This is a genomic window from Petrotoga sp. 9T1HF07.CasAA.8.2, from assembly GCF_002895585.1.
Classification (GTDB): Bacteria; Thermotogota; Thermotogae; order Petrotogales; family Petrotogaceae; genus Petrotoga; species Petrotoga mobilis.
This window is the reverse complement of record NZ_AZRI01000027.1, coordinates 1-57671: the sequence shown is the minus strand read 5'-3', so window position 1 is coordinate 57671 and position 57671 is coordinate 1. Positions and strand designations below refer to the sequence as shown.

Genomic DNA, 57671 nt, shown 5'->3' with positions numbered 1-57671 from the left:
GGTGATTTGGTTTCGACTTCTAAACCTTTGGAAGGTAAAAACTTACTGTACTTGATATCTTCAACTTGCACCTCTTGTCTATTTAGAAAGTATTTTTTGGTGAATAGTATCTTATCAATAATGTATTCTAAAAACTTATCATTTGGTGATGAAAGAGTAAACCAAATCTTATCCATGAAGGTGATCATTTTAGTATCTTGATTGTAGTTATAATTACCAAAAAACTTTGAGAAAGTAAACATCTTAAAAGTTGATTTATCAGCCTTAAAACCTACATCGTGCAAAAAACTTTGATAATATTCATCATTGATCCAATTGTAAATCAACGCCTGTTGATAATGATTATAATGAACTGGCAGAGAAAGATTATCGACACTTAGTTTTATAAAAAGCCTCATCTTATCACCTCGTGTATATTATAACACTTAGGAAAAAAATCTAAAATAAGATAAGAGAAAAGGTTATTGGAAGCTTACGGTTTTTCTCTATAATCCTGATGTTCGATCTGATTTTCACAACAATTTTCTTTTAAAATTGTTGATAGTGAGTATGACAAAAATACCAATTCACTAAGAAAGATGGCATTTTGTTGCCCATACAACCCCAAGTTAAACAAAAAAGCCGCCTAGATTAACTTCCAATAAACTAATATTTATCTATTTAACCTAAAACAGAAAATGAAAAAAAAAAACGTCTGTCGACCTCCAATAGGGTAAAAAACTCAGGGGATCGACAGACAAGTGTTAAAAGTCACAAGGCTTATTCCATAAGCCTTTGAATTGATTTTTAACATTTTCTCAAAGTTTTGCTTGACAAATGTAATTTTTTATGATACACTTTTTATCGTGAACCTATGGGTGTCTATCCTACCTCTAAGGAATAAAAACGAAAAAATTTATTTTTTGGTATATATATTATAGTTCAAGTGTCTATCCTACCTCTAAGGAATAAAAACTAGGATTAAAAAACGCTTTAAGCCTAATAGACTCTTGGTGTCTATCCTACCTCTAAGGAATAAAAACATGAATATATTGAGATGGTAAAGTCAGAGTTGCAATTGGTGTCTATCCTACCTCTAAGGAATAAAAACCTTGTCTTTGTAAATTATCTGGCAGATTTAACAAATGTGTCTATCCTACCTCTAAGGAATAAAAACTAGGCTTCTTTTAATATTTCTTCTATTATTCTTTGTGGGTGTCTATCCTACCTCTAAGGAATAAAAACATGAACTTAGTCAGTAGTTGAACGAAACCGAAACAAAGGGTGTCTATCCTACCTTTAAGGAATAAAAACACTAATGGGCTAAGAGTGTTGGTCTTTACAATTTTAAACCCGTGTATATCCTACCTTTAAGGAATACTTTTGCTGATCTGTGCAAAAATGCTTCTTTCATAATGTTTTAGAAATTTTTTCCTAACCTCGTTTGCCCCGCAAACGACGCGTGTGTATTATCCTACCTTTAAGGAATAAATTTTGCTGATCTCTGCAAAACGCCTTTTCAAAATGCTTTAGAATTTTTTCCTAACCTCGTTTGCCCCGCAAACGACGCTTATGTCTTAGCCTACCTTTAAGGAATAAAAAAGTATCTTCGTGTCCTACTACGGACATCGCTTCTTCTGGTATCTATCCTACCTATGAGGAACGAAATAAATTTTGCTACTTACTGGCGAAAACTTTTTTCATAATTCCTTAGAAACCCTTTCCAAACCCTCATTTACTTAGCAAACTACGCCTAAGTTTTTACCTGCTTATAAGAAAAAATAATAATAAACTATAAAGCTTTATATGAGAATGCGTTATGAAAAGGATGGTTTGTCATCTGGTTTTTGTGTATGAAAAAGTCCGGAATTTCTAAAAAATTGGAGTGATTCCTTTGCTTAAACCAACTTTAGAGCAGAAGGCTATTGTAGATGCAAATTTTAAAGACATTCTTCTTGTTAATGCTTATGCAGGAACTGGCAAAACTTCAACTCTTGTTCAATTTGCCCAAGCAAGGCCAAAAGAAAAGATACTTGTTTTGGCTTACAACCGATCCATGAAGGAAGAAGGAGAAAGAAAATTTGCTCACTTGCCCAACGTCACTGTCAAGACGATGCATTCTCTCGCCTATGGTGCCATTGGAAAGAACTATAAGGAAAGATTTGGTAAACTTCGGGCTTACGATTTAATGGACTTTTTAGATGACGTAACTAAACGTATCAGATACAAGTCAGCCTCACTACTACTTTCATATATTAGAGAGTTTGCAAATTCAGCCTACGATATGGAAGCTTATAAAGAAATAAAATATAATAAGGTCGAAAGATTTGGGAAACTAAATATAAAAACAGAGCGCTATATATTGAGTAAGCTTCCTGAAATTTGGGAAAGAATTGTAAACGATTCATCGCTTCCTTTTGAGCATGACTTCTACCTCAAACTCTATCAGCTTTCAAATCCTACTTTACCTTATTCTATTATTATGGTGGATGAGGCACAAGATATTTCAGGTGTAATGATAGATATTGTTCTTTCTCAAAAAAATGCAAAGAAAGTATTTATAGGGGACAAGTATCAACAAATTTATAGCTGGCGTGGAGCAATTAATAGTCTAGAGATGCTTTCAACAATAGATGGTGTAAAAACACTCTATCTTTCACAGTCTTTTCGTTGTAGACACGACATAGTACAAAAGGCAAATCCATATTTACAACTGCTTAATGCTTCTGTTCCCTTCAAAGGATTGTTCAAAGCTGATCAATCAGATATACAAGATCCTTTGGCTGTGATTGCTAGGACAAACGCCGGGCTTTTTGACTATGCTGTTGACGAAATAGAAAAAAACCCAAGTGTAAAATTCCACTTTGTCGGAGGCATCAACAGCTATAATTTCCAAGATTTAATTGATATTCAAAATTTAATTTTTCAAAGAAGGGAGGCCATTTACGACAAGTTTTTGAAAAATTTTGAATCTTTTGATAAACTTAGAGAATATGCACATGAAGCGAATGAAATCGATCTTGAAACCAAGATTGATATTGTTCTAAAACATAAAAACGAAAATATCAGCAAACTTGTCACAGAACTTGAAAGTAGAAGTACGTCTCAAAAAGATGCAGAAGTCATTCTCACTACCGGGCATAAATCCAAAGGCCTTGAGTGGAATAGAGTAAAAATTCTTGATGATTTTGCAAATCTTACAAGAATGCTAGAAGAAAATAGAATCATACTCAAAAAGGAAGAGATTAATTTAATTTACGTTGCTATTACAAGAGCAAAAGAAAAACTTGAGATTGATAAAGATTACATTATTAATGACTTCACGGTCGAAAAGGTAAAAAGGAACATTTTTATCGTAAAAGAATAGATTTCGAAGAACAGAGTTCATCCTTACAAAAGACAACTCAAACAAAAGATCGAATTGTTGAAGAAAACATAATAAAACCCAATCAGACATCTAATCAAAAAGATCCAACACCAAGCAAAATAAAAGATATATTAGGAAATAATAGAATTCCTTGCCCCAAGATCTGCATCATATCCAATTTCTAACAAATATGGAACCTAAATATCCATCAATTTTGCTTATATAACTTTAAGTTAAGCGAAAACACTGTTTAACTTAACTTCTAATAAACAAATATTTATCTATTTAACCTAAAAAAGAAAATGATATAAAAAAATGTCTGTCGACCTCCAATAGGATAAAAAACCCAGGGGATCGACAGACAAGTGTTAAAAGTCACAAGGCTTATTCCATAAGCCTTTGAATTGATTTTTAACATTTTCTCAAAGTTTTGCTTGACAATTGTAATTTTTTATGATACACTTTTTATCGTGAACCTATGGGTGTCTATCCTACCTTTAAGGAATAAAAACCAAAATAAAAAAAGAGAGCTGTGTTTCTAGCTCTCTGTGTCTATCCTACCTTTAAGGAATAAAGACTTCTTACTTCTTCGTTGGGCTGGATCGTTTCTAGGAAGTGTCTATCCTACCTTTAAGGAATAAAAACTAATCCTTTCTCTATCACCCCATTGGATATACTCCGTGTCTATCCTACCTTTAAGGAATAAAAACTCATCACGGATGGATACAGAGAATTAAAATCATGATAGTGTCTATCCTACCTTTAAGGAATAAAAACACATATAGTTGCCAAATTGTTCAAACGTCGCAAAATTTGTGTCTATCCTACCTTTAAGGAATAAAAACGTTCTATATTTAATTTTTCTAACAAACCTGAACTTTCTCCAGTGTCTATCCTACCTTTAAGGAATAAAAACATCGTCCTACCTCTTAATGCTTCCTGCTCTGTTTCAGTGTCTACTCTACCTTTAAGGAATAAAAACGAGAACGACTGCCAGTTCCCATAGAGTGTATAACCTAAGTGTCTACTCTACCTTCAAGGAATAAATTTTGCCGACTTGTGCAAAAAGATTTTTCAAAACGCCTTTATTAGGCGTTTTTTTATTTTAGGCATTAGCAAATTGATAAGCATATATAACATTGATTTAATAGTGAAAAGACTAAAGCATGGCATAACTGCCTCCTAATAACATGAAGGTATTTGAGATATCAACATCTATTTGAAAAGGTGGTGGTTAACAGGTTTATGGTCATAGTTAGCAAAAAATCTGAATCAGGCAAAAGGAGGTTGAAGTTTGGTGGCTAATTTTTTCCCTTCGTTTGAGGGAATAAGAGAGATGAAAGTCCCTCCCACTAAAGGTGAATGGGAGTTTCTAAATTTTTTGAAAGCATATCCAGACAAGGAATTAGAAGTCTTTTTTCAACCAAATATAAACGGAGATAATCCAGACATTGTATTAATGAAAAAATCGCATGGAGTATTAATTATAGAAGTGAAAGACTGGAATTTAGATAATTACTACATTACTCCCCCTAACAATACCAACGACAACAAAAATAGCAAAAATTTAAGAAACACTCATTGGAATTTAAACAGTGATCTGACCCCAATTTCCTCCCCTTTCCGACAAGTAGAGAATTATAAAGATACAATTTTCAACATGCACATTGAAGGGTTGGCAGAAGAGGCAATTAAAAATCCCAAAATTTATGGGGTTATAAAAACAGCTGTATTTTTTAGCAATGAAAACACCAGAAGAATAAAGGAGAAATTTAACAAATATATCACAGAGCAAAATGGGCTAATAAAAAGTGGATATAGTTATATAATCACTCAAGATCTGTTAAATAGAGATTACTTTTCAAAGGTAATGAAAGATTCTCATCTGGATTCAAACTCTAAGAGCAATTATTTTAATGACGTTCTATATGGTAAGTTTAAAAGTATTTTATACCCTTTCTTTCATTATATGGAAAATAGTAAAGATGAAATTACCTTTTCAGACGAACAATTACCAATTACCGCAAGCAGACCTGGGTCTCAAAAAATACAAGGGGTTGCTGGTTCAGGGAAAACATTAATCATGGCACAAAGAGCTATAAATGCTTATAAAAGAACTAAAAGTCCAGTTTTAATACTTACTTTCAATATAACGTTAGTCAATTATATAAAGGAAATGTTGAGTAATATACCAGAAAAATTTAAATGGAACGATTTTATAATAACTAACTACCACGAATTCTTAACCTCCCAACTGAACAATGAGTGTTTTCCAATAATTAATAAAAAAATATATAAAGATGTAAAGTTTTTTGAAAAGAATAAGAATAAATTTGAAAAGTTTCAAGCCATATTCATTGACGAAGCTCAAGATTTTGAATACGAGTGGTTTAAGATAATTAAAAATTGTTTTTTAGCAGAAAATGGTGAGTATGTAGTCTTTGCAGATGAAAAACAAAATATTTATAAAAGAAAGATGGGCCAGGATAAAAAGCCAGAAACTAACATTCCGGGGTCATGGAAGAAACTAAAGAATACGCATAGAATTAATAATGGATTCATTCAAATAATAAATAGTTTTCAGAAAGAGTTCTTAAGTAAAAAGTACATATACGAACAAATCGGAGGATATGTAGATCAACAAATACTTTTTGGCTCTTATTATTATAATTATTATTACTTAGGTGGAGAAAAGCCAAATGTAGAATATACAATTCTGAACATATTACTCAATGAATTAAAGCTGTTAAACGTGAAGTCAAAAAATGTTGGGATTCTTAGTTCCAAGGTTTGGATTCTTAGAAGGTTGGAAAAAATTCACATTGAAAATGAGAAATCACGCACACATACAACCTTTGAAGATCAAGAAACATTCGAGAAAATAGTAAAAAATCTAAAAGAACAATTCGAAGATTACAGGGATCCATACTTTAAAAAAAGATTAAAAATTGAACTTGATAAAGTTAGAAAAAGTAAGAAATACAATTTTAATTTTAAAAACAATTCAATTAAGTTAAGCACAACTCACAGTTTTAAAGGGTTAGAGCTAGATACTATATTTTTAATAATAGATTCCAAAGACAGCGAAGAAGTGATATACACAGGCATGACAAGGGCTTTAAATAACCTAGTAATCATTGATTTAGATAGAGAAAACAAGCAAATCTATAAACATTTTTTTGAATCTTACAAACCCGAACTCAAGGGCGTTTCTAAAACAATAAATTAAAAATTCAAAGCACTATAAATATGGTAACATACATGTATAATCTTAACAAATAGTCATATTGCAATATTTTATACCGAGGTATAGGTTATATAGATGACATTATAGCAGGGCTTTGGGGGGATTAATTCGTTTAGAAACATACAAAAGTCTAAAGTATGATTAATATTTTTTAATAACTGCCTGCTAATATAATGAATACAAATAAAGGAGTGATTATATGAATTTCTTCTTGTATGGATTTATTTTTGCAGGTTCGTTTATTGTTAATATGTTTGTTCAAGAAGTTATGGAAAATAATTACAAAGCTGTTTTTGAAAATGAGTATCAAAAAATTCAACAAGCAAAAATTGAATTAGAAAAATATAAGAGATATAGAGATAACCAACTTAATTACAAAATATTAATAGATAAACATTATCAATCATTAAGAAGAGCAGATAGTTTATATCAAATAAAGAATCTAATAAATAATAAAATAAGTAATCTAAAAAGTTTAGCTGATCAAATTTCAAATGAAATAAAAGTGCTAAACAAAAGAATTAACAATCTTGATTATCTTGACAAAAATCTAGAAGATGAAAAAAATAGCTTAATCCAAATGCATAGAAAGACAGTAGAAGAAATAAGAAATTTAAATTCAGAAAAAATCAAATACTGTGAAAAAGTAAAAGAAAATAATAGAATTACTCACGAATATAAAATTCTTATAAAAGAAACATGTGGACAAAGAGGAAGAGAATGGTATTACAGAAATTACACAGCAAAAGGAAGAAGATAGAAAATAGAAGATAAATAAAAAATGAAAGGAGAGTTTATATGGAAGAATCTAAAAAAATTGGTGAATTAACTAGAATAGAACCAAAAAATCAGAACTTTTTAAGAAGTATAAATGTTATTCAAAATACGTTGGATACAATAGAATCTGGTATGAGATACAATTATGAAAAGAAAAGGATAAAAGAAGAAAGCAGAGTTTTGAGAGAAAAAATAAGAAGTGATAGAATTAATTATGGTCAAGAAACAAAAAGATTGATAAATGAATCAAATAATGAAACAAAAAAGATAATAAAAAATTTAACCTATCAAGAAACAAAAGAAAAAGAAAAAACAAAAAGATATACTGCAAAATTGGATTTGGCAAAAGCATTAATACAAGAAAAGAGTCTCCCAAATACTGAAAAAATAAGAATATTTAACAGAATATTAGATGATTTAGAATAATAATTGCCTTAGGCAGCAAAAAAATTAACATAAAAGGAGGGTTTAAAGATGGTTGATACTTTGATAGCGACGGTTGGAGCTAGTTTGTATGTAAACATAAGTAAAGACGATGAGCTAAAAAAGTTGTATGAATCAGAAAGACTAGAAGAACTTGCAGATAAACTTTTAGATAACAAGATAAAGCAAGAAAATGAAAGGATGTTAGGGGCTGAGATTAACTCTGTAGAAAGCATTATAAAAGAAGGATACATTGAAGAAAGAAAAAACTTGTACTTTTTGGTATCTGATACAAAAACTGGGGAAAAAGTTGGTAAGCTTTTAGAAGCATACTTTAAATATTCAAAAGACTCTTCGTTTGAAAAAGTAGAAGTTAAGAAGATAGAAAGACTGGATGATGAAAATAGAGAAGATTTTAAAAGATATGGCTTAAAGAATCTAGTTAAAAGTATGTCTGCAATACTTAAAGAACATGGACCTTCTACGATTATAAATGCAACAGGGGGATACAAGGCTCAAATAGCATTTGCCTTGGCTCTCGGTCAAGGAATGAATATACCAGTTTATTATCAATTTGAAAGATTCCCTACTGTAATAAAACTACCACCATTACCATTAAGTCTTGATTACAAACTGTATCTTGACTACTTGTATTTTATCGATCAATTTGACGATGAGGGTTTTATTGAATACACTCCTGAGATAGCTAATCAGTACAAAGTTTTGGACGAGCGGTTAACGCCTTTGTTTAACTTCGGAGATGTCGATAACGTTAAATACATAGAATTAAGCCCTATGGGACAAGTTTTTATTGAATCTGCTAAACAATTTTTCAACCTGACAAAAAAAAATCAATTAAGCCTAAAACATAGAAAAAATGATCTTATAATGCAATATTCCAACTCCGAAGAGCATTCGAAAAAAATAATTTTAGAATTCAATTTAGAGGACAAATTTAAAAAGCTGGATTTCATAGAGAAAGTTTACGTAAAGGGCGGTAACGAAAAAGAAGTATCAGGAAAGCGTAATCAAGTAAAAATCTTTGGTGATGAAATCAAAATTATCTTAAATACAAAAAAAGGTACACTTTATCTTGGAGTCCAAACAACGGCGGAAAATGCTGAAGAAATGCTTTTGGCTAAAGAAAAGATAGAAGAGTTTATAAACAACAATTTTTGACCATTGTGTATAAATTGTGGTATAATTTTCTCAATTACGTAAAAATCATGTCAAAATCCAGGAGGTGAATCATGCCTGATATTTTCAGTAGGGAAAAGATTTATGGTATTCTAAAAAATCGTTATTCAGATCTACCAAATGATTGGATCGAGAACAACGATTTTTTCAAGCAAAAGCCTCTGACCGTTTTATCTTACGATGTGGACAGCATCAAGAATTATATCTTCAGTTCCTCTGAGTTTAAAGCTATTATAGGCGCAAGCAAGATGGTCTCAGATTACGACAAAAAAGTAACCGAGTTCTTAAGCAAAGAAAATTCTTACGTAGTTCATGCGGTTGGCGGAACAGGCTTAGCGGTAATATTAAAAGACGATTCTAAACGAATTGAGGAAGAATTAAGACAAAGCTTTAAAGAGATTGTACCAGGTGGCTTTTTAACAATTTCAAAGGTTGATTTTTATCCTTCAGAATTGATACACGGTTTAAAAAAAGTAGATTTAAACACCTCGCAATTAGAAAAAGAGTTTAATCTTAAGTTCAACAACCTCACGGAACAGACAGATTTTTATAAATTATTTTCTTTATTAGCCTCAAATATGAGGGAAGAGAAAAACTCAAAAAGTACGGAGATGAAAAGAATCACCCCTGAATTTGACCTCTGTGAAGCTTGCAACACTTATCCCGCCTCAGAAATTATCCATAGAGCAGCTGATCCTAACGAATCCAATACAATGAAAGTATGTGAAATATGCAAAAAGAAGATAGACTCAGGAGAAGAAAAAATAAAAAAAGAAAAGTTCGCAGACTCACTTTTGGACATTGACACAGAGCATGATAAAGATAAACAGACGGATTGGCTTGGGGTCATCTACATCGATGGTAACAACTTAGGAAAAGTCTATTCCCGAATAAAAACTGACAAAGAATACATAACATTATCTCAAAACATCGAAAACGCATCTGAAAGCGCTGTCAAACAAGTAATAAAAGAAAAGAATTTGGAAAACAAGTACGCCGCTCCGATCCTCGGAGGAGACGACATAATGCTTTTTGTTCCAGCAAAGCAAGCTTTTAAAATATTTTTAAGGTTAGATGAAATTCTATCTGAAAAATTCGGGAATATCGATGGCAAAGGAAACGGCATAAGTTACTGTGGGTCTATACTTTTTTGTAAAAAGAGTATGCCCTTAAAAATGATTTTTGAGGCTTCGAGCAATCTTTTGAAGCAAGCTAAGTCTAAGTTTTACAATGATTATAAAAACGGTCAAACAGAGAAAAATTACATCGCTACAAGGGTGTTATGGAACAATAGTACAGAAGTTAAAAGTGAGGAGTTTTTCAGCCCTAACAACGATATTAAAGAAATTATGGCAGAAGGAATGGAGATTAGTTATTTCAAAAGTTATCTAAAGTTGTTGGAAAGCTTAAATAGTGACGAGAAGAAGTTCTTAATAAAGGTTGTGAAGTTGATGAATGAAATCTCTCCTGTAATTAAGTTGAACATTAATTATTTCTTCGTAAAAAATATTAAAAACGTCCAACACGAACAAAGATTAAAGGAATTGTACACATATATATTTTTTCCAGAAGAAAATAGAACAAGAGTCTTAAGCTCTATAGATCTTTTAAATTTTATTGAAGAGGGGGAGAAAAATGAAAATAAAAGTGGCCATTGAAACAAAGTCCCCTTTGTTAGTTTCTGAAGAGGTTTCTAGTATCTGGAACAAATCACAAAAAAGAGACATAAACTCAGCTTACATACCAGGCTCTGCATTAAAAGGTGCTTTAAGAGAAACCGCCGATACATTGACCCCATACAAACAAGAAGTATTTAGCCTCTTTGGAATGGAAGGTTCAAAGCAAGGGAAATTACAGTTCTCTAAGATAATTTGTAAGGATCCCTCATACATTGAAAAAACACACGTAGTACTCAATAGAAAAACCAAAACCCATGCTCACAACAAGCTTTTTAGTACAAACGCATTGGCTAACGGTAATATTTTGGAAGGTTATATTTATGTCGATGGTGAATTAACCGCTAAAGAAAAAGAGTTATTGGATGGATTGACAAAAATGGTTAAGAAAATCGGTGGGATGAAATCAGCAGGTTATGGATTGGTTGATATTTCCTTTGAATATCAAGATAGTAACTCAAAAGTCGAAGTAAGTACAGATTTTGAAAATTACGCACTTCTTGTTTTAGAACCATTAGAACCTTTTTTAGCTATAAAAGAGAGATCAAAAAACTATATGTACAAATCATCAAAAATTATCTACGGTGAAACAATTAGAGGGGCTTACGCTCAAATAATTTCCAACGATCCTTTATTTGAAAAAATAGTTTTAAATGAAGAAGTAAAATTCCCAACAGTAGTTCCTTCCAAAGGAGATAAGGTAATGGCTCCATCTCCATCCACCACTATGAAAAGAAAGTACAAGAGTACTGATACAGGCATCTTCGATTTGGCTTTGGCAAAAATGGTCGAAAACAATATAAACATAGGTAGAAATTTACTGTCTTTAGAAGATATGTCGACTGATGGGGAAAGACTTGAAAATGTTGGGGGTTACCTCGATTATTTCAACAATTCAATAATTAATGTTGAATCAGATACCAAACAGTATACTCAAACTGCAGTTTCCAGGCAAACAAGAGCCACTAAAGCAGGACAGTTACGAAGTTACATCACTGAACACTTCGAAAAAATGGTTGGGATAATAAGATCCTCAAATAAAGAATATATAGAAATGCTTGCCAGGATCGATAGCATCTCCGTTGGAAATTCAAAAACTAGGGGTTTTGGAAAAATGAAGGCAAAGATAATCCCCTTACATAATCTAAAAGAGCAATTCGAAAAAAATATAAAAAGTTTCACAGAAAGTGTAAAAAGACATATAAATTCTGAGAGCACATATATTCCACTATTACTCACATCTGATCTAATAGTTCCTGTTGGTAAAGAGTTAAAAGGTCTATTTAGCGGTTTTGAGGTAAAGCAAACTATTTATCGAAAAGACACTTTTTCCTCATGGAATACTGGAACAAACAACACTAAAACTTTCTATGAAACATTAAAAGCAGGATCGGTAATCATTTTGGAATCTGAGAATGAAAATTGTATAGAAGAAATTTGGCAAATGTTTTTAGATGGTTTGGGGCACAGAACAGGAAGCGGGTTTGGAAGTTTTTTGGTAGTAGATTATTCAAAATTGAATACCGTTGGAGGTGTTAAATAATGTTGTCAGGAGAAGAAAAAACGTATCTCATAAATGAGATGAAGAAACTGATGGATGAGCATGGCAAAAAAGCTCCAAAAAATACGCAGATTAGAAAATACGCAGCTACCGCAATTAAATCAGATTGTAAAGAGGAATTTTTAAATTATCTACACTACCAAATTGGAAGAGCTTCAAATAATGATGAAAAAACTTATTTAATGATTGTTTTAGATAAACTAAATGAAATAGAAAAGAGATTTAAATCAGATGAAATGTACCTCAAAGCCTTGGGGTTATTCTTTGGTTACATGGCGAGGTATAAAAAATATCTCGATGAGATAAATCATAATCGAAATAATCAGAAATCCCCCGCAAACAACAATTATCCTAATAAAAAGAATTTTCCCCCCAACAAGACTAATGAATACGGGAAAAGGAGATGATTTTAAATGTTAGCTTTTGATAAATTTGTGAATAAGTACTATGTCAATGTAGAAATCATCGCCCAAACACCAATACATGTGGGATCAGGTGAGGAAGGTTTATCCCCATTAGAAGTCGATAACAGCGTACTAAAAGATTCACAAGGGAACGCTGTGATACCAGGTTCAACTTTGAAAGGTGTTTTTAGATCAACCTTAGAGCAAATACTAAAATCCAAAAATATCAACGTTTGTGAAGAAGAAAATGGTAAACCATGCATCGATCAAAAGGAAAGGAAGAAATATAAAACTGAAAATGAATGGTTTGCCCACATAGAAAAAAACATTTGCGAAGTTTGCAATCTTTTTGGTTCTAACTCTTTTTCTTCTAGGGTTTTTTTCAGTGATGCGATAGCAGATCAAAATCGGCAAAACATAGAAAATAGAGATGGTATAAAGATCAGAAGAGACACCGAAATAACTGCAGACAAGGCCAAATATGATTACGAGATCGTATCTGTCGGAACAACTTTTAAAACTGACATTTTGATGGAAAACGTAGAAGATTATCAAGTTGGATACATTCTATTTCTCATTGATATGGTGAACAACGGACTTGTAAGATTTGGAGGTAAAAAATCAGTAGGCTTAGGTAAGCTAAAATTTAATTATAAAATTAGCTCCATAGATTTAGAAGATATCACTCAGGGTAGATTCGAGCCCCAACCGTTAGATCCCACTAGAATAGAAGAAATAAAAAAGGCAACTTTAGATTATTTATCAAAAGCTGGTGAAAAAAATGTTTAAAACGATAAGAAATTTTCATATATTCCATCTCAAGATAACCCCCAAAAGTGGTTTTCACATAGGTTCTGGTGACATAGATATAAGTCCAGTAGCTACCGATGCACAATTTGTAAGGCTAAACACACCTTGGGGAAAAACTGTACATATACCAGGAAGTTCTTTAAAAGGTGTTTTTAGAGCAGACGCAGAAGCTTTACTTAAATCTATGGGTAAAGAAGTTTGTGAACTTTCTATAAACCGTAATAAAGATTGTGGTGACAAATTTGAGCTAAAAAAGGTTGAAAAAGCTGAAGAAATATATCCACAAGTATGTTATGCATGTAAAATGTTTGGAAACATGAAAATGGCTTCTGTTGTGAGATTTGAAGACTTCTTCCCTTTTGAAAGTGATGACGGAGATGATGAAAAAGCCAAAAAAATAAAAGAAATAGAAGAATACACTTTTGTAAGAAACGGAATTAAGATTGACAGGTTTACAGGGAGCACTGTAGGAGGTGCATTATACGACTTTGAAGTATTAAACGGTGGAAATTTTTATGGTAATGTACTTCTAAAAAATCCTGAAATTTGGCAAGTTTTGATGTTCTACAAAACGATAAACAATATAAATGATGGGTTTGTTAAAGTTGGCGGTAAAAAATCTAGAGGATTAGGAAAGTTAGATGTTGAAATCAAATCGTTGGAGATATATTCTACAAATAAAAATGCCATAACTTTCACTACATTTGAAAATGGTCGCTTTATGAACAAAAACGTTGAATTCAACTTCCAAAATGCAGAAAAGGAAGAAGATTTAATAGGTTTAAAAATCAAGATTACCAACAAAGATGAAATTAAAAGTTATTTTGATCAAATGTTGACAAAACTACCCGAAAGTTGGTGATAAGATGAATATAATATTTGATAAATTTGATAAAAAGTTAAAATGCGAAGTGATCTACAATGATTACAAAGAATTCGTTTATTTAAAGTTGACAGTGGAGGAAGCGAAAGAAATCTTTGATAAATTAAAATCCACAAACTACAAAGATTTCTACTTTAGAGCATTTGCAAAAGAATTTGACTACATGTATAATTACGGTGAAGAAATTTATGATCTGGAAAGTATAGAACCAAATGAGAAACTATGCTTAAACCCCAAGATTAAAAACTTACCCAAAACAAATGTCAATGGCGTTAAAAAGGATAATTTTCATGTTTATTTTAGGATGGGTTATATACAAGGAGATGATGATTAATGCAAGAATACGAATCTCCAAAAGGGTACTACTATGTACAGCGAAAAGAACCGTCAGCCCCTGTAGCAACGACGGTAAAACATTCCGATATATACAAAGATCCCAAATTATTCTATGGAACCTTAATTGGATACATAAAGACACTCAAGCCTCTGTGTTTCACCCAAAACTTGTTTAAATTTCAAAATGAGAAACCTACTTACTTATTGCAAAGAGAGGGTGGAAAAATTGTTCTGCCTGGTTCCCAACTAAAAGGGGCTATAAAAACATACATGCAGGCTTTAAGCGAGTCATACGATGAAGAAAACAAAAACAACTCTAACAAGGTGGATTTAGTTAATTCAATTACAGGAAGTATGGATTATTCTTCAAGGCTTCTCTTCAACGATATAATAATTGATGAAAAAAAAGCAAAAACAAAAATTATTGATGGAAAGCAACAATGGAATCAAAAACTTGAAAATCGCTACCCATCGATCCGTTTGTACAGCCACAATGATCACGAAGATTTGGATCACAAAGTTCTATTTGAGGTTTTGCCCACTAAAACGTACTTGGATTTTGAAATACTCATCAAAGGGCTGACAAAGGTTGAAATGGGATTGTTGTTTTTGGCGACGGGAATTGTTCCTAAATATCAATTTGACCTCAAAATTGGAAGGGGTAAAAACTTAGATATGGGATCAGTACGTTTTACTCCTTTAAAGTTAATTCAACCGAATAAATCATTCAAAAACACAAGAAAAGTTTACGCAGAAAAAGAGTTAGCCCAATTCATATATTCATGCGGTAATGCATATCTTAAAAATATGAGTGAAGCGAACAAAGAAAATCTTAATCAAATAATAGAAGACTCAAAAAGAAGTGATGGCAAATGACAAACAAAAAAGCGATAATAAAGGATGCCCAGAGAATCGCCGATAATTTCGCAGTAAAAATAGATGATCTTAACGGATTTATCAACACTATAAAAGGCAACATAAATTTTATTAAAAATTATGACGTTGATGAATTTTTAGCTATCAATGAAAATAAAGTAGATAAACATATCATTAGAGACCGATCAGCCTTCAAAATGCTTAAAGATGTTGTTAAAGAAAGAAAAGCCAAGTACACTAAAGAAGAACTCTTAAGTTTTTTAGGATATCTTGCTCGAGAATTAACATATTTCAAATCTAAAAGTTAATCTTAAATAAAGTCTGTTGGAACCCCGTTGGGGCCTCAACAGACTATTTTTCTTTGACTATTTTTTATGTATTAGGTTCAGCTTTTGTATTTATCAACTCAACGTATTCAGCAAAATATGAAAATTCCTGATTTTTCTTTGGATCAAAATTAAGCTTTACCTCCGGTAAAAAACTAACTTTTTTATGGGCTATGATCTCTGAAGTATCTTTCAAATTTATGAAATTATTAGATTTAAAATAAAATTCAATGTTGTTTTTTGATGTAATGAAGCCAAAGCCTCTATCTTTAAAGTATATCTTAATTGTTCCTTCTTCTTTAGGCATAAGTTCATAAAAGTATTTGTCGATCTTTTTCTTTGCCTCTTTATCTGAAACATTGAGAACTTCCTTTTCAAACTCTTGAATTACAAAATTGTCCGTAAATTTGTAACCGTATTTGTCCATTACTTTTTTAAAATAAAAGTAAAATAATTTCGAATCTTCTACCTCACCCAGCTCTCTCAAAAGATTTGAAATATACCAGAAAGATCTGTACAAAATATTAAGATTTCCATCCGTTTTAACAGATTTTATATAATACCACAGAGCTTTTTTCTTGTCTTTCTTTTTCAATGCTTCAGCAATGTATTGATCTATAATTCCATTTTTTAACTCGTTTCTGAGAATTTTAAGCCAAGTTATAGCTTCTTCTAGATCCCCACGAAGAGCCTTTGCGTGGTAATATTTACTCATATGCCAATATTTATTTTGACTATTTGCAAAGTTTGGTTTTTTTGATTCGGTTTTTTCATAAAAGCTAAGAAACCTATTGAGATCTTTTACATGTAAAAGTTTTGCAGTATAACTAACATAACTAGCTAAAATAGAATCCAAAGGCTTTTTCTCAGGATTCTTTTCGTTCGGCCTAATTTCGTTGTCTAGGTTGTCAGGATTAACCAAGGATAAATAGTAAATTTTTTGATCCGAGGAGATTTGGCTATTTTTAACGTTTTTTACGAGTAAATCTACCGTTCTTGAATACGAAGAATATTTATCAGCACCGTCTTTGTACATTTCTAAAAGTTCTTTTAATTGTTTGTAGTATTTTACATGAAAATTAGGATTATTTTTAAAATATTTGTAATATAGTACCCAAGAATATTGATTTTTTACTAAATTAATGCTTTTATCATTATTTTTTGATTCATGTGTATATTGCTCTAGGCGTCTTTTCCCTATTTTCTCAGCTTCATCAAGTTGGTTCTCCGTCCTCAACCTTTTTATTACTTGAGACAATTCATAGTTATTTAATTTATCATATTCTGACATATCCATGAAAGACCCTTCCTTTCGTTTTTTTATACTGTAATTATATTATATTTATTCACATTAATGCAAACAATTGAAGAGAGAAAGTACTACCATAATTAGTTGAAACTCAATAAAAGGAGGAATTTAAAATGGATGAAAAGTGGAAAAGTTTGATAGAAGAATATAAAGATGATTTAAGGATTCAAGTAGAATGGGCTATTGATGAAGCGTTCAATACCAACGAAGGAATTGTTGATGTTATCCTTGATGAAAACGGTAAAGCGTATATAGTCAATTCACCTTCTACTGAAACAATAGCCAGTGAAGTATCATCTGGAAAAGCTATTTATATAGGTCGTTTTGACGCCAAAGATTATGACTTTAAAAATATTATTCACAATTTAAAAGAAGAAGAGTTAAAAGACCTATTTAAAGAGTATGAGAATCAAGAGTATTTAAAAGAGTATGTTAAGTCTTACAAAGAGTTTGAAGACCCAAATTTTTTTGATACTCTACCTAAAGAAATTAAAAGCTACGCATATTGGAATATTTTCAATCGTTTAACTTATGAGTTTTACAAAGAAAATAATTTAGAATATAATTGGGACCTTGAGGCAGAACTTGAGGATGGAGGTTATATTTCTGATACACCAGTTGTATATGATATCAATGAAGATTATCAAGATCTTGAAGACTCAAATTTTGATGGTCTAATCAACGATGAGGAAGATTTTTAAGGGGTTTATTTAACCTAAAACAGAAAGTGATATAAAAAAAACGTCTGTCGACCTCCAATAGGGTAAAAAACCCAGGGGATCGACAGACATGTGTTAAAAGTCACAAGCATTATTCCATGAGCTTTTGAATTGATTTTTAACATTTCCTCAAAGTTTTGCTTGACAATTGTAATTTTTTATGATACACTTTTTATCGTGAACCTATGGGGTGTCTATCCTACCTTTAAGGAATAAAAACTCGTTGAAAAGAGTTAAAAAGTGATTTCTTCAATACCGTGTCTATCCTACCTTTAAGGAATAAAAACTCTTTCAGGCATGTTCATTTCGTTTATTTTTAATTCCAGTGTCTATCCTACCTTTAAGGAATAAAAACAATTTTCTTATAAAACTTTTCAATAGTCTTAGATTCGTGTCTATCCTACCTTTAAGGAATAAAAACAATTTACTTTCAGTACATATTTCGTAGCTTCAATATCGTGTCTATCCTACCTTTAAGGAATAAAAACCTGTGTTTTGAAGGTCAAGAAGAAAACTCCCGATAAGTGTCTATCCTACCTTTAAGGAATAAAAACCCAAATTTCCCCATCATCGACACATGTATAGTTGCATCGGTGTCTATCCTACCTTTAAGGAATAAAAACCATGCTGGAGCCACCAATCCTAATGGGTTGTTCTTTGTGTCTATCCTACCTTTAAGGAATAGATTTTGTTAGTTTGTGCAAAGAGCGTTTTCGTAATGCTTTTTAATAAATTTCCTAATTCTCATTTGCGAAGCAAATGACGTCTGTGTTTTAGCCTACCTTTAAGGAATAAAAACAACCTGAAACCTTCAGGTAATGTTACACAACCTTCGTGTCTTAGCCTACCTTTAAGGAATAAAAACTTTCCATGGGTTAATGAAAAAAGTTCGAATAAGCAAAAACTTTCGAAAATTTACAGTTTTTTTGGAAATGGTGTTTTTGATATATAATATTTTGTTGTTAATTCAAAAATCCTTTATTTTTAAAGATTTTCTTTGTTTTTTGAATTATGTAAATAAAAAAATTTGGAATATTTTATTTTAAAATAACTAATTTTAATGTATATTTTAACCTTCAAAACGAGTTTAATTTAAGGGTTTCAGGTGATCGCTGAAGCCTTTTTTTCTACATTTAACAATATTGTGAAGAATTGAATTAAACTTGTTTACAAGCACAAATATTTCAGGTTATAAAATGTATAAATAGTTTTTTTGGGCAAAAGTAGCGCAAAATTAATTATTTATCTAAAAAAGGAGATGAAATTATGGCAAATAAGAAACACCCATTCAAAACTTTTGGTTCAACTATTGTAACAATATTAGAATTTATAGGAATAATGTTTGTTTTTCAATTAATAAGAGTTGCTTTATATTATTTTACCTGGTCAATGCTATTATCTTGGTTTGTAGCATTAAGTTTTATTATTCTTGTAGCATATTATAAATATAAAAAAAATAATAAAACAAAAAAGAGGGCTTCATCTGAACGCAAAAAGGTCGATTCACCGCCTTTAGATCCTACGAATATAATCGCACTATTTGCAAAGCTTGTGAGTGTAGATAATGAAGTCAAAGCCGAAGAGGTTGAACTTGTTAATAGGATTTTTGAGGAAGAAATGGGGTTTCATGATGACCAACTCGAGTTTGCCATGAATATATTTAATGAGTCACTTGAAAGCAATGCTTCTCTTGAATATATCTGTTCTTACTTAAAAGAACATTTAGATTATGAAACAAGACTCTGGCTCCTATATACTATGTATAAGATAGCATATTCAGACAATCAGCTAGCCCCAGAAGAGGACGAGATTATAAGGAGAGCTGGATTACTTATTGGTATATCAGAATATGAGATTTCATCTGCACGTCAATCCTTTGAACCTCCCAGCTATAAATCTGATGAATTACTTCAATATTATGAACTATTAGGGATTACCCCATCTGCCTCTGAGAGTGAGATAAAATCAGCTTATAGGCAGCTCATACATAAATATCATCCAGACAATTTTGGGCATTTAGATCCAGTTGCAAAAGAGCTTGCGGAAGAGAAAGTAAAGAAACTAAATGAAGCATACGAAAAGTTAATGGCACAGAAATGAGCACTATTCTCTAGAAACCGTAAAAATGCTAACTTTATTAAAATAAGAATGAGTAAACTTCTTCTTAAAAGTTCAGAAGAATTTAAGCGTTCTCCTACCCACTCATTTTTTAAAGAAAATAGTTGTTTGTGCTTATATTGTATCATCAAATATCATAGAAGATAAAAAAACGGAGAAGGATTGAAAGGCCAGAAAAATCTGCAGAGTATAACAGGGATAAGTAAACTAAGTTCAACAATAATTCTGAGCAATATTGATGACATTAATGTTTTGATAATTCTAAGAAATTGTGCGCTTATGCTGGACAGGTACCCTGTGTATATGATCCAAATGAAAGTATAAGATATGGACTAATAACCGAAAGAGGCGATAAGGTATTACGGTACTTCCCTAGTACAAGAGGCGCTGATAGCGATAAGATGTAGTCTATATATAAGAGGTTTTTACGAGCGGTTGAAACATAAGAAAGGTAGTGTTAAAGCAATAATTGCTACCGCACGTAAAATGTTAAGCATAATTTATGAGACCTTAAAAAACGATTGGGTGTTAGAGGATTTCAACAATTTCATATTAGCATAAAAAATTAGGATAGATTCTTTACTAAAATCTTGATTTTCGTCATAGGAGGATGAGAGAAATGAAAGAAATAGTTAAGTTGTTGGATGAGAACTTAGAATACGTTAAACATGAGGTATCGGGAGACAGAATAACGATTTGAGTGAAATCAGCTAAAAAAGAAGTAATCTGTCCATATTGTGGGAAACCATCCAAAAAAGTACATTCAAGGTATCAAAGAAGCTTTTAAGATTTACCCATACAAGGTAAAAAACAACGATAATTGTAATAAGAAAAAAGATGTTCTGTGAAAACAAAGAATGTAAGAAAAAGACGTTTGCTGAACCTTTTACTGTACAAATCCTTTGAAGAAGTAGAAGCTCTTTCAAAAGAGTTGCACGAAAAGATCATTCAAAAATAGCCCGTTATTGAAAGTATAATAAACCTCGTAAATGAATTCAAACATTTGTTAGAAACAAAGAACATAGAAAGACTTTAAAAATGGATAGAAAAAGTTAATAATCTAAAAATCAGAAAGATAGATAAATTTGTGAAAGGGTTAAAAAGAGATATGCAAGCGGTTAGAAATGCCATCATATATGAGAATACAACAATGGGCTAGCAGAAGGCTGTGCGAATAAACTAAAAGTTATTAAAAGGATAATGTATGGAAGAAACAAATTTAAGATGTTGAGAAGGAAAGTTCTTTTTCTTGAAAATAATGGATAATTCAACAATCAGTGGAAAGAACCACTTTTTGTTTAGTAAGTGCATGTGTATATCCTACCTTTAAGGAATAAGTTTTGCTGATTTGTGCAAAAAGCGTTCTCGCAATGCTTTTCAAAAAATTTCCTAATTCTCTTTTGCTAAGCATCAGAATCTTCATATCAGCAATTATCAAGTCTTTTTTATTCAGACAATAGTTGTGTAAAATTTTGATATCACTCTTTTCTTAGTTTTATTTTTAGAAAGAGTGATATTTTTTGTTTTTTTATAATTTAGTAAAAAATCAATGACATATGTAATATAATTAAGTTGAATTCAAAAATAAGAGGTGGTGTTCTATGGGGATATCTTTAGTTAGCGATAAATTCAAGAAAGAAGAATCTAAGTTAAAAGCCTTGTTGAACGATTATTTAGACCTTATCAATGGGAATTCTTTTTTGATTAAAGATAAAATTGAGGAAGTGAAAAGCGAATTCGAAACACTTTTCAATTTTGTGGTTGTAGGCAAAGTTAAAGCTGGTAAAAGTAGCTTTTTAAACGCTTTACTTGGAATTAAAGAAGGAGAAGAGAGTATCTTCGAGGTCGGACCAGGACCTCAGACTTCCAAAATAACAATCGTTCGAAAGGGTCAAGGGAACGTTGAAACAAGAGGTGATATGGTTACAATCTACAAAGATTTGGATTCTTTGGAAGGAATAGAGATAATAGACACCCCAGGAACGGACACAATAATGGAGAAACATGAAAAGATTACCAGAGATTTTTTAGAAAATAGCAATCTGATAATGTTTGTTTTCGACTCGAAAAATATATATACAAAAAGCGATTGGGAGTTGATCGAAAAGATCATCAAGGATTTGAAAAAAGATGTCATCTTTATTCTCTCCCAGAAGGATAGAGCTTCACAAGAAGAGATAGAAATGGCTAAAAAAGAGCTTATAAATAGATGCAACAAAATAGATTTGAAAGATCCCAAAATCTTTTTAACTTCAGCTAAGCTAGAAATTGAGTCTAAACCTGATAGTGGGTTCCAACAGGTTAGAGATTATATTTTTAACGAAATAGGTAGTCATGACAAGAAAAGAATGAAGTTGAAAACAATTATAGGTAAGATTAGATTTTCCGTTGACCAAAATAGCAACATTTTGAACGAAAAAATCGATGAATTGGAAGTTCTTGAGAGATATTATGAAACCCTTAATGCGTTTTTGGGAGAGAATCATTCTTTTTTTAATATTAGGTTTGATTCAATTAATGATGCTATAAAAAATTATTACTTGAATAAGTTAACTGATTTGAAAGATTCAATCTTAAACTTTTATAAGACACAGAAAAAAGTGAAAGAAAATATCGAGTATGAGATTTCTCAATTCAAAAAAGAAGTATCAAAAACCCTGAACGATAGAATAACCAGAGAGATTTTAAACATTACGGATGAAGAAAAGAGCAGAATAAATAGATTTTTTGATAAGAAGGAAGTTGTAGATAGATTAGGAATCGATCCTTTCTTAAGGGAAAAGTTAAAGTTGGATGTTGATAAAGAGTTTATTATTTTTTCCAATGATTTAGAAAAAGAAATCAACAAAATTTTAGATAGAACCTTTAAAACAGTGACGTTTAAAAACAAAAATCTGTTGAACAGGTTATACATCTCAAGAAGTGTTCAAAAAAGATTGGATAATGAAATTTCTAATCAAATGAAGGCTTTAGAAAATACACTTAAATCTAATGTTGAATCTTTTTTAAATAGCTTAAAGGTAAAAATGCAAACAAGTATGTTTGAAAACTACGAGGCATTTAAAAAGGAGATAAATAACCTAGAACATTTCAAAGATCTAAAAGAAAGAATTGATGGATACTCAAGGCAATTGGAAGATATAGAGTCGTCTATCAGCAGTAAGTCTTTTTAGTTTCTCTTATTTATGATATAATATTTCTATATTTTTAGGTTTGTGGAGGTGCTTTCTTTTTTGTTTGATCCCAATTTTATTAGAAATATAGCAATAATTGCACATATTGATCATGGAAAAACAACCTTGATGGATAGAATACTGGAATTGACACATTCGATAGACGAAAGAAATATGAGAGAACAGTATTTAGATTCAATGGACTTAGAAAGAGAGAAAGGAATTACTATAAAATCACATCCGGTCAAGGTTTTTTATACTGGAAAGGATGGAAATGAATATGAGCTGAATATTTTGGACACTCCTGGGCATATTGATTTTACCTATGAAGTTTCGAGAAGTTTGGCAGCATGTGAAGGTGCTATTTTACTGGTCGATGCCACACAAGGTGTTCAGGCTCAAACCGTTACTAACACGTATTTAGCCATGGAAAACAATTTGGAGATCATAGGTGCAATAAACAAAATAGATCTTCCCACTGCAAATATCGATGAAACGATGTTGGAGATAAATGATTTGGTTGGTATTGAAGCTGACTCAATAATCCCTATTAGTGCAAAAACTGGAGAGGGTGTTACAGATTTACTGGAATTGATTATTCAAAAGGTCCCTTCTCCTCTTAGCAAAGGCAATACTTCAGACAAGTTGAAAGGTCTAGTATTCGATGCTAAGTATGATAAGTACAAAGGTATCATCGTTTATTGTAGGATATTTGGTGGTAAGGTAAAAAAAGGCGATAAGATTAAATTAATGGCTTCTAATGCGACCTATGAAGTTATCGAGGTTGGTATCTTTCACCCTGAGATGATAGAAACAGAGGATCTGTCCGCTGGAGAAATAGGTTATATTGTGGCTGGAATAAAAGATATAGAGCAGGCAAGAGTAGGAGATACGATTACTGATGCACTGAATCCCATAGAAAAACCTCTTCCAGGGTACAAAGAAGTAAAACCGATGGTTTATGCGGGACTTTATCCAGGTTTGCCAGAGTATTATGAGGAGTTAAGAAAGGCTCTTGAAAAGTTGAAATTGAACGATGCTTCTCTTGTATTCACACCCGAAAGTTCTCCCGCTATGGGATATGGTTTTAGAGTAGGTTTTTTAGGCTTACTTCACATGGAAGTGGTTAAAGAACGTTTACAAAGGGAGTTTGAACTCGCCGTTATACTCACTGTTCCTAGTGTAATTTACAAAGCCAAGCTAAGAAATGGGGAAGAAATAGAAATTACAAATCCTTCAGAGTTTCCAGATGAAGATTTGATAGAAAAAGTTTACGAACCTTTTTGCAAGTTGGATATTATCACGCCACCTGATTATATGGGAGATTTGATAAATCTTGCTCAAGTCGAAAAAAGAGGAAATTTTTCTCATGTATCAAATGCAGGTAAAAATAGGGTGGTTTTACATTTTGAAATTCCTTTGGCTGATTTGATCTTCGATTTCTTCGATAAGATGAAGGCTATCAGTAAAGGTTACGCCTCAATGGATTACGAGATAACAGGGTACAAAGAGTCTAATTTAGTGAAGTTAGAAATTTTAATAAATAGAGAGAAAGTTGACGCCTTATCTTACGTTGTTCATGAGAGCCAGAGTTATACACTTGCAAGAAAATTAGTGGATAAATTAAGAGATTTAATTCCTAGACATCAATTCGAGATACCTATCCAAGCATATTGCAAGGGTAAGATAATCGCAAGATCCACTATTAAAGCCTTAAGAAAAGATGTCCTTCAGAAGTGTTATGGTGGAGATGTGACCAGAAAGATGAAATTGCTAGAAAAGCAAAAAGAAGGTAAAAAAAGGATGAGGGAGATTGGTAAAGTCAATATTCCTCAAGAGGCCTTCCTGGCTTTGTTGAAGGTTAACGAAGATGAAGAATAAATTTGGAGGTGTCAGAGTTGGCAGGAGATTTAAAAGAGAGTAAAAGTAAAGGTCGAAATATCTACAGAATAATCCTATGGATTGCCGGTTTGGCTTCTTTGTTTGTGTTTTCTTTGGTTATTAACCAGCCGTGGATTCTTTTTGCTATAACCATTGTAGCTCTTTTGAGTAAAGAGTGGCTTTTGGCATTTATCATTACTGGCATAAGAGGGACAGGCATTTTTGGGGTGATGGGAGAAGTTGAAATGTTGTGGGTTACATTATGTATATTTTTTATATTCATTTGGGGTCTTTTCAGATTCTTTTTTGACACGGATAGATTTTTGAGAAAGAAGGTGAGAAGCATTCACCCAAATCAAAAAAAAGAAAAGGTGTAGAAATTCTACACCTTTTTAAATTGTTTTTTAGAGTTAATTTTGCTTGATGTTGTATTTTCTTTTTATCCTTTTGATCTCGTCCCGGTACCTCGCTGCTTCTTCGTATTTTAATTCGGAGGCTGCTTCGTACATTTTTTCTTCAAGCATAGCCAAGTAATCATCCGGAGAGAGGTTCTCCTCTACAGCGAATATATAATCTTCTTCTTTTACCTCGTTATCTTTGAATGGTGCAAACATGTCTTCGGGTAATTTTTTAATGATACTTTTTGGAGTGATGTTGTTATCTATATTGTATTGAATCTGTATTTCTCTTCTTCTGTTTGTTTCATCGATGGCAGTTTTCATCGCCTCCGTTATTCTGTCTGCGTATAGTAATACCTTTCCTTGAACGTTTCTTGCAGCCCTACCAATCGTTTGAATCAATGTTGTTTCAGATCTTAAAAATCCCTCTCTATCTGCATCCATAATGGCAACGAGAGAAACTTCCGGTAAATCTAACCCTTCTCTAAGTAAGTTTACACCAACAACTACTTCAATTTCGCCGTTTCTTATTTTTTTTATTACCTCTGACCTTTCAATTGTATCGAGTTCAGAGTGTAGATATAGTGATTTAATGCCCATTAGGTTCAAATGGTCTGAGAGGATTTCTGCATCTTTCTTCGTTAAAACTACCGCCAGTGCCCTTTCTCCTCTTTCTACAACCTCTTTTACTTCGGAAATGAAGTCGTCAACTTGCCCTTCTGTCGATTTTACTTCAACCTTTGGATCCACAAGTCCCGTAGGCCTGATTATTTGTTCAACTATTTGGTCTGATACTTCCATTTCGAATGGCCCCGGGGTAGCTGATACAAAGATAATTTGATTGGTTCTTTCCAAAAACTCTTCGAATCTTAAAGGTCTGTTATCTAAAGCTGACGGCAATCTAAATCCGTAGTCAACTAAGTTTTTCTTCCTCGCGTAGTCCCCTCTGAACATTGCCCTTAACTGTGGTACCGCTATGTGAGATTCGTCAATAAAGGTAACGAAATCTTCGTCGAAGTAATCCAAAAGTGTCCATGGAGAGTCTCCAGGATTCCTACCATCGAAATACCTTGAATAATTTTCTATCCCTTTGCAATATCCTAATGTTTGAAGGAATTCTAAATCTTGTTTTACCCTTTGCTCTATTCGTTGAGCTTCTAAAAGTTTGCCTTCCCTTTTGAAATATTCTATTTGGGATTGCAGATCGGCATTTATTCTTTCAATAGCTGAAAAAATCTTTTCCTGACTGGTTACAAATTCTTTCGCTGGATAAATAGTAATTTTATCAAATTCTTCTATTATGGTTCTGTTGAATACGTCAAGTGCTTCGATCTTTTCGACTTCGTTATCGAAAAAAGTTACCCTTATTCCAAAATCTTCGTAAGGAGGGAATATCTCTAAAACATCACCCTTCCATCTGAACGTTCCACCGAGATAATCTTTTTCTTGCCTTGTGTATTGCATTTTACCAAGTTTAATTAAGATTTCTCTTCTAGAATACTCTTCATTCACTCTCAGATAAAGGTTTATGTTTGAAAAATCATCAGGGTTTCCTGATGCATAGATAGCTGAGACGCTTGAAACTACAATTACGTCTCTCCTTGTTAAAACTGATTTTAACGTTGAGAGCCTCATTTTAACTAAAATATCGTTTATGTCCGCATTTTTTTCTATGTATATGTCTCGAGAAGGGATGTACGCTTCCGGTTGATAGTAATCGTAATAACTTATAAAAAATTCGACTCTATTTTCCGGGAAGAACTCTTTGAATTCGTTGTATAGTTGAACGGCTAAGATTTTATTCGGGGAGAGGACTAAAGTTGGTCGATTCACGTTTGCAATAATATTAGCCATTGTATATGTTTTACCAGATCCAGTAACACCCAGTAAAGTTTGGAACCTATAATTTTTATTGATCCCAGAAGAGAGTTCTTCTATTGCTTTTGGTTGATCGCCTTGAGGTTCGTATTCGGAACGAAGCTTAAACATGATAAACACACCTCCATCAAACCTCTGCTTTAAATTCTAATATATTAGAATCTAAAAGTGAATCCTGCACTGATTTTAAAATCATTTGTCGTTTCGATATTTCCTACTTCTTCTATGGGGAATAGGAAATTATATCCCGCTTCTATGTATAGTCCAGAGGTTTCGTTTATATAATAACTATAATCTATAACTGGTGATAGTTTAAAGTAAACAGCGGATGCGTCATCCGAAGCTGTAACACTTTTCACCCCAACTAAGATCCCCAATAAAAGGGTTGCGTCCGTTTCTGATAGATAGTTAAGATAACCTAATTTGAAATCAAAATCTCCATCAAATGTGCTTTCATCGAACAAAAATACAAAAGAGAATCCAGTATATAAGTGTTCATAGTTATCGAATCCAGCTTCGAACCCGACACCGTTTTTTTCAAATCCTTCGTTCACGTAATATATTCCTGTGATGGTTCTTATTGGAGAGAGAGTTGGATTTTCTAATACGTAAACATTTTCATCTCGGTAGTTGAAATTTTTTGGGGCTTCGAGTATCTTTAACAAACTGTTGTTATCCCAGACTTCTTCGGCTATCAATTTCCCACCGTGAAGGTCATAGAACTCTCCATTCAATTCTTTAGTGATTACAAATTCAAACATCATACCTTCTCTTATTCCAACGTTTCTGCCAGCATCTATATGAACATATTTATTTTCTATAGATATAATATTGGCTTTTATTTTAAAAAGTTTGTTCAACTCCGTAGAGATAGAAGAGGCAAGATTATTGGCGGCGGATCTTCTTGAATAGTATATCGCTTCAAAATCACTTGTACTAGCATTTATATATGAGGTGCCACTTGAAGTAAGAAGTTTGGAATAGATGTTTTCTCCTGTGGAAATTTTGACGACGTTGACCTTCGCTAGTATACGGTACTCCCACCATATTAATTCTTCGGTTTTCTCTAAGTTAGGAAAGCTTTCAAGTATTTGAATATGGACTAAAAAATCCGCATCTAGATTTTTCTTCATGTAATCTTCATTTTCGAGCATTTCTCTAAGATTTTCTAATAACAGATCATCTTTTGATAATACCTTATATTTGCCTTGTTCTTCGAGATCATTTTTTAAATATTGTTCTAACAAAGAACCAATACTGGAATCACCTTCTGTGTAAATCAAAAAACTTCTTCTTAGATCGATAACTTCACTAGACTGAGAAAATAACTGCAATAAAAAGATTGAAACAAAAATAGATAACATCAGAATCCTTTTCAATTTTCATCATCCCCTCAATTTTATTTAAATAGATGAAATCTTTTCAGCCAATTCCTTTTTCCCGGTTTTTATAGCACATTTATACAATTGCATCTTTTCATTGAATATTATACCAGCTTCCAAGAGAGTTTTTTCATCCAGTAAAACAAATTCGTCAAAATTGCCTTTAAAAGCTTCTTCTCCATTTTTTAACAGCAGTACGTTAGGTTTCAAACTGGCGAATTCGTCTATCCAATGGGTTGATATTATTATTGTCTTTCCCAAGTTGTGAAGTTCTTTTATAAGGTTGAATATAGAAGTTTTTGTTACGTAATCTAATCCAACAGTGGGTTCGTCAAAGATTATATAATCAGGGTTATATGAGAGAACAGAGATAATAGCTACCTTCCTCATTTCTCCACCTGAGAGTTCGAATGGATTTTTTTCGAGGTATGATTCCGGTAACTTTACCAACTCTAAATAATACTTTAGTAAATCATCACTTAGTTGAACCCCAAAATTTTTTGGTGCAAACATTATTTCTTCCTTTACAGTGGGAAGAAAAAATTGGGATTCAGGGTATTGAAAAACTATGCCTATCTTCTTTCTGATATCTTTTATGTTGACCTTTTTGTCTTTTGTGGATAATCCCTCAACTAAGACTCTTCCTTGTTGGGGTAGAAGCAATCCATTCATTAAACTTATCAATGTAGTTTTCCCAGATCCTGTATGTCCAACGAATAACCACAAATCCCCTTTTTTTATTTCCAGATTTATATTTGCTAGGGCTGTCTTTTGAAAAGGTGTATTCAATGCGTAAGTAAAACTTACATCTTCAAACATTATCGACATATTTCATCAACCAACTCTTTTAAATCAGCATTAAATTGTCTTTTTATTTTTTCGTTGAAAGGTAGTTCAGATTGAATAACGTTACTTTTGTAAAATTGATCTTTCTCCCCTTCATAAACAATCTCTCCATCGTTGAGAGCGATTATTTTGTCTACATGCTCCAGGTCAGAATAATGATGAGAGGCAATTATGATCGTTTCTCCTATTTCTCTGAGATTGCGTATAACTTTATAGATTTCATTTCGACCTTTTGGATCTAACATGGAAGTAGGTTCATCCATGAGTATAATCTCAGGTTCCATTGCCAGAATGGAGGCTATTGCAAGTCTTTGTTTTTGCCCTCCAGATAATGCATTTGGGTCTGCGTGGTTCAACCCTTCCAACCCTACCGTTGAAAGTGCCCATTCGATTCTTTCTAGCATTTTTTCTCTTGGGACCCCTATGTTTTCTAACCCAAAAGCCACATCCTCTTCAACCGTGACCCCTATAATTTGATTTTCAGGGTTTTGAAAAATATAACCGACCTTTATTTTATTATGTTCATCTAATTTTTGGTCTTTGATAATTACTTCTCCCTCTTGAGGGAATAAAATACCACATAGAAGCTTTAGAAGCGTAGATTTCCCACTTCCATTACTCCCAACTAAACCGATAAACTCGCCTTTTTTGACGTCTAAATTGATATTCGTTAGTACTTTTTTTTCATAATAACTGAAAGAAAGATTTTTGCATCCAAAAAACATCTTAGCCCCTCTTTATCGAAAGATAAACTCTAAAACCTCCGGATTTTTCCAACTCTTTTACGTTGCCAAAAATTTGTTCCATGTAACTTTCTAATGCTTTCCCACCCTTATTGTGGTAAGCAACTAAATATATCTTGCCATTTTCATTCAAATGGTGATAAGATTCTTCGATTAGTTCATGTAATACTTCTTTACCTGCAACTATTGGAGGGTTGCTAACAATAACATCGAAGTAGTCATCTTCCCATGGTTTGAATAGATTTCCTTGTTTGATCACAGCGTTCACGTTGTTATTTTTGGCATTTATCTTAGAAAAATCAACTGCTCTGTTGTTTACGTCACTCATATACAGATCTATGTCCGGAAACTCTCTTTTTAAGGATATACCTATTACACCATATCCGCATCCCATGTCCAAAACTTTTTCATTTGTTAATTCTACTTTTTCGATTAATAAAATGCTTGCCCTGTCTATCCTTTTCTTTCCATACACTCCAGAAGGGGCTTTAAAAAGATACTTATGCCCATTTCTTAATATTAAAACTAATTCTTTTACCGTTAGTTCTGAAGTTGGGTTTTCGGTGTAGTAATGCTCAAAAGAGGGTGTTCTTTTGATTTCTTTTTCTTTTACAGGGTTCAGATCGTTATTAACTTTTTTTATTACTTCGTCAACTTTCATGAAAGCAATATCTTCAGGACCGTATATTTGAACATCTTCATATTCGTTATTATTTTTCTTTTTTTGAGTCAATTTATTCGTACCTCCAAAATTATTAAAGATGGCTGGGTAACCCTGCTGCACATAGAAATCTCCGCTTATGGCTGCTCCCTTCCAGGCCTGACCAGTTTCGCGGGTTCCTATTGCGCAGGACCCAGCCTCCTGTAATGACGCTTTCATATTATATCATTTCATTGTTGAAAAATCAATTAATCTTGTTAAAAGCTATGTTAACCTTAAAAATCATCGGGATTTGCCCCAAATCTTTTACTTTGATCTAAATTGTCTATTATCTTCATTTCTTCCTCTGTTAGTTCAAAGTCGAAAATATCAGCATTTTCTTTTATCCTTTCCTTGTGCACAGATTTTGGAATGGTTACCACCCCATGTTGCAAGTCCCATCTCAATACTATTTGTGCGGGAGTTTTTTTATACTTATTTGCTATATCAACTATCTGAAGTATATTTTGAACTCTTCCTCTCATTAATGGACTCCAAGCCTCTAGCTGTATCTTATTTCTTTGACAGAAATCCAAAAGATCTCTTTGCAGTAAGTATGGATGAAATTCTACTTGATTCACCATAGGGGTAATTTCACAGTTGTTTATTATATCTTGGAGATGATGAATTAAAAAGTTACTCACACCAATAGCCCTTACTCTACCTTCCTTATACAGCTTTTCAAGAGCTTTCCAGGTTTCTATATATCTTCCACTTACAGGCCAATGAATTAAGTATAAGTCTAAATAATCTGTTCCCAATCTTTTTAATGAATTTTCAAAAGAGTTTAAAGTACTTTCAAAACCTTGGTTCGTATTCCATACTTTGGAGGTTATAAAAATTTCATCTCTCGGTATTTTACTTTGCCTGATTGCTTTACCTATCTCTTCTTCGTTTTCGTACATTTCTGCAGTATCTATCAATCTGTATCCTATACTTAAAGAGTACTTTACACCCTCTATCAACTCATCTCCATGGGCTTTGTACGTCCCATAGCCCAACCAAGGGATTTTCACTTTATTGGCTAATTCTGTGTTATCATAGATGCTTGTAATTCTCATAGATCAACCCCCTTGTTTCAGTTTTTTATCTTGATTTTGTTTTTTTTCATTCAACTTCAAGTAGCAATCTCTACAGACGGCGATATATTTTTCAAATCCCCCAACATCTATTTCTCCACCATTTTCAACGATCTTGTAAGATATTGTACCTCTATACTCCCCACATTCATGGCAAACGGCTTTCTTTTTAATTACCGTGTCTGCATGAGCCATTAAAAGTGAAGTAACTTTGAATGGATTATTTTTATAACTCAAATCCAAGCCAGCACAATAAACATCCTTACCTGAATTGATCATCTCGACAACAACTTCTCTAAGGGGCTCGTCTAGAAACTGAATTTCATCTATAAAAACCGCTTTTTCGTCTCCATCAAGTTTAGGCAAAATTTCAGCGGAGTTATTGATGGGAATGGCTTTAACAGATGTATTAGAGTGGGATACAATGTAAGTTTCATTGTATCGGTTATCTAACAAAGGTTTGAAGACTTTTATTTTCTTTTTACCAAGGTTGTAAATTTCAATGAAAGAGATTAATTCGGAAGTTTTGCCAGAATACATAGGTCCAACAATTACTACTAAATTACCTGTTGCCATATTAAAGTTTCACATCCCTTTTTCATTAGTTTTAATTAAATTTTTCGGATAGTAGTTGATCAATCTCATCCAAAGACTCTTTCCACAATGTTTCAATTCCAAAATCATTCAGAATATCCAAGGAAGGGGTTCTAAATATAAAATAGTCCTTGTAATTGAATCTTCCCACGGAAACAACGTAGAGCACATACGAAGCAACCGCCTTGATAGGATACCATTTGTATAAGAAGAAAAAGTTTTTCAAAAAAACATCATACAAGTTTTTAATATTCACATCTTCTATCTCGTAATGTTCATACAAAACTTCATCAAAGATCCTCATAAACCTGGCTGGTAATTTGTTGGGGAAAAAATGCTTGTCTAACCTGAAAACAGTAGTGTTCCATTCTTTTTTCAATAAAGCTGCATCTATCAAGGTTTCTATTTTAGTATGTGATTTGCCAGTGTTTCTTTCTATGATATGTATTAATGGATGTATTTTCATATCAAGATAAGAATGTAGGTATAAACCTAAGGCATACTCTGGACTTTCCTTTTGAATCTCTCTTATTAACCTTGTCAAATCAACATTATGCAACGTTTCACCAATAATGTGATATTTGGGATCAGAAATATTGTAATAAAAAATATCTGGGCCCATCAGTCCAAGGTTAAACATCTTCACATTTTTCAAACTGTTTGGAAAAATCTTATGACCGAAGATAATGTGTGTTAAATATCCTGGCATCCCTTAACTCCCTAATATGGTTTTGTACTTTTTTATTTTATCATATTTTTATAAATTACTAATTTAAAATTTCTAATGAATTAGTACCTTTTTATACACCCTTGAAAAATTTTCTCCTAATATCTTCTTTATATCTTCTTCACCATATCCCCTTTGTAGTAATTTCTCAACGAGTAATACAATATTTGAATGGTTATCTAAAACTTGAAAAGATGGGGATGGATTAAGTTCGTTCACAAACTGGGGGTTGAATTTTTTTAGGTGCTCACAGAAATCAAATCCTAAACCAACATACTCAATACCTACTAAATTTACAATATGATCTATATGTTTAACTAAATCATCAACATTGGCTTTTTCCGGATCATTCGATACGATTTTGTTATAGGCGTTTATTCCTACTACTCCATCGGTATCTGCTATCGCCTTTATCTGTGAATCAGAGAGGTTTCTTTCTAAGTTTACTATCTTTCTACAATCAGAATGGGAAGCTATTATAGGTCCTTTACTAAGCTCGATAACTTGCCAAAATCCTTTGTCGTTTAAATGGCTAACATCTATTACCATACCTAAGCTTTGAGCTTTTTTAACTAAATCAATTCCAAAATCAGATAAACCGTTCGAGTTTTTCTTGGGGTCTGGCGGTAGAAACTTGCTTCCATCACCAGCGTAGTTCCTTCTACTCCAAGTCAGCCCGACAAATCTTACACCTAAACGGTAAAAGATATCGAGTAAATCTAAATCGTTGTATAGAGGTTCAACTCCTTCAAAAGATAAAAATATTCCGATTTTATTACTTTCTTTTGCTTTAATTATATCTTCGTAGGATTTACATAACATTAAATAATCGCTTGATTCTTCTAATTCCTTGTAAAATGAACTGATTTGGTCTAAAGCCTCTCTTAATGAGATTTCAGGGGTTAAAAAGCTTTCGATAAACAAAGAGGAAACTACGGCATTTAATCCACCTTTACGAAAATTGTCAAGATGATCGTTTTCTATAACTTTGTGAATCCCATATTTCCTTTGATTTGCTACATCCATTAGTAAATCAAAGTGTGCATCGATTACAAGACTTTCTTCTAAGATTTTATGAGCTTGTTCTTTGAAATTAGTCAAAATATTTCCTCCTCAATCTTACATATTTTTTTGCGGTTGCAGTTGTAGGGATATCAGGTTTTTTAATTATACTATTATTTTGATAATTTTTTCTAATTCTTTAAAAAATGGAGGAAAATCCCTTTAATCGCAAATAATTACCTCTAAATGGATATAATTACAGTTATTCGGATTTTGTTTATTTTAATTGTATTGTTATAATATGTCTAGACATGTACGTACATAAGGAGTGAAGGAATATGAATAACAAACCAAAATACGAACAAATAGAGGAGTTTTTGATAACAAATATAGAAAATGGAACGTATCATCCTGATGAACAGATACCATCAGAAAAGGCTTTAGCCAAGGAATTTAAAGTAAGTAGAGAAACTGTCAGGAAAGCACTCGATAAATTAGTTTTTGAAGGTTACCTTTATCGGATTCAAGGTTTGGGGACATTTGTCTCCCCAATAAAAGGGCCTTCTTCAAGTCCAATGCAAGAAAAAAGCAAAATAGGTGTTGTTCTTCCTATTTCACATGAATATTTATCTTTTGAGATATTGGCGGGGATTGAGAAGGCTTATCACAACACAGAATACGAACCTTTCGTTCAGTTTATAGATTCTAATTCCGCTATAACGAAATTAAAAATGAAATATATTCTCTCTTCTAACCCAAAAGGATATATAATCCTTCCTACAAAAGAATTGGTAGAAGATGAAATCTTCAAAAGGTTATTAAAAAAAGAGGTTCCTATGGTTTTTGTAGATAAAACGGTTAACGATATTAGAAAACCTCTCGTTCAGTCTGATAATTACTTAGGTGCTTATAACTTAACTAAAGAACTTATTCACAATTCAACGGTTAAATCTATAATGTTTTTCACTGAAGAAGATTTTTCTATTAGTTCCGTGAAAGAAAGATATAACGGAATGTTTGACGCTTGTAAAGAGCATAATATTCCCGTTTATAGTGAAATAGTGGGGAAAAATGAGATGGACAGAGCTATAGACAAATGTTTGAAGAACCATGTAGATACTATTTTTTGTTGTAACGATATCGTAGCGGTAAGTACTTTGACGGCGTTGCAAGTAAGAGGTCTTTCAGTACCAGAAAAAATGAAATTATATGGATTTGATGATAGACCAATAGCCCAAAGTATCTTTCCAAATCTTACCACAGTAAGGCAACCTTTACGAAATATAGGTGAGGTAGCAGCAAAATATTTAGTTTCAATTATTCAGGGTGAAAATAATAGCGAGGATTTCAAAATTACTTTGCCCGTTGAAGTTGTATGGCGTGATTCAACAGGGCAAAAAATCAAGTGAGGAGGAATCAAGATGAGTAGGAAGTTTTTAGTGAGTTTTGTGTTATTTGTTATTATTTTTTCGAGTATGGCTTTAGCAATGGAAAAAGTCGTTTTAACTGGAACATTTGCTGCTCCTGCGGATAGGTGGCACATGTTGATTTCAGTAGCTTTAGAAGAGTTGAACAAAAGACATCCAGATATGGAGATCACTATGGAGTACGAAGTACTTCCATACGATGATACGAGGTCTAAACTTATCACTTTGACTGCTGGAAAAACTCCAAGAGATTTAGTTTCAGTCGATCAAATATGGTTGGGAGAGTTTGCACAATCAGGTTTTCTAAAAGATATTACAAAGGAAGTTAACTCTTGGGGAAGGATTGATGAATTTTATCCTGCAAATGTAGACGGTTCAAAGTTTGATGGCAAGTTTTACAGCATCTGGACTTGGACAGACGCACGAGTAACTTGGTATTGGAAAGATTTGTTAGAAGAAGCAGGCGTAGATCCCGAAATGCTGAAAACTTGGGATGGATACATTGAGGCTTATAAGAAATTAGCTCCTGTTACTATGAAAAAGGGCATATTACCGATGCATTTGGTTGCTGCTAGTCATTCACCTGATATGTGGTTTCCATATCTATGGATGAATGGTGGAGAAATTCTCGAACAGAAAGATGGAGAGTATTACCCGGCTTTTTATGGCGAGGCAGGGGTAAAGGCACTAACTTTCTTGAGAGATCAAGTAGAGATAGGTATAAGGCCACAAGTTCAACATCAATGGGGCCAAGAATTTGCTGATAAGAGATTTGCCGTAATGATCGAAGGAAGTTGGTTGTTAGGGAAATTTCCTGAAGGATTTGATTTCAATCAAATTGGTATGATACCAGGATTTCCAGTTCCAGAAGAGGGTATGAAAAGTTCAACGATGATGGGTGGTTGGCTGTTAGCTATTCCTTCAACATCCCAGCATCCCGAGTTAGCATGGGAATTGATGACTATAATGCTTGATCCAGAAGTTTTAACTCCAGTTTTGGCTAAATACGTTTACTTGCCCACACAAAAAACCATAGCCGAACAAGATCCCTATAAATCGACTCTTGAAAATGAGATACCTTTCTTCGAGGATCTTATGAAAGCGGTGGCAATTGGGAAAGGAAGACCAAATATTCCCGAATATCCTCAAATAGCTGAGTCACTGCGAATAGCAATAGAAGAAGTCTATTATGGCGTAAAAACTCCAGAGGATGCCCTGAAAAATGCTTCAAAAAAGGTTGAAGAAATTTTGATCTTCTAAGGGATTCCTTAAAAGTAAAAATTTTAACACAGCAGTCCTCCTTCTTTAAAGGAGGCTGCTTTTAGTGAAGAATAGACGGAGGTGGTGAATCAATGCAAAGGAAAAAGTGGATGCCTTTTTTATTGTTACTCCCTGCTTTGTCCATAATGTTTTTTTTGATGATTTTTCCTGTATTTTGGAATTTCAGCATTTCATTGCATAATGTCAAGACTACTAATATAAACAACGTTTGGCCCTTTGTTGGTTTCCAAAACTGGGTAAAAATTTTTCAAGATGAATATTTTTTACAATCTTTAAAAGTTACACTCTTTTTTGTATTAGGATCGGTATTTTTTCAAATTTTTATAGGCTTTTTAATAGCCAGAATTTTAATTGAAAGAGTTTGGGGAACTAAATTTTTTAGAGTTCTTTTTATACTTCCATGGCTTTTGTCAGCCACTATTGTTGGATTTTCTTGGCAATGGATGTACAACGATTATTTTGGATTGATAAATGGTTTGCTTATAAGAGTAGGAATGCAGCCTGTAAATTGGATATCAGATCCAAATATGGCCTTGATATCCTTATTGATAGCTAATATATGGTTCGGTACGCCGTTTTCTATACTTTTTCAAGAATCCTCGTTGTTGACAATCGATAGAAATTTGTATGAGGCAGCTAAAATTGATGGTGCTGGTCCACTTCAAAGTTTTTTCAATATAACGCTGCCTTTGTTGGCACCTTTTTTAGGGATAAATTTGATCCTTACTTCTATGTGGAGTGTAAATCTTTTTGATCTTCAGTTGGTATTGACAGGAGGAGGGCCTTTAATGTCTACTACAACGGCATCTTTGTATATGTATAAACAAGGTTTTGAGCAAGGTAATCTGTCTATTGGTGCGGCCATAGGAATAGTTCTACTCATTATAAATTTGACAGTTTCTTTCCTTTATCTACGAGCATTGAGAGGTGAGGAGGCATGACCAAAAAGAATAAAACAATTAGAGCCATATTATTTATCATTCTTGTTATATTTGCTGTTTATACGATAATGCCTATATTTTGGGTGTTTGTTACTTCACTGAAAACACCGGAGGAAGCAAGAGAATTTCCTCCTAGCTTAATTCCTAAAGAAGTGACCTTTCAAAATTATCAAATTCTTTTTCAAGATGACCAAATGATGAGAAGTTTTCTGAATAGTATTATAGTAGCGGTTCCAGCAACCTTACTATGTGTTATAATTTCAGCATTAGCAGCATTTTCCTTTTCAAGGTACCACTTCAAAGGAAAAAAGCAACTTTTAGCTGCAGTAATGGGAGTTTTTATGATTCCTATAACTATGAACACAATCCCGCTCTATTTGATATTTCAGAGGATGGGTTTATTAGACACATATGCTGGAGTAATTCTTGCTTATCAGGTTTTAATAATACCGTTGAATATTTTTATTCTCAAAAATCATTTTGATACCATCCCTATTTCTTTAGAAGAGGCAGCAGCGCTTGACGGTGCCTCAACCATGCAAAGATTTACTAAAGTAATAATGCCTTTATCTTGGCCTGGTTTAAGTATATCTTTCATATTCACTTTCAGATTTGCATGGAATGAATTTGTTTTACCTATGATCTTAATAAGTTCTCCTAGTAAGACTGTTTTCCAAGTTGCAATGTACAGATTTTTGGGACTTTACAGTATAGATTGGGGTTTACTTAGTGCAGCTATAGTAATTGGTATGATACCAATTTTGATAATAATAATATTCTTTCAGAGACAACTCTTACAAGGAATACAGGCTGGTTCAATTAAAGGATAATTGGAGGCGAAGAGATGTACTACATCATTTCACACACTCATTGGGATAGAGAATGGTTCGCTCCCACTGACGCAACAAAAAAAATGTTACCAAGTTTATTTCAAAAACTCTTCCAGTTAATTGATAATAATCCTGAATACAAATTCGTGTTAGATGGGCAAATGTTGCTGGTGAAAGATTATCTAAGCAATTTTCAAGGAGAAGAACGAAAAAAAGCAGAAGACGAATTGAAAAAATACTCTAAAAACATAGCTTTTGGGCCATACTACGGACAAATTGATTGGAGAGTCTCTGAAGAAAGCTCAATTAGAAATATTATATTGGGGAATCAGGAAGCTAAAAAGTTTGGAAATATTATGAAGATAGGCTGGTTATTGGATAATTTTGGCTTTTTGTCTCAAGTTGCACAAATTAATTCTCAATGTGAAATAGAAAGTTGTTTCCTCTGGAGAGGTTTAAAAATGAAATTTCCAAAAATTGGGTTTACTTGGAGCAGTCCTGATGGTAGCAAAATTCATGGAATATATTTACTAGATAGTTATAGGAATATCATGAGGTTGAAAGATTATCCAGAAGTTATGGAAAAAAGATTGGAGTTGGAAATTAACAAGCTAAAAAAATATTCAAAAACTAATTACCTTCCTTTACTAAACGGATACGACCTGGACCCTGTGCCAGAAGATCCCACTGATGGAGAATTAAAAACAGTTTTTCCAGATGAGTTTATAAAAGAGTATTTTAACCAAGAAGACCCATCTTTAATTGGAGAATACGTTGGTGAACTCATGGATGGAAGTATTGTTTCGGTATTTCCTGGTAGTTTATCAACAAGACAGTATTTAAAAATTATGAATTGGCACTCTGAATATATCCTCTCTAAAGTATTAGAGCCGTTAATTGCTATCGTAGATAATTCTGAATACGATAAAGAGATACAAAAAGCTTGGGAATATTTAGTGATGAACTTAGTCCACGACAGCATAGGCGGAGTAGGAGTAGATCAGATTCATGAAGACATGGAAGAAAGATACAATAAAATTAAAGAGATTTTTGAATCAACTTTAAATAAAGTTTTGGATAAGGTAGATCAGGTTTTACCTTTAGGTTACACTTGCCTAAATTTGAATCCTCAGGAATTGCCTGTATTATTTGAAAATAAAGAAACCCTTTATAGATTTTCTGCACCATCAGGTAGTTTATCAAAAGTTGATTTAAAAAAGTATAAAGTAAGATATTGGGAAAAACCAATAAATAGTTTTCATTGGGAGAACAAACATTTCAAAGCCATCGTCGAAAATGGGAAACTTCATATTAAAAAGGAAAATAAGGATTATTTAATCAAACCAGTTTTGGTAGAAGACAAGGGTGATGAATACTCTTCTGCCTTTGATAAAGAACTGAACTTAACTTTCTCAGGAATGAGATTGAAAGCACGATCAGATAACTACTCCAAAATAGCTCTTGATTTTACAAGTAAAGAAGTTGATTTCACTCTTTCTTTGACATTTTCAGAATTGCCCTATATCAACATCGAAATTGAATCTTTGGGAAAAGGATCAGATTATGGATTACTTTTATCCTTAATCGGAGGTGGAGATATAAATGCCGGTGCTCCTTTTGATTCTGTAAAAAGACCATACGAAATAAAATATGAGGAACCTGAAGAAGAAATGAAAAAGTTTTTAGTTGCTGCAAGAGAAATCGCTTTTAATAACGTTTTTCCTATGAAGGACTACGTTGGTTTAGAAAAGGATGACTATTTTGCAGCCTTTATGGCAAAAGGGATTTATAGTTATACCACACATTCTACGACATCCTTGACCCCGTCTGGGGCGTTTTCTTCAAAAAAAGCTGTTTCTTTAATTTTATTAAGATCCGTAAGTTGGCTTTCTCTCGAAAACGTAAAAGGAAGAATTGGAGATGCCGGTCCCGTAATGTATACTCCTGGAGCAGAAGTAAAAAGAAAAATGAAAATCGAGACCGCCTTTTGTATATCACCAAAAAATGATTTTTTGAAATACAAAAATTCCTTTATCAATCCACCTTTATTGTTTTATAAACATATTAATAATTCAAGCTTAGAAAACCAGGCCAGGGTGGTTCATAAATTCTATTCTTCAGTGGACGAAAATATAGAATTTGTGAATATGAAACCCTCAATAGACAAAGAAGGGATGACTCTACGGTTTTTTAATCCTACTCACAAGAAAAAAGAGATAAGATTACCTCAAAAAGCAATAAAAACCGATTTGTTAGAGAACGAATTAGAAGAATTTGATGGGACGATCAAGCCAAAAGAGATATTAACGTTAAAAATACCTAAGCTATCTTTAAATACTTTTTCTGATGATCAAGGCTCAAAAGTTAACATCGTATATCCTAAATTTACGTGGGATATCTCTGAAGATCTTTCAAAACCGGATATAAGTATAATAAATAAAATGGAAAGAGAAGTCAGAGATCTTAAAGAACAAATAAAGGATGTAGATAAGAAAATAAAGGAAACTCAAGGTATTAGTAGATACGAATTGCATTTTGAAAAGTATAAATTAATGAGAAAAGCGTTAGAATTAGAGTTATCCTCGTTATATAACAGATCTAAAATTGAACGTGTGGATTCTTCAAAAATAGAACATATAATTGTAAAGTTGAACGATGTAAGAATAAAAAGAAGGGGAATAGAGTTTTTACTAGCCACTCTCAAATAGTTTCACATCCATACACATTATACAGTGGGGGACATCAACATGAAAAAAATATTTGGTTTAGTACAATTAAATTCAAAATTGAACGACAAAGGAACAAACCTTAAAAAGTTAGATTCATTGATTTCAAAAGAAGTAAAAAAGGCGGATTTATACATTCTACCAGAGTTTTTTAACATAGGATACGATCTTGAAAGTATTAACAATTACGCTGAAAATCTTGCCGAAATTATACCTGACGGAGAAACAACTCAAGAAGTTGTAAGAATAGCAAAAAAATACAACATCTCTATTGTTGCAAACATTTTAGAAAAAGACCCTTTAATAATTGGCAAGTATTACGATACCTCGATTTTAATAGATGAATCAGGTAAATTACTTGGTAAGTATAGAAAAATCTTTGTTTTTCCAAAAGAAAAGTTTAGACTTTCCGAAGGAACGTCTATTGAGATAATAGATTGGAAGGGTATAAAAATAGGTTTATCAATTTGTTATGATCATGCCTTTCCTGAATTATATAGGATAATGGCACTTAGAGGGGCACAAATACTAATAATTACATCTGCTGTTCCAAAAGGTTTTGAAAAATTAGTGGAAGTAAGAACATCCGCACGAGCACAAGATAATCAATTGTTTGCAATCGGTGTAAACGCCGTTGGTAAGCCCTCTGAAGATTCGATCCCTTTCTGTGGAAATTCCATAGCTGTAGATCCGCACGGGGATACCCTAATTAAATTGGGAGACGAAGAAGACGTCATTGCAAACGTAAGTATAGATACCGATAAAATTCTTGAAGAAAGGCTTTTGGAGCCATCACTTCACGAAATAAAGATGTTGAAGATCTACGATGGGATAGATTTCAGAATTGATTAAACAAAAACCCTCCAAAAGTCGCTTATGATTTTGGAGGGTTTTTGAATTTTTAATATTGAAGATCAAATTTAGGGTCGACGGATTTGGCATTTAACTCTCGAGAAGTTTTGACTTCTTTTTTCAAAATCTCTTTCCAAGTATCTAAGAGCTCTTGTAGAAAAGATCTTACTTCTTTTAAAATTTCAGTATCTTTTTTGGTATTTGATTCTAACAATCTTTGATACATGTAATTGTATAGTGCTCTGAGATTTTTAGCTATCTCTCCACCTTTTTCAAGATTCAAAGAAACGTTGAGTTCTGTGACTATGTCTTCAACTCTTATGATCTGTTTATTGGCCTCGGAAAAATTTTTGCTTTCAATAGCTTTTATTGCCTTATTTATTCTTTCGATCGAATTTTGATACAAAAGTTCGACTAACTTTGCAGGACTAGCTGTTTTTATACTGTTTTCAAAATAATAGTTAGCGTTTTGATTATTATTGTACATTCAAATTACACCCCTTTTTTCTCAAGAGTTTTTTGAGCATTTTTTAAAATCGTTTCAAAGGTAGACAAAACTTCACTGAAATCAAATTCAATGATGTCTGAAAGCTCCAAATAATCTTGTTCACCTTGAGATCTAATTATATCTTGGACAACATTTTGTACGTCGTCTAAGTCTCCTGGGTTGTAAAAATCTTCCTCGCTGAAAGCTCGTGTTTGTTCTATGACGTCTAATAGTGCTTGCAAACCTTCTGCAATACTGTTAAGCATTTTATGCCCTTCGTTTGTATTAAGCAAAACTTCTTTTGAAACCCTTTCTAAATTTTCCCTAACCTTACTAATATATTCAAGTGATTGGGAGATAAGATCGAACAAAACTTCTTTTTTTGATGTGAATTCCAACTCTACCTCTTCTCCACCTTCAAAGAAAGAATCCTTTATTTCATCGTAATAATTCAAAGGAATTTCTTTTTCATTGATGGTTATTTTAGTTAAAACGCCTTTCGTTTTGTTAATATAGTCTTGTACCATTTCTTCAAAAGTACTGTACTTATCTACTGGAATATCTAAATTATCAGTTTTTACACCACTTATTTTTAACTTTATATTCTCATCATCAAACATTGTACTCACTCCTTTTTTAGATTAACTTCTAGTATATAATCGTCTAAAAAAGTTATTTCTTTAAATAAAAGTATGATATTTTAATGATATAATAAAAAAGGAATTTTAAAACAGATTTTTTGGGATTAGGAGGGGTCAATATGGCTGATGTGAAAAGTAGAAGAGAGAAAATATGCAGCAGTTTGGAAGAAGGTTCGATGTTGATTCTTTACTCAGGAAAGAGTCCAGTAAAAAGCGAGGACGAAACCTATAGCTTTACTCCGGATCGAAACTTCTATTATTTTACTGATTTAGATATAGAAAACGCTTATTTAGTAATTCACAAAACCGAATCAAAAACAGTTGAAAAACTATTCATAGAAAGAAACGATCCAAAGTTAGCTAGGTGGGTTGGTGAAAAACCAAGCAAAGAACATTGTTCTAAGTTTAGTAAAATTCAAGAAGAAGATATATCTTTTTTGGATGAATTAAATGGATATATTGGAGACACCTTATCAAGGTTTAACATTAAGAGTCTATATTTGTATTTAAAATCTCCTCATTGGGAAAATTTGACAAAAGAAAAGCTAATTGCTCAAGAAATACAAAGATTATTTCCATATGTCAGTGTAAAAGATGTTTCAGCAAAAATCGCAGAATTGAGAACTGTTAAAGATGAAGAAGAAATCAATAATATTAAGAAAGCTATTGAAATTACAAGAGAAGGGATTTTGAACATAATAAAAAATTCAAAACCTGGAATGTACGAGTACGAGCTGGAGGCATATTTTGATTTTTCTTTAAGAAAAAATGGGGTAAAAGATTTTGCTTTTAAACCAATAGTAGCTTCAGGACCAAACTCTACGATTTTACATTACTCTGCCAATGAACGAAAAACAGAAGAGGGCGATTTAGTATTGTTGGACTTGGGGGCACAATATAATTATTATAGTGGGGATATATCAAGAACTTTTCCCATAACTAGACAGTTTTCCCCAAGACAAGCAGAAATTTACCAAATTGTTTTAAATACCCAGAAAGAAGTTCAGTCACAAGTAAAACCAGGTTTGACCCTTTTTGAATTGAATGAAATTGCTAAGAAATCGTTAGCAGAAAGTTGTAAAAAAATAGGATTGATTAAAACCGATGAAGAACTTTCAAAATATTACTTTCATTCTGTGAGTCACTTTTTAGGTTTGGATACCCATGACGTAGGAGATAAGAATATTCCTTTAAAACCAGGAATGGTTATTACCAATGAACCAGGCCTTTATATAGAAGAAGAGGGTATCGGCGTTCGCATAGAAGATGATCTTCTAATAACTGAGAATGGATGCGAAAACTTGTCCAGAGAAATCCCCAAAGAAATAGAAGAAATTGAATGTATTTGGAGTGTGCTTTAATGGTAATTTTGGGAATAGATCCAGGCTACGGAAGGATAGGATACGGCGTCCTTGAAAAAAAAGGTAACATGTTCAACTTAATTGATTATGGTGTAATATACACCAGCAAAGAAGACGAACTTCCCAAAAGGTTACTGAACATAGACGAACAGCTTAGAAACTTAATAGAAACCTATAAGCCTGATGAGTCTGCTGTAGAAAAATTGTACTTCTTTAAAAACGTTGCAACCGCCATACAGGTAGGAGAGGCTAGAGGTGTTATACTACTTTGTTTAGAAAAAGAAAATATACCAATTTATGAATACACACCTTTTCAGATAAAACAGGCTGTTACAGGATATGGAAGGGCTGAAAAAGGACAGATTCAAAGGACTTTAAAATTATTATTGAAGTTGGAAAAGACACCTACTCCAGATGATGCAGCAGACGCATTAGCCACGGCTTTTTGTCATGGAAATTTTAGGAGGAGCTTCAAAAATGCAGGATATTAAAAATTTCTTGATGGAAAATGTAGGTTTTGTTCCTTTTGAACTAAGTGGAGAAATCATTGTAAAAGACGAAGAGGCAGAAATCAATTTACAGGATATAGGTAAAGATATCGATGAAGCTTCATTGAAGCTTTTCTTTAGTAGACTTCTCAAGAGAGAAGTCAAAATCTCTTTTACAAATGATGAAGGACCTGAATTTATCGTAAGAAATTGGCAACAGTTGATAATGAATCATCGTTTAAAAGATTATCTAAGACTTTTAAAGCCAGAATATAACCAAAAAAACAAAATAGTATTTAAAACGTACTCACCGATAGTAATAAACAGGCTAACAAAAGAAAAAGAGGAATTGGATAATATTTTATTTAAATATCTCGGTGACAGAATCCCTTATCAAATCATGATAGATGAAAGTTTAAAACCCACTTTTATCGATGATAGTTATCACAGGCCTGATACCGAGGATAGTAACTTGATGTCTAATTCAGATATTTCCAAAAAATTAGATGATACAGAAAGAGTCGTAATTATGGGAAGGGATTTTAAAAAGGTACCACAACCGTTATCGTTACTTCCTTCAAATGAAGGAAGTAACGTGGTAGTTAACGGGAAAATATTTTACAAAGAGTACAATGAAAAAGGTCCTATATCTACTCTTTATATCACTGATAAAAAAAGTTCCGCGGTTGTAAAAACATTTTCTGAAACGGCTAATAATTTAAACAATGAATTAGATGAGGGAGATAACGTATTAATTGAAGGAAGCATTTTTTATGATTCTTTTAGTCATGAATTTGCAATTAGACCTACAAATATAGTTAAGTTAAAAGAAGAAACTCTCGAAAGGAAAGATAACTACCCCACAAAAAGGGTGGAGCTTCATTTGCATTCAAAACTAAGTGCTATGGAAGGTTTACTCGATGTGGGCGAAATAGTGAAGACGATAAAAAATTGGGGCCATAAGGCGGTAGCTATAACTGATTCTGGTGTTGTTCAAAGTATTCCAGAATTTTATGAAAAAGCGGTCGCAGTAGGTATTAAACCAATTTTTGGGATTCAAGCATATGTCGTTGATGAATTTGTAAATATTATAAGTTTGCTGACAAAAGATAAAAAAATAAGTGAAACTGAGTTTGTTGTTTTTGACTTGGAAACCACTGGATTAGAACCTGCCATGAACGAAATTATTGAGATTGGTGCCGTGAAAATAAAGAATATGAAAATCGTGTCTAAGTTTCATCGTTTGGTGAAGCCAAGAAAACCTGTCTCAAACTTTACAAGTAATTTCACAGGTATAACGAATCAGATGCTGGAAGTTGAAAAACCGATAGAGGAAGTCCTACCTCAATTTTTGAGTTTCATAGAAGGTGCGGTTTTAGTTGCACATAACGCAATTTTTGATTACCGTTTTATACGGGAATGGGTTAGAAGAGTTTATAATGAACACTTTGAGCAAACTTATATAGATACCGTAGCCCTTTCAAAATCCTTGTTAACTTTGAAAAGCTATGGCTTGGCTAAGGTAGTTGAGGAGCTAAAACTCGGTAGTTTTGAACACCATAGGGCTCATGAAGACGCTAATATAACCGCTTTGGTGTTTTTAAAACTTATAGAAATGGCAAAATCCCAGAATGTGGAAATGTTGTCTGATCTTGAAAAATTAAAAAAATTCATAGATTTTAAGAGAATCCAACCGAACGATACGACTATTTTAGTCAAAAACAAAACCGGTCTTAAAAACCTTTATAAACTTGTTTCAAATGCCCATGTAAAATATTTTTACAGAGTACCCAGGATTTTAAAAAGTGAACTATCCCGAATGAGAGAAGGTTTGTTGATAGGTAGTAGTGGAACCGAAGATGGAGAAATCTTTCAGACCTATCTCAGAGGTGGATCTCATGATGAAATTATCGAAATCGCCAAATTTTACGATTATCTGGAATTAACCCCATTGGACGCTTTATCAGATAAAACTATTTCAGAAGAACAATTAAAAAAGATCTATCAAGATATATATAATCTTGGTAACGAATTGAACATGCCAGTTGTAATGGTCTCAAACGCTCATTACTTAGATAAAGAAGATCAAATCTTTTACAACGCATTAAAAGTAGGGGAAAAGAGAAAGACTTCTTCTGCACACAGATATTTGCGTACAACTGATGAGATGATAGAAGAAGCTCAAAGAATTTTTGGGGATAAAGAAATAGCCGAGAAAATTGTCATAACCAATACTAATGAGATTGCAGATCAAATAGAAATAATAAAGCCTCTTAGTAACAAACTTCATCCTCCAAAAATAGAGAACGCAGAAGTAGAGATAGAAGAACTTGCGAAGAAAAAAGCGTATGAAATATATGGGAATCCTTTACCAGAAATTGTTGAAAGCCGATTGAATAGAGAACTAGAATCCATCGTAAAACATGGTTATGCGGTACTTTATCTAATAGCCCAAAAAATCGTACAAAAATCTTTAGAAGATGGGTACTTGGTTGGTTCCAGGGGTTCCGTTGGTTCTTCTTTGGTGGCTACTATGTTGGGAATAACTGAGATAAATCCTCTACCTCCTCATTATATATGTCCAAGTTGTAAAAATGTGGAGTTTTTTGATAAAGAGGAAATAGGTTCAGGGTATGATCTTGTCGATAAAAGATGTGAAAAATGTGGAGCAAAAATGAAAAAAGATGGCCAAGATATCCCATTTGAAACATTCATGGGATTTGAAGGTGACAAAATACCCGATATAGATTTGAATTTTTCTGGAGATTACCAAAACATGGCACATAAATACATAGAAAAAATGTTCGGAGAAGATCATGTTTTTCGAGCGGGTACTATATCAACAATTGCAGATAGAACTGCCTTTGGCTTCGCTAAAAAATATTGCGAAGAGCAGGGGATAGTAAAAAATAGTGAAATAATGAGAATAGTCAAGGCGATAACAGGGGTAAAACGAACGACAGGACAACATCCCGGTGGCTTAATGATAGTTCCAAAAGAAGAGGAAGTTTACGATTACACACCGATTCAGTTCCCCGCCAATGATAATAAATCAAATGTTCAAACTACTCATTTTGATTACCACGTAATACATAACGATCTTGTAAAATTAGATGCACTCGGGCACGATGACCCTACATTCATTAAAATGATGTCTGATTTAACTGGGGTAGACCCCATGACTATTCCCATGGACGACAAGAAAACCTTGAGTTTATTCTCTTCTACAAAAGCATTGAAAATAGACTTAAAAAATGAATTGGGTACAACCGTTGGAACGTTAGGGGTCCCGGAGTTTGGTACTACTTTTGTCAGAATGATGTTGGAAGACACAAGGCCAAAGAGTTTTTCTGAATTGGTAAGAATATCTGGCTTATCACATGGCACCGATGTATGGGCTGGAATAGCTAAAAACTGGATCGACAGGAAGATTGCAACTTTAGACGAGGTAATTTCTTGTAGAGATGATATAATGAATTATTTATTATCCAAAGGCGCTCCACCCAAAAGTGCTTTTTCGATAATGGAAAAGGTGAGAAAAGGCAAAGGTATCAACGAAGAAGACATTGAACTAATGAAAGAATTAAAAGTGCCTGAATGGTTTATCATCTCTTGTCAAAAAATTAAATATCTCTTTCCAAAAGCTCATGCGGCTGCTTACGTTAGTATGGCCTTTAGAATCGCATGGTTTAAAGTTCATTATCCATTAGCTTTTTATTCTACGTATTTTACCGTCAAAGGTGATGAATTCAACTTAAAAGTCATTTTCTCCGGTAGAGATGCCATCAAAAAAAGGATATTTGAACTGCGTAATATGGATTTGGATGTTCGCAAAAAAAATGAGATGGTCGTATTAGAGTTGGCATTGGAAATGATGCTCAGAGGTTATAATTTTAAAATGGTTGATTTGAACAAGTCTGATTCAAAAAAGTTTTTGATAGATGGAAATTCTCTTGTTGTGCCTTTTATCAAGGTCCCTAATCTAGGGGAAAAAGCTGCAGAAAATATTATTAAATCAAGAGAGAGCGGGTTTAAATCCATAGAAGATTTTGCTGCAAAGAGTGGGTGTAACAGAACGAACGTGGAGACTTTAAGGGAATTAGGGGTATTGAAAGACTTGCCAGAAACAAATCAAATGTCACTATTTAAAGGATGAAATAAATGGAAGGTTGGTTGACTTATGGTGAATTAAAAAATATTACAAAACTTCTTGACGCATTCTGTGGTTCCGTTGAACCTTCCTTCAGAAATGCTTACTTTTATTATGACAGGGCTCTCAAAATTTATGCGACAGATGGATGTGCGAAGATATATCTAAATATTACCAAAGAATTCCTTCCGTTTGATGGGGTTGCCTCAGTTCCAATTCAATACTTAAAGGGAATTATAAGGGATACGAAGTTAAAAGATGATTCTTTGGTTAAATTAACTGTAGAAGATAAGCTCATATCCTTTGAAATTCAAGGGATCACATTGAATAGTAAAATCGAAAAGATGGATACCAAACAAATCGAGGTTAGTAGAGAATTTACTTTATTAAGCAAGAAAGAAATAGGATCTTTTCTTAATAAACTTGATTTTGTTTCTGCTTCTGCCAACGAAGGAGATGTCATTGACTTTTTTACGTTCAATGATAACTTAATTTTTGGTTATATGAGTAATTATTATAAATTGAACAGCATCTACGGAAATGTCCGGGAAGAGTTTCATAGAGAAATTCCGTTTATTTCCGCCCGGCATATAGTTAAATCTTTAAACCTTTTGAAAAAAAGTTCTATCCTCGAGTTTGGTATAGACAAAAAAGATATTGTATTAAGAATGCCAGGAATATTCATTAAAATATGTTCGTCCATGCTTTCTTACAATAAAAATTTGTTGGTAACCCAAAAGAGCTTTGTCGAAGAAAAAGAGATCAACACAAGGGAATTAAAAAAGGTTTTGTCAAAACTATATGTAACATTTTCTGAAAGTAATATTGCCTATTTACTCTTAAATAAAGGAAACAGCTACATTTACAAAGAAAACAACAATTCAAAAATATCTTTTAAATTGCCCTATTCTTTTGAAAATCAATATTTAATAACGATACATATTAGAAAAATTCGCTCAATTTTATCGAGAATGTCAGAAAATATAATATTTTACTTATCCCCTAAAGAATTAGTTTTGGTAGAAAAGAAAAACGAAAAAAGAGCCAGCTTCTTAGTTCAAGAGTTCAGAAAGTTAACTTAACTAAATTATCTCCCCGAGATAAAGCGTTAACAGTAATTTAGAAAAACATCGTTCTCTTGAAAAGAAATTAGGATATAATTTTGTTGTAATAGCGACAATTTTAGTTATATTTAATTTAGTCGGGGAGGAAATGTATGAGAAGTATTTTAAGTTTCTTTCGGGATTTTGGAAGAATTTTCAAGTCTTTATCAAAAGATTTAGATATGTACGTCGAGAAAGATCCGGTTGCAAAAAACAAGTGGAAGGTATTTTTCACTTCCATCCCTTTTCACGGGTTGATGGCTTACCGTTTTGCTAATTTCTTTTATAGGTACAAGATATATCCTGTTTCTTACATTATATATGTGTTGAGTAAGATAGTACATTCTATGGATATACATCCCGCAGCCTATATTGAACCTGGAGTAGTCATTGACCACGGTTTTGGCGTTGTTATTGGAGAAACTGCGAGCGTTGGTAGCGGGACATTGATCTACCATGGGGTAACTCTGGGAGCTAAAACTGTTACCACCGGAAAAAGACACCCAATAGTTGGTAAAAATGTTATGATCGGTGCTGGAGCTAAAGTTCTTGGACATATATACATAGGAGATGAATCGGTCATTGGCGCTAACTCTGTCGTTTTAATGGATGTGCCGCCTAAATCATTGGCAGTTGGGGTACCGGCAAAAATTAAAAAAATCAATTGTCCCTCTTCTAATTACTATGACTTAAACAATACGATAAACTCGGATTTTGTAATTTAAATGATTCTATTTAAAAACTTTTAACAGTGAAAGATTTTTTGTTGAATCTAATCTGAAATAAAATTAAACATATGGAAGGTGATCTTTTGATTTACACGTCGATAGGGAACACTCCAATTATTACATTATCAAAGATTATTCAACCTGGAAGGGTTTTTGTTAAATTAGAAAAAAATAATCCCGCAGGTAGTGTAAAAGATAGGCCTGCATTTTTTATGATAAGAGATGGTGAAATTAAGAACAAACTTAATGAAAGCCAAAATATAATTGTAGAACCAACGAGTGGAAACACCGGCATAGCTTTGGCAGCAATTGGTAGAAGCAGAGGTTATCGAGTCATATTAACTATGCCTGAAAGTATGAGTGAAGAAAGAAAGAAAATTTTAAAGTTTTTTGGTGCCGAGTTGATACTTACTCCCGCCGATCAAGGAATGAAAGGAGCAATTAACAAAGCTTTAGAGATTGTGAACGAAACAAAAGGGTATATGCCCAATCAGTTCTCAAATCCTGCCAATCCATATTCACATGAAGTAACTACCGGACCTGAAATTATCAAACAGATGGACTATTCTTTGGAAGCTTTTGTTGCAGGAGTAGGAACCGGTGGTACAATAACTGGGGTAGCGAGGGCGTTAAAAAAAGCATTTTCAGAATGTGTTAGAATAGTGGCAGTAGAACCAACCAGTTCACCTGTTATATCTGGAGGTAACCCTGGTAAACATAAGATTCAAGGTATAGGAGCAGGATTCATTCCAGATAATTTGGATCAGAATCTAATCGATGAAGTAATCCAGATAAATGACGAAGAAGCTATTGAAATGACTAAACAACTTGCAAAAGACGAAGGATTGTTTGTAGGGATATCTTCAGGCGCAAATATACTGGCAGCCATCAAATTAGCCGATAGAATGGAAAAAGGCAGAAGAATTGTTACCATTGCCCCCGATAGTGGGGATAAATATATGAGTTTATTGTGAATTTATGTTAACATATACATGGTATAATTAGTCTCGATCTTAAACAGAGTAAAGAAACACAGAACAGGAGGAATTATTGATGTCAGAAAAGTATTGCTCTTTTTGTGGGAAACCAGCAAGCCAAGCAGGGGCTTTAATTGCCGGTCCTAACGGTATTTATATTTGTGACGAGTGTATTAATCTTTTTCAAGAGTTAGTTGAAGAGAATAAAACAAAAAACGGGGAAAAGACTGAAACAAAAGTTAAACCCCTTCCAACTCCACGACAGATAAAATCAGAACTTGATAAATATGTAATTGGTCAAGAAACAGCTAAGAAAATAATTTCTGTTGCTGTTTACAATCATTATAAGAGAATATATTCTTCAAAGAATATCAATGATGTTGAGTTAGATAAATCTAACGTTTTATTGATCGGTCCCACAGGTACTGGAAAGACTTTGATCGCTCAAACTTTGGCTCGGATATTAGATGTTCCCTTTGCCATTGCAGATGCTACCACTTTAACTGAAGCTGGGTACGTTGGAGAAGATGTTGAAAACGTTATACTGAGGCTTTTGCAAGCTTGTGATTATGATGTAAAAAAAGCTGAAAAAGGGATAATTTATATCGATGAAATTGATAAAATATCAAGGAAATCGCCAAACCCATCAATCACCAGGGACGTTTCTGGTGAAGGAGTGCAACAGGCACTACTTAAAATTGTTGAAGGGACTTTAGCAAACGTTCCCCCTCAAGGAGGAAGAAAACATCCTTACCAAGAATTTATCCAAATAGATACCTCAAAGATTCTTTTTATTGCAGGAGGGGCGTTTGACGGTTTGACAGACATAATAAAACACAGGGTAAAGGATTCTTCTTTAGGATTTGGAGCCGACATAAAAAGTAACAACAAACAGAGAGATGGTGAGGTCTTAAAAAATATTGTCCAAGATGATCTTATTAAGTATGGGTTAATTCCAGAATTTGTTGGTAGGTTCCCTGTCGTTGCAACCCTCAACGATTTGGATGAAGAAGACCTCATTAAGATCGCCATGGAGCCAAAGAATGCTTTATTCAAACAATATCAAAAGATGTTGGAAATAGAAGGTATAAAGCTAGAAATTACTGCTGAAGCTATGAAAGAGATATGTTCGCAAGCCTTGAAACGAGGCACGGGTGCAAGGGCTTTAAAAACAATATTTGAAGAGATAATGCTCGATGTAATGTATGAAGCTCCGGAGATAAAAAATAAAATTAATAAAATTGTTATAGATGAAGAGGTTGTAACTAAGAAAAAACCAGCCGTGAAAAGGAAAGAAAGCGCTTGAACATATTAGAAAGTGAAAAAGATCCAATCATTTTTGGAATAGAAACATCTTGTGATGAAACGGCTGTGGCGATATTAAAAGGTAAAGATCAACTGCTTTCTAATTTAGTTAATTCACAGATCGATGTTCATAAGGTATTTGGAGGAGTTGTACCAGAAGTTGCCGCTCGAAAACATGTCGAAGTTTTGTACAAACTAAGTTTGAAAGCCTTCGAAGAGGCACAAATTACCCCAAACGACATAGATGCAGTTAGTGTATCTTTCGGCCCTGGATTAATCGGGGCTTTACTTATCGGGGTGAGTTTTGCTAAGGGGATGTCTTTGTCCTTGGGGAAACCGTTAATTGGTGTAAATCATTTAATGGGGCATATATACGCTAACTTTCTCGATTTCCCAAATCTGAAACCTCCTTTTGTCACATTATTAGTTTCCGGTGGACATACAGCAATTTTGCTAGTTAAAGATTATTTGGACTTTGAAATAATAGGGGAAACACGTGATGATGCGGCAGGAGAAGCCTTTGATAAAGTCGCAAGGATTTTGGATTTGGGTTATCCAGGAGGACCAGTTATAGATGAAATTTCAAAAAAGGCTCAAAAATTGTACGATTTTCCTAGACCCTTGTATGATAAAGAATACGACTTTTCTTTTTCTGGCTTAAAAACATCTGTTTTGTATTTTGTAAGAGATTATCCGCAGGCAAAAAAAGAAGATATAGCCGCTTCATTTCAAGAAGCGATAATAGACACACTTGTTCATAAAGTTACTAAATTTGCAATTAAAGAAAGTATAAAAGATATTGTAATAGCAGGGGGAGTTGCTGCAAACTCTCTATTGAGAGAAAAATTGAATGCTTTTAAAGACAAATTGAATATCTATTATCCAAGACAATCGTTATGTACTGATAATGCAGCAATGATATGCCGGGCTGGATACGAAAAATATGTAAGAAACATGTTTGATACGTTAGAGTTGGATGTTGTTCCTAATTTGGGATTATCTAAAATATAACGACATTTAGTTTTGTGGATGGTTGACGGTAAGGGATTATTATGATATAATAACTTTCGGAAAAGTTAATAACTATTATGGAGAGATGGCCGAGTGGTCGAAGGCGCACGCCTGGAGAGCGTGTGACGGTTAAAAGCTGTCCGTGGGTTCAAATCCCACTCTCTCCGCCATTAAAAATAATAAATGCTGGAAAATTCCCAGCATTTATTATATTATTTTCTTATTTTACAGTTTCTTTCATTCCTGCTTTTATTGCTTTTAAATTTATTTCTAGCAATTTTCCCTTTTTCCCTGTCAACTTTTCTTTCAACGCTTCTTCTACGGCTTCAAAGCTTACCGCTTGAGTTGCTTTTAAGTAAGCTCCAAGCATAACCATATTTAAAACTTTTAAATTCCCAAGCTCGTCTGCTATTTCATTGGCTGGTACTTTTACTAACTGTATGTCTTTTCTTTCTGGTTTCCTATCGATCACAGAAGAGTTGATCAACAATAGCCCATTCTCTTTCAATGTTTTTTCAAACTTTATCATAGACGGAATATTGAAGGCAGCAACTTCATTTGGTTCGTCTAAAACTGGCGAGGCAATGTATTCATCAGAGATTATTACCGTACAGTTAGCTGTTCCACCTCGCATTTCAGGTCCGTAGGATGGAAGCCATGTGGTATATTTTCCATCAATCATAGCCGCTAAAGAAATTATCTGACCGAAAAGCATGACACCTTGTCCACCAAAGCCGGCGGCTATTAATCCATGGTATGACATAAAAACACCTCCATTTATTTATTCCCTTTGATATTTGTAAGAACAAGGGAATATAAGATGATTAGTGAACTTCTCCAACTTTATCAACATATACACCTAAAGGGAACTCTTTTACCATATTATCTTCCAACCACTTCATAGATTCTATGGGTGTTAATCCCCAATTAGTGGGACATGTTGATAAAACTTCAACTAAACCAAAACCTATATTATTGAGTTGAGCATAAAAAGCCTTTTTTAAATACTTTTTTGTTTTTATTACGTCTTGTGGAGTTGTAACTTTTGTACGAGCTAGAAACGCCACTCCTGACAATTCTTTTAGAACTTCTGAAACATGAATGGGATACCCTTCAATATTTTCTCTTCTTCCATATGGGGTAGTTGTAGTTTTCATTCCTAAAAGGGTAGTTGGTGCCATTTGCCCTCCTGTCATACCGTATATAGCATTGTTTATAAAAATGGTTGTAATACGTTCTCCTCTGTTTGCTGCATGTATTATTTCTGCGGTTCCAATAGCTGCTAAATCACCGTCTCCTTGGTATGTAAAAACAACATTATCTGGGCTGGCTCTTTTAATACCAGTAGCTACGGCAGGTGCCCTTCCGTGAGCTGCTACAGTGCCATCTACATCAAAAAATTCGTAAGCAAATACGGAACATCCAACAGGTGCAACCATTATAGTTTTCCCTTGTATGTCAAGTTCGTCTATTACTTCAGCGATCAATCTATGAACAATTCCGTGAGAACATCCTGGGCAATATGTAAACTCTTTTCCACTTAATGATGTTGGTGCTTTAAACCTTTCTGCATAGGCCATTAACTTCACCTTCTTTTAAATTATTTCCATTAATTTTGCCAATACTTCTCCCGGGGTTGGAATTATACCGCCTGTTCTTCCATAAAATTCTACAGGCTTTTTTCCGTTGACTGCCAGTCTTACATCTTCCACCATCTGACCAAAACTCATTTCTACTGTGAAGAACAATTTAGCGTTTTCAGCGTATCTTCCTAATTCTTCATATGGAAAGGGCCATAAACTTATTGGGCGAAATACCCCCGCTTTTACGCCTTTTTCTCTGGCACTATCTGCAACTGATTTTACTATTCTTCCCATCGTCCCATAGGCAACCAACACAATTTCCGCATCGTTTAATTTGTATTCTTCAAATAGTTTTTCTTCTTTTACTATTGTTTTGTATTTTTCATGTCTTTGAATATTCATTTTTTCTAATTTTACAGGGTCCAAATCAAAAGATGTAACTCTGTGTACTTCTCGCTGCATTTTTGTTCCAGTCAATGCCCAATCCGAATGATCGGGTAAAGTGTTTAGATTTTTAAAGCTAGGAAATGAAACTGGCTCCATCATTTGACCAAGTAATCCATCTGTTAACACTAACACTGGGATTCTGTACTTATCGGCTACATCGAAAGCACGAATGGTCAATTCAACAGCTTCTTGAAGGGATTCAGGACCATACACGATCAATTTATAATCGCCATGTCCGCCCCCTTTTGTGGCTTGAAAATAGTCTGATTGCGCTGGTTGAATATCTCCTAAGCCAGGTCCTCCTCTCATCACGTTTACAAAAACGCATGGGAGTTCAGCCCCCGCTATGTAAGAAACCCCTTCTTGCATTAAAGAGAATCCAGGAGAAGAAGTGGAGGTCATAACCCTTTTTCCAGTGCTAGCGGCTCCATATATCATATTTGCCACGGCAACTTCACTTTCAGCTTGTAAAAAAGTCCCATTTACTTCAGGTAATCTTCTTGCCATGTATTCTGTTAACTCACTTTGAGGAGTAATTGGGTAACCAAAATATAATCTACATCCTGCTCTTATTGCAGCTTCACCTATTGCTTCTGTACCCTTAACCATAACTTTTTCGGTTTTTTCCATAAAAATCAACTCCTTGCCTTTTCTAGTACTTTTACAGTTATACATACATCGGGACACATTTGATAGCAAAAACCGCATCCTATACAATTTTCGATGTTTTTAACTTGTGCTGGATGATACCCTTTGTTGTTGTACCCTTTAGAAAATTCAAGGACATCTTTGGGACAAGCTTGAATACAGAGACCGCACCCTTTGCACCTTTCTTTATCGATATCAATTGCAAACTTTGTCTCTTTCATCGTTTTCCCTCCAATCATTTATTGGCATTAAGGGGGATACCCCCTTAAGAACC

Annotated in this window: 49 protein-coding genes, 1 tRNA gene, 1 other RNA gene, 1 pseudogene and 3 CRISPR repeat arrays (1 of these 55 running past the window's edge); of the genes and pseudogenes, 34 read left to right on the top strand and 18 right to left on the bottom strand. The window is 33.2% G+C overall.

Going from position 1 to position 57671, the window contains the following annotated elements; genetic code table 11:
* Positions 1 to 398, bottom strand: the 5' portion of a protein-coding gene (cas6, locus tag X925_RS05855; RefSeq protein ID WP_121959395.1) for a CRISPR-associated endoribonuclease Cas6. Its footprint begins 343 nt before the window's first position; the window shows 398 of its 741 coding nt (coding positions 1–398); its start codon is at positions 396 to 398; the stop codon falls past the left edge of the window.
* Between the two features lie 459 nt (positions 399 to 857).
* A CRISPR array of direct repeats spans positions 858 to 1364; the repeat unit is 30 nt; unit sequence GTGTCTATCCTACCTCTAAGGAATAAAAAC.
* A gap of 509 nt (positions 1365 to 1873) precedes the next feature.
* On the opposite strand from cas6, the gene X925_RS05850 reads away from it, so the two are divergent.
* The 13 genes from X925_RS05850 to X925_RS05790 all read left to right on the top strand — a co-directional run bounded on the left by X925_RS05850 (position 1874) and on the right by X925_RS05790 (position 15844).
* Positions 1874 to 3346 (top strand): UvrD-helicase domain-containing protein, encoded by a 1473-nt coding sequence (locus X925_RS05850; RefSeq protein ID WP_199171495.1) that lies wholly within the window; start codon positions 1874 to 1876, stop codon positions 3344 to 3346.
* A gap of 482 nt (positions 3347 to 3828) precedes the next feature.
* Positions 3829 to 4396: a CRISPR direct-repeat array (repeat unit 30 nt; unit sequence GTGTCTATCCTACCTTTAAGGAATAAAAAC).
* Positions 4397 to 4643: 247 nt separating this feature from the next.
* Positions 4644 to 6575, top strand: a complete 1932-nt coding sequence (locus X925_RS05845; protein ID WP_146026691.1) for a DNA/RNA helicase domain-containing protein — start codon at positions 4644 to 4646, stop codon at positions 6573 to 6575.
* Positions 6576 to 6792: 217 nt separating this feature from the next.
* Positions 6793 to 7353, top strand: coding sequence for a hypothetical protein (locus X925_RS05840; protein WP_121959392.1), 561 nt, complete (start codon positions 6793 to 6795; stop codon positions 7351 to 7353).
* Between the two features lie 38 nt (positions 7354 to 7391).
* The gene (locus X925_RS05835; protein ID WP_103064524.1) at positions 7392 to 7796 is read left to right on the top strand and encodes a hypothetical protein; all 405 of its coding nucleotides are present in this window, start codon (positions 7392 to 7394) and stop codon (positions 7794 to 7796) included.
* Between the two features lie 48 nt (positions 7797 to 7844).
* Positions 7845 to 8972 carry a putative CRISPR-associated protein gene (locus X925_RS05830; RefSeq protein ID WP_121959391.1) on the top strand — a complete coding sequence of 376 codons (1128 nt, stop codon included), beginning with the start codon at positions 7845 to 7847 and terminating at the stop codon, positions 8970 to 8972.
* A gap of 71 nt (positions 8973 to 9043) precedes the next feature.
* Positions 9044 to 10648 (top strand): hypothetical protein, encoded by a 1605-nt coding sequence (locus X925_RS05825; RefSeq protein WP_121959390.1) that lies wholly within the window; start codon positions 9044 to 9046, stop codon positions 10646 to 10648.
* Positions 10626 to 12209: an RAMP superfamily CRISPR-associated protein gene (locus X925_RS05820; RefSeq protein ID WP_121959389.1), complete on the top strand. Its 1584-nt coding sequence runs from the start codon at positions 10626 to 10628 to the stop codon at positions 12207 to 12209. The genes X925_RS05825 and X925_RS05820 overlap by 23 nt, the downstream gene beginning before the upstream one ends.
* Complete coding sequence (locus X925_RS05815) at positions 12209 to 12634, top strand: hypothetical protein (protein WP_103064520.1); 426 nt, start codon at positions 12209 to 12211, stop codon at positions 12632 to 12634. Before X925_RS05820 ends, X925_RS05815 begins: the two co-directional genes overlap by 1 nt.
* Before the next feature lie 6 nt (positions 12635 to 12640).
* Entirely contained in the window at positions 12641 to 13420 is a 780-nt protein-coding gene (gene csx7 / locus X925_RS05810; RefSeq protein ID WP_121959388.1) for a CRISPR-associated RAMP protein Csx7, read from the top strand.
* A complete protein-coding gene (locus X925_RS05805) occupies positions 13413 to 14303 on the top strand; it encodes an RAMP superfamily CRISPR-associated protein (RefSeq protein ID WP_121959387.1) in 891 nt (296 codons plus the stop codon). The genes csx7 and X925_RS05805 overlap by 8 nt, the downstream gene beginning before the upstream one ends.
* Before the next feature lie 4 nt (positions 14304 to 14307).
* Positions 14308 to 14658 carry a hypothetical protein gene (locus X925_RS05800; protein ID WP_121959386.1) on the top strand — a complete coding sequence of 117 codons (351 nt, stop codon included), beginning with the start codon at positions 14308 to 14310 and terminating at the stop codon, positions 14656 to 14658.
* Positions 14658 to 15536 (top strand): RAMP superfamily CRISPR-associated protein, encoded by an 879-nt coding sequence (locus tag X925_RS05795; RefSeq protein ID WP_121959385.1) that lies wholly within the window; start codon positions 14658 to 14660, stop codon positions 15534 to 15536. Before X925_RS05800 ends, X925_RS05795 begins: the two co-directional genes overlap by 1 nt.
* Positions 15533 to 15844: a hypothetical protein gene (locus X925_RS05790; protein ID WP_121567397.1), complete on the top strand. Its 312-nt coding sequence runs from the start codon at positions 15533 to 15535 to the stop codon at positions 15842 to 15844. Before X925_RS05795 ends, X925_RS05790 begins: the two co-directional genes overlap by 4 nt.
* 64 nt (positions 15845 to 15908) lie before the next feature.
* Here X925_RS05790 and X925_RS05785 read toward each other — a convergent pair whose 3' ends face one another.
* Complete coding sequence (locus tag X925_RS05785; protein ID WP_121959384.1) at positions 15909 to 17159, bottom strand: hypothetical protein; 1251 nt, start codon at positions 17157 to 17159, stop codon at positions 15909 to 15911.
* A 125-nt stretch (positions 17160 to 17284) separates the two neighbouring features.
* On the opposite strand from X925_RS05785, the gene X925_RS05780 reads away from it, so the two are divergent.
* The 6 genes and pseudogenes from X925_RS05780 to X925_RS05755 all read left to right on the top strand — a co-directional run bounded on the left by X925_RS05780 (position 17285) and on the right by X925_RS05755 (position 25439).
* On the top strand, positions 17285 to 17872 hold the full coding sequence (locus X925_RS05780) for a hypothetical protein (protein WP_121959383.1): 588 nt from the start codon (positions 17285 to 17287) through the stop codon (positions 17870 to 17872).
* 208 nt (positions 17873 to 18080) lie between these two features.
* A CRISPR array of direct repeats spans positions 18081 to 18579; the repeat unit is 30 nt; unit sequence GTGTCTATCCTACCTTTAAGGAATAAAAAC.
* A 577-nt stretch (positions 18580 to 19156) separates the two neighbouring features.
* On the top strand, positions 19157 to 19990 hold the full coding sequence (locus X925_RS10565) for a TerB family tellurite resistance protein (protein WP_304465926.1): 834 nt from the start codon (positions 19157 to 19159) through the stop codon (positions 19988 to 19990).
* 168 nt (positions 19991 to 20158) lie between these two features.
* A pseudogene (locus tag X925_RS10455) lies at positions 20159 to 20569 on the top strand (transposase); the annotation flags it as partial.
* Between the two features lie 1040 nt (positions 20570 to 21609).
* Positions 21610 to 23181: a dynamin family protein gene (locus X925_RS05765; protein ID WP_121959381.1), complete on the top strand. Its 1572-nt coding sequence runs from the start codon at positions 21610 to 21612 to the stop codon at positions 23179 to 23181.
* A gap of 60 nt (positions 23182 to 23241) precedes the next feature.
* Complete coding sequence (gene lepA, locus X925_RS05760; protein WP_121959380.1) at positions 23242 to 25062, top strand: translation elongation factor 4; 1821 nt, start codon at positions 23242 to 23244, stop codon at positions 25060 to 25062.
* A gap of 17 nt (positions 25063 to 25079) precedes the next feature.
* Positions 25080 to 25439 (top strand): hypothetical protein, encoded by a 360-nt coding sequence (locus X925_RS05755; protein ID WP_121959379.1) that lies wholly within the window; start codon positions 25080 to 25082, stop codon positions 25437 to 25439.
* Between the two features lie 33 nt (positions 25440 to 25472).
* On the opposite strand, the gene uvrB is transcribed toward X925_RS05755, so the two are convergent.
* The 10 genes from uvrB to X925_RS05705 all read right to left on the bottom strand — a co-directional run bounded on the left by uvrB (position 25473) and on the right by X925_RS05705 (position 34510).
* Positions 25473 to 27449 (bottom strand): excinuclease ABC subunit UvrB, encoded by a 1977-nt coding sequence (gene uvrB, locus X925_RS05750; protein WP_103064509.1) that lies wholly within the window; start codon positions 27447 to 27449, stop codon positions 25473 to 25475.
* A 44-nt stretch (positions 27450 to 27493) separates the two neighbouring features.
* Entirely contained in the window at positions 27494 to 28717 is a 1224-nt protein-coding gene (locus X925_RS05745; protein ID WP_121959378.1) for a hypothetical protein, read from the bottom strand.
* Between the two features lie 24 nt (positions 28718 to 28741).
* Positions 28742 to 29548 carry an ATP-binding cassette domain-containing protein gene (locus X925_RS05740; protein ID WP_121515274.1) on the bottom strand — a complete coding sequence of 269 codons (807 nt, stop codon included), beginning with the start codon at positions 29546 to 29548 and terminating at the stop codon, positions 28742 to 28744.
* On the bottom strand, positions 29539 to 30291 hold the full coding sequence (locus tag X925_RS05735) for an energy-coupling factor ABC transporter ATP-binding protein (RefSeq protein ID WP_121515273.1): 753 nt from the start codon (positions 30289 to 30291) through the stop codon (positions 29539 to 29541). Before X925_RS05735 ends, X925_RS05740 begins: the two co-directional genes overlap by 10 nt.
* A 1-nt stretch (position 30292) precedes the next feature.
* Positions 30293 to 30970, bottom strand: a complete 678-nt coding sequence (locus tag X925_RS05730; protein WP_121959398.1) for a methyltransferase — start codon at positions 30968 to 30970, stop codon at positions 30293 to 30295.
* 99 nt (positions 30971 to 31069) lie between these two features.
* Positions 31070 to 31169: signal recognition particle sRNA small type (gene ffs / locus X925_RS05725), an RNA gene on the bottom strand.
* A 76-nt stretch (positions 31170 to 31245) separates the two neighbouring features.
* On the bottom strand, positions 31246 to 32070 hold the full coding sequence (locus tag X925_RS05720) for an aldo/keto reductase (protein ID WP_121959377.1): 825 nt from the start codon (positions 32068 to 32070) through the stop codon (positions 31246 to 31248).
* A gap of 3 nt (positions 32071 to 32073) precedes the next feature.
* Positions 32074 to 32664, bottom strand: a complete 591-nt coding sequence (locus X925_RS05715) for a thymidine kinase (RefSeq protein WP_121959376.1) — start codon at positions 32662 to 32664, stop codon at positions 32074 to 32076.
* Positions 32665 to 32695: 31 nt separating this feature from the next.
* Positions 32696 to 33391 carry a hypothetical protein gene (locus X925_RS05710; protein ID WP_121959375.1) on the bottom strand — a complete coding sequence of 232 codons (696 nt, stop codon included), beginning with the start codon at positions 33389 to 33391 and terminating at the stop codon, positions 32696 to 32698.
* A gap of 72 nt (positions 33392 to 33463) precedes the next feature.
* Positions 33464 to 34510: a dipeptidase gene (locus tag X925_RS05705; protein ID WP_121959374.1), complete on the bottom strand. Its 1047-nt coding sequence runs from the start codon at positions 34508 to 34510 to the stop codon at positions 33464 to 33466.
* A 239-nt stretch (positions 34511 to 34749) separates the two neighbouring features.
* Here X925_RS05705 and X925_RS05700 point away from each other — a divergent pair, with 239 nt between their 5' ends.
* The 6 genes from X925_RS05700 (at position 34750) to X925_RS05675 (ending at position 42468) form a co-directional block, all read left to right on the top strand.
* Positions 34750 to 35820 carry a substrate-binding domain-containing protein gene (locus X925_RS05700; RefSeq protein ID WP_103064501.1) on the top strand — a complete coding sequence of 357 codons (1071 nt, stop codon included), beginning with the start codon at positions 34750 to 34752 and terminating at the stop codon, positions 35818 to 35820.
* 12 nt (positions 35821 to 35832) lie between these two features.
* Entirely contained in the window at positions 35833 to 37098 is a 1266-nt protein-coding gene (locus X925_RS05695; protein WP_121959373.1) for an ABC transporter substrate-binding protein, read from the top strand.
* A gap of 92 nt (positions 37099 to 37190) precedes the next feature.
* A complete protein-coding gene (locus X925_RS05690) occupies positions 37191 to 38060 on the top strand; it encodes a carbohydrate ABC transporter permease (RefSeq protein WP_012209293.1) in 870 nt (289 codons plus the stop codon).
* The gene (locus X925_RS05685) at positions 38057 to 38890 is read left to right on the top strand and encodes a carbohydrate ABC transporter permease (RefSeq protein WP_012209292.1); all 834 of its coding nucleotides are present in this window, start codon (positions 38057 to 38059) and stop codon (positions 38888 to 38890) included. Before X925_RS05690 ends, X925_RS05685 begins: the two co-directional genes overlap by 4 nt.
* A 14-nt stretch (positions 38891 to 38904) precedes the next feature.
* Positions 38905 to 41598 (top strand): glycosyl hydrolase-related protein, encoded by a 2694-nt coding sequence (locus tag X925_RS05680; RefSeq protein ID WP_121959372.1) that lies wholly within the window; start codon positions 38905 to 38907, stop codon positions 41596 to 41598.
* A gap of 39 nt (positions 41599 to 41637) precedes the next feature.
* Positions 41638 to 42468 carry a carbon-nitrogen hydrolase family protein gene (locus X925_RS05675; protein ID WP_103064498.1) on the top strand — a complete coding sequence of 277 codons (831 nt, stop codon included), beginning with the start codon at positions 41638 to 41640 and terminating at the stop codon, positions 42466 to 42468.
* A 49-nt stretch (positions 42469 to 42517) separates the two neighbouring features.
* Here the strand turns inward: X925_RS05675 and fliS are convergent, their stop codons facing one another.
* Both fliS and X925_RS05665 read right to left on the bottom strand, forming a co-directional pair.
* Positions 42518 to 42955, bottom strand: a complete 438-nt coding sequence (gene fliS / locus X925_RS05670; RefSeq protein ID WP_121959371.1) for a flagellar export chaperone FliS — start codon at positions 42953 to 42955, stop codon at positions 42518 to 42520.
* A gap of 5 nt (positions 42956 to 42960) precedes the next feature.
* A complete protein-coding gene (locus X925_RS05665) occupies positions 42961 to 43575 on the bottom strand; it encodes a hypothetical protein (RefSeq protein ID WP_012209288.1) in 615 nt (204 codons plus the stop codon).
* A gap of 140 nt (positions 43576 to 43715) precedes the next feature.
* Here X925_RS05665 and X925_RS05660 point away from each other — a divergent pair, with 140 nt between their 5' ends.
* The 9 genes from X925_RS05660 to X925_RS05620 all read left to right on the top strand — a co-directional run bounded on the left by X925_RS05660 (position 43716) and on the right by X925_RS05620 (position 54889).
* Positions 43716 to 44957: an aminopeptidase P family protein gene (locus tag X925_RS05660; protein WP_121959370.1), complete on the top strand. Its 1242-nt coding sequence runs from the start codon at positions 43716 to 43718 to the stop codon at positions 44955 to 44957.
* Positions 44957 to 45448 carry a crossover junction endodeoxyribonuclease RuvC gene (ruvC, locus tag X925_RS05655; RefSeq protein WP_012209286.1) on the top strand — a complete coding sequence of 164 codons (492 nt, stop codon included), beginning with the start codon at positions 44957 to 44959 and terminating at the stop codon, positions 45446 to 45448. Before X925_RS05660 ends, ruvC begins: the two co-directional genes overlap by 1 nt.
* A complete protein-coding gene (locus tag X925_RS05650; RefSeq protein ID WP_121959369.1) occupies positions 45435 to 49601 on the top strand; it encodes a PolC-type DNA polymerase III in 4167 nt (1388 codons plus the stop codon). Before ruvC ends, X925_RS05650 begins: the two co-directional genes overlap by 14 nt.
* A gap of 5 nt (positions 49602 to 49606) precedes the next feature.
* Complete coding sequence (locus X925_RS05645) at positions 49607 to 50677, top strand: hypothetical protein (RefSeq protein ID WP_121959368.1); 1071 nt, start codon at positions 49607 to 49609, stop codon at positions 50675 to 50677.
* 134 nt (positions 50678 to 50811) lie between these two features.
* Complete coding sequence (epsC, locus tag X925_RS10560) at positions 50812 to 51423, top strand: serine O-acetyltransferase EpsC (protein WP_012209283.1); 612 nt, start codon at positions 50812 to 50814, stop codon at positions 51421 to 51423.
* Positions 51424 to 51509: 86 nt separating this feature from the next.
* Positions 51510 to 52400: a cysteine synthase A gene (gene cysK / locus X925_RS05635; protein ID WP_012209282.1), complete on the top strand. Its 891-nt coding sequence runs from the start codon at positions 51510 to 51512 to the stop codon at positions 52398 to 52400.
* A 79-nt stretch (positions 52401 to 52479) separates the two neighbouring features.
* Positions 52480 to 53709 (top strand): ATP-dependent Clp protease ATP-binding subunit ClpX, encoded by a 1230-nt coding sequence (gene clpX / locus X925_RS05630; protein ID WP_012209281.1) that lies wholly within the window; start codon positions 52480 to 52482, stop codon positions 53707 to 53709.
* Positions 53706 to 54719, top strand: coding sequence for a tRNA (adenosine(37)-N6)-threonylcarbamoyltransferase complex transferase subunit TsaD (gene tsaD / locus X925_RS05625; protein WP_103064492.1), 1014 nt, complete (start codon positions 53706 to 53708; stop codon positions 54717 to 54719). The genes clpX and tsaD overlap by 4 nt, the downstream gene beginning before the upstream one ends.
* Before the next feature lie 79 nt (positions 54720 to 54798).
* Positions 54799 to 54889: transfer RNA gene (locus tag X925_RS05620), tRNA-Ser, on the top strand.
* A 50-nt stretch (positions 54890 to 54939) separates the two neighbouring features.
* Here X925_RS05620 and X925_RS05615 read toward each other — a convergent pair.
* The 4 genes from X925_RS05615 to X925_RS05600 form a co-directional block, all read right to left on the bottom strand.
* The gene (locus X925_RS05615; protein WP_012209279.1) at positions 54940 to 55482 is read right to left on the bottom strand and encodes a 2-oxoacid:acceptor oxidoreductase family protein; all 543 of its coding nucleotides are present in this window, start codon (positions 55480 to 55482) and stop codon (positions 54940 to 54942) included.
* A gap of 61 nt (positions 55483 to 55543) precedes the next feature.
* Positions 55544 to 56299 (bottom strand): thiamine pyrophosphate-dependent enzyme, encoded by a 756-nt coding sequence (locus X925_RS05610; RefSeq protein WP_103064491.1) that lies wholly within the window; start codon positions 56297 to 56299, stop codon positions 55544 to 55546.
* Between the two features lie 15 nt (positions 56300 to 56314).
* Positions 56315 to 57379 carry a 3-methyl-2-oxobutanoate dehydrogenase subunit VorB gene (locus tag X925_RS05605; RefSeq protein ID WP_012209277.1) on the bottom strand — a complete coding sequence of 355 codons (1065 nt, stop codon included), beginning with the start codon at positions 57377 to 57379 and terminating at the stop codon, positions 56315 to 56317.
* 5 nt (positions 57380 to 57384) lie between these two features.
* Complete coding sequence (locus X925_RS05600; protein ID WP_012209276.1) at positions 57385 to 57618, bottom strand: ferredoxin family protein; 234 nt, start codon at positions 57616 to 57618, stop codon at positions 57385 to 57387.
* Positions 57619 to 57671 lie beyond the last annotated feature (53 nt).

What these genes read in the sequence shown, in the direction of transcription:
- X925_RS05840 (WP_121959392.1), top strand. Translation starts at nt 6,793, where the DNA reads ATGAATTTCTTCTTGTATGGATTTATTTTTGCAGGTTCGTTTATTGTT.
- X925_RS05835 (WP_103064524.1), top strand. Translation starts at nt 7,392, where the DNA reads ATGGAAGAATCTAAAAAAATTGGTGAATTAACTAGAATAGAACCAAAA.
- X925_RS05830 (WP_121959391.1), top strand. Translation starts at nt 7,845, where the DNA reads ATGGTTGATACTTTGATAGCGACGGTTGGAGCTAGTTTGTATGTAAAC.
- X925_RS05825 (WP_121959390.1), top strand. Translation starts at nt 9,044, where the DNA reads ATGCCTGATATTTTCAGTAGGGAAAAGATTTATGGTATTCTAAAAAAT.
- X925_RS05820 (WP_121959389.1), top strand. Translation starts at nt 10,626, where the DNA reads ATGAAAATAAAAGTGGCCATTGAAACAAAGTCCCCTTTGTTAGTTTCT.
- X925_RS05815 (WP_103064520.1), top strand. Translation starts at nt 12,209, where the DNA reads ATGTTGTCAGGAGAAGAAAAAACGTATCTCATAAATGAGATGAAGAAA.
- csx7 (WP_121959388.1), top strand. Translation starts at nt 12,641, where the DNA reads ATGTTAGCTTTTGATAAATTTGTGAATAAGTACTATGTCAATGTAGAA.
- X925_RS05805 (WP_121959387.1), top strand. Translation starts at nt 13,413, where the DNA reads ATGTTTAAAACGATAAGAAATTTTCATATATTCCATCTCAAGATAACC.
- X925_RS05800 (WP_121959386.1), top strand. Translation starts at nt 14,308, where the DNA reads ATGAATATAATATTTGATAAATTTGATAAAAAGTTAAAATGCGAAGTG.
- X925_RS05795 (WP_121959385.1), top strand. Translation starts at nt 14,658, where the DNA reads ATGCAAGAATACGAATCTCCAAAAGGGTACTACTATGTACAGCGAAAA.
- X925_RS05790 (WP_121567397.1), top strand. Translation starts at nt 15,533, where the DNA reads ATGACAAACAAAAAAGCGATAATAAAGGATGCCCAGAGAATCGCCGAT.
- X925_RS05785 (WP_121959384.1), bottom strand. Translation starts at nt 17,159, where the DNA reads ATGGATATGTCAGAATATGATAAATTAAATAACTATGAATTGTCTCAA.
- X925_RS05780 (WP_121959383.1), top strand. Translation starts at nt 17,285, where the DNA reads ATGGATGAAAAGTGGAAAAGTTTGATAGAAGAATATAAAGATGATTTA.
- X925_RS10565 (WP_304465926.1), top strand. Translation starts at nt 19,157, where the DNA reads ATGGCAAATAAGAAACACCCATTCAAAACTTTTGGTTCAACTATTGTA.
- X925_RS05765 (WP_121959381.1), top strand. Translation starts at nt 21,610, where the DNA reads ATGGGGATATCTTTAGTTAGCGATAAATTCAAGAAAGAAGAATCTAAG.
- uvrB (WP_103064509.1), bottom strand. Translation starts at nt 27,449, where the DNA reads ATGTTTAAGCTTCGTTCCGAATACGAACCTCAAGGCGATCAACCAAAA.
- X925_RS05740 (WP_121515274.1), bottom strand. Translation starts at nt 29,548, where the DNA reads ATGTCGATAATGTTTGAAGATGTAAGTTTTACTTACGCATTGAATACA.
- X925_RS05735 (WP_121515273.1), bottom strand. Translation starts at nt 30,291, where the DNA reads ATGTTTTTTGGATGCAAAAATCTTTCTTTCAGTTATTATGAAAAAAAA.
- X925_RS05730 (WP_121959398.1), bottom strand. Translation starts at nt 30,970, where the DNA reads ATGAAAGTTGACGAAGTAATAAAAAAAGTTAATAACGATCTGAACCCT.
- X925_RS05720 (WP_121959377.1), bottom strand. Translation starts at nt 32,070, where the DNA reads ATGAGAATTACAAGCATCTATGATAACACAGAATTAGCCAATAAAGTG.
- X925_RS05715 (WP_121959376.1), bottom strand. Translation starts at nt 32,664, where the DNA reads ATGGCAACAGGTAATTTAGTAGTAATTGTTGGACCTATGTATTCTGGC.
- X925_RS05710 (WP_121959375.1), bottom strand. Translation starts at nt 33,391, where the DNA reads ATGCCAGGATATTTAACACACATTATCTTCGGTCATAAGATTTTTCCA.
- X925_RS05700 (WP_103064501.1), top strand. Translation starts at nt 34,750, where the DNA reads ATGAATAACAAACCAAAATACGAACAAATAGAGGAGTTTTTGATAACA.
- X925_RS05695 (WP_121959373.1), top strand. Translation starts at nt 35,833, where the DNA reads ATGAGTAGGAAGTTTTTAGTGAGTTTTGTGTTATTTGTTATTATTTTT.
- X925_RS05690 (WP_012209293.1), top strand. Translation starts at nt 37,191, where the DNA reads ATGCAAAGGAAAAAGTGGATGCCTTTTTTATTGTTACTCCCTGCTTTG.
- X925_RS05685 (WP_012209292.1), top strand. Translation starts at nt 38,057, where the DNA reads ATGACCAAAAAGAATAAAACAATTAGAGCCATATTATTTATCATTCTT.
- X925_RS05680 (WP_121959372.1), top strand. Translation starts at nt 38,905, where the DNA reads ATGTACTACATCATTTCACACACTCATTGGGATAGAGAATGGTTCGCT.
- X925_RS05675 (WP_103064498.1), top strand. Translation starts at nt 41,638, where the DNA reads ATGAAAAAAATATTTGGTTTAGTACAATTAAATTCAAAATTGAACGAC.
- fliS (WP_121959371.1), bottom strand. Translation starts at nt 42,955, where the DNA reads ATGTACAATAATAATCAAAACGCTAACTATTATTTTGAAAACAGTATA.
- X925_RS05665 (WP_012209288.1), bottom strand. Translation starts at nt 43,575, where the DNA reads ATGTTTGATGATGAGAATATAAAGTTAAAAATAAGTGGTGTAAAAACT.
- X925_RS05660 (WP_121959370.1), top strand. Translation starts at nt 43,716, where the DNA reads ATGGCTGATGTGAAAAGTAGAAGAGAGAAAATATGCAGCAGTTTGGAA.
- ruvC (WP_012209286.1), top strand. Translation starts at nt 44,957, where the DNA reads ATGGTAATTTTGGGAATAGATCCAGGCTACGGAAGGATAGGATACGGC.
- X925_RS05650 (WP_121959369.1), top strand. Translation starts at nt 45,435, where the DNA reads ATGCAGGATATTAAAAATTTCTTGATGGAAAATGTAGGTTTTGTTCCT.
- X925_RS05645 (WP_121959368.1), top strand. Translation starts at nt 49,607, where the DNA reads ATGGAAGGTTGGTTGACTTATGGTGAATTAAAAAATATTACAAAACTT.
- epsC (WP_012209283.1), top strand. Translation starts at nt 50,812, where the DNA reads ATGAGAAGTATTTTAAGTTTCTTTCGGGATTTTGGAAGAATTTTCAAG.
- clpX (WP_012209281.1), top strand. Translation starts at nt 52,480, where the DNA reads ATGTCAGAAAAGTATTGCTCTTTTTGTGGGAAACCAGCAAGCCAAGCA.
- X925_RS05615 (WP_012209279.1), bottom strand. Translation starts at nt 55,482, where the DNA reads ATGTCATACCATGGATTAATAGCCGCCGGCTTTGGTGGACAAGGTGTC.
- X925_RS05610 (WP_103064491.1), bottom strand. Translation starts at nt 56,299, where the DNA reads ATGGCCTATGCAGAAAGGTTTAAAGCACCAACATCATTAAGTGGAAAA.
- X925_RS05605 (WP_012209277.1), bottom strand. Translation starts at nt 57,379, where the DNA reads ATGGAAAAAACCGAAAAAGTTATGGTTAAGGGTACAGAAGCAATAGGT.
- X925_RS05600 (WP_012209276.1), bottom strand. Translation starts at nt 57,618, where the DNA reads ATGAAAGAGACAAAGTTTGCAATTGATATCGATAAAGAAAGGTGCAAA.